The following is a 48,186-nucleotide window of genomic DNA, read 5'->3' on the forward strand; positions in this document are numbered from 1 at the left end:
ACCCTTTAAAATTAATATAAAAAGATTTGGAAATGTACTTTTATAAACCAACTATAATACACGCAAATTTAAGCAAAAAAATCAGTTAAAAATGCCTAGATTATCACATTAAATCTAACACCCTATAAGATCTAGATATGATCAGTTAATTATCTAGACATGGGTTGCAAGTGTAAACTGATCAAAATCAATTGATATAAAATCATTGAAAGTGATGGAACTTTGATAAATGGCAGGTGCACTCTTAAACCATTTTTTAAGGGCACATATCCGCCAGAAATTACTTTAATTTTCCTTAAAATTTTAGGATTCTCCATTATTTCTATTTTGTAAATAGTCCGTTGATTTTTTCAGCAAATAAAAAGTCCAGATCAGTTAACCCTCCTTGGTCATTGGTGGTTATCTCCAATGCAACCCGACCCCATGAGAGGTTGATTTCAGGGTGATGCTGCAGTTCTTCTGCAATCAAACCTACTTTAACTGTGAATTCAAGGGCATTTCCGAAGTCCTCAAAATCGAATACTGCCACCAGGGATTGATCATCAAGCACAGACCAATTTTCCAGTTGAGATGATTTCTTCTTTATTTCCAAAGGGCTTAAAAGTTCTGGAATAGACATTTAACTCTCCATTCAGACTTTTTAACTTCAAATCTATCCTAAGAATTTAAATTTTAAATAAGAGATTTTTAAATTAAAGGTAGTATTTTTTACTGGGGTAAGCGAAGTTTTAATTATCAAGTTTTAATTATCAATATTTTCCTTAACTATTTTCATAAGTGCCATGGCTTTTTGGAAATTCTTATCAATTTTAAGTGATTCCTGGATTACTTTAAGGGATTCATCATATTTCCCAAGTTTATATAATCCCTTAGCCTTCAAATATAAACCGTATTTGTAAAAATCATCCTTTTTGGGGTATCTGCCTAGAAATAGTTCAAAGGTGTTCACGGATTCTTGGAACTCTTCCAGGAGTAGGAGAACATATCCCCTATTGTACCAGGCCATGTTATCACCTGGTTCCAGCCTAATGACTTGTTCGAAACATTTAAGGGCTTCGGAATATTTTTCAAGTTCCATGAGAGCCACTCCTTTATCATTCCAGGCAGAAGTATAGTTTTTATCAATATTCAGTGCATTATTAAAAAATTCTATTGATTTGTTTACTTTTCCCTGATTTAAAAAGGACATGGCTTGTTTGTAGAACATTTCGGCTTCTTTAGTTGCCATCAAATCTCTCCTGGTGTTTGATAAGAAGTTTGAGAGGAAATTTCCCACTAATAAAAAATCATTTTTTAGATAAATTATTGTTTATATTATTCAAATCCATGTTGTTTAACCTGATATTGTATTAATAATTTAAATAAGAATAATACTAATTTTGCTTATTTTTTTAGACTTTTTATGATTAATTGACGAATAATGTATGATCTTGATCTGTCCTCTTTTTTGGCGATCTGGTCAATTTTTTGAATGTATTCCGGTTCCAAACGAATGTAAACGCTTTTCTTTTTCATGTATATAGATACGATTCATTACAAATATATACCTTACGGATGAAATTAAAGGACTTGTTGAAGTTAATTTAATGATATCTGATAATAATAACTGATAAATAACTAGTTAAAAATTTAGTTTTAATAAAACTTAGTTTTAATTAATTTATTTTTTTCTAATTTTAAATCAGAATATTTTTTTTTATTCTTTAAGAAAATTTAAAGCCTTATTTATTTCTTTTAGTTATTTTTCCATCCATTTCTTTTCATAGTTCCGGATCCAAATTAGTTCCTTTAATAGAAGGTCACCATGCCCTTTGGGATTATTTTCAATCTCTTCTTTCCGGTCTTCAGGCAGATAATCCAGAAGTTTTTCCCATTCATCCACATCGGTGTAGGTTTGTTTTTTCACCCGGTAAACACTATGCTCAAATGATTCCAGCACCAGATCAATATCCTCATCATCTTCAAGAAATGATATATGCTGCTCTAAGACAGGTATAAGCGCATCACCCAGCTCTATCTGAGCAGTAAGATATGCTTCATAAGGGTTGTCATATCTAATGTAATCCACTTTTTTAGGCCCACCTGTTCTATGAATAATATTACGCCCCTTTATGGAATCATTAAATTTCTCATTGTCAGTTAATTTTTCATCTAATTCATTTTCTAATTCATATTCGAAGTTATACTTCATATAATCCTCAAAATCGTTTTTTTCAGGATTATAATAATTATATAGCTCTTCAACTAATTTTGGCTTCTTTTTCTCCAGAGATAATTTGTATCTGGTGAGCTTTCTGATGATGATTTTTCTTTCATCTTGAATTTCCGTTTCAAGACCCCCAGATTATCTAAATAAAATTAAAGTCATCCTTTAATATTTTTGTCCTTATGAGTAATTTATTTTTCACCAATCAAACATCCAACTAGTTAATTATTCCAAAACATTTAGAACTTTTAAAGGCAAGCTGAATATACTGCCTTTGCATATGGGAAGGAGAGTTTAGAATTTCAACTTTATATGGGATGAGAAAAATTTTAATAACTCAGAGTGAAAATGAAATATGTATACCTTAAATTTTGTATACTGGAATTTATTAAATGGTTAATACTAAAGTCCTTTTAATAATCTAATTAAAACTTGAAATATGGGTTTTTAGATTAATTCTAAGGGGTTAAATGTAATTTAATAAAGTATATTTCTTAAGTAGTACAACTCAATGGAGGAATAGCATGTTACATGGAACCGAACTTTTAAAGAAGGGCTTCGCCAAGATGACCAAGGGCGGAGTGATCATGGATGTGGTTAACGCAGAACAGGCAGCTATAGCAGAAGAAGCAGGAGCCGTTTCAGTAATGGCACTGGAAAAGGTTCCTGCAGATATAAGGGCCTCGGGTGGAGTGGCCAGAATGGCCGACCCCAGCAAGGTCACCGAGATCATGGATGCGGTAAGCATCCCGGTAATGGCCAAAGTACGAATCGGCCACTTTGTAGAGGCACAGGTCCTGGAAGCACTGGGAGTGGACATGATCGACGAGAGCGAAGTACTCACCCCAGCCGATGAAAAATACCACATCGACAAAAAAAAGTTCACCATACCATTTGTTTGTGGGGCAAGGAACCTGGGAGAAGCACTCAGAAGAATAGATGAAGGCGCAGCTATGATCAGGACCAAAGGAGAAGCTGGAACCGGTAATGTGGTGGAAGCAGTCCGACACATGCGCATGATCCAGGGAACCATTCGTGAACTCAAGGAAAAAACAGAGGAAGAACTGTGGACTGTAGCCCGGCAAGAAGAAGCACAATTCTATCTGGTTAAGGAAACTCAGAAACAGGGACGTCTTCCGGTGGTGAATTTCGCTGCTGGTGGTGTGGCCACCCCTGCTGATGCTGCTCTCATGATGCAACTCGGGGCAGACGGAGTGTTCGTGGGAAGTGGAATCTTTAAATCTGAGAACCCGGAAATAGTGGCCAATGCCATTGCTGAGGCAACTGCCCACTACGATGATGCTGAAGTCATTGCAGAAGTGAGCCGGGACCTGGGTAAGGCCATGCCCGGGCTGGAGATAAGCCAGATACCAGAATCAGAGAAACTGCAGGATAGAGGTTGGTAAATTAACCCCATTTCAATTTTTTTTTAATTTTTTTTAGCAAATAATCTAGCAGCTAAAATTATTTCAATGAATGAATTAATTCGTCTGAATTAATTCGTCTGCAGGCACTTTAACTTTATACTGCTTTATTTAATGTAATTTAAGGAGCTCCACCAGCTCCACCCAGGTTTTCACCAGTCTTGGCATCGAGTTCTATTTCTCCCACAGCTTGTCCGTTTTTGTACAGGGGAACCACATAGATCTGTCTACCATTAACTGTGTTAAGCACCGGAGTTCCTGCAGTCACACCAGGTTCGTTTACATACTGCATAGCAATGGTTTTGGCTTCTTCTGGTGATTTTATACTGCTACCCGTTGTGTTGTTGGTGTTGTTAGTTGTTTTATTCTGGTTTTGATTGGAAATATTCTGGTTGTTGGTGGTATTGGTATTTTTGTTATCAGTACATCCAGAAGTCATCACCATTAGAACCAGTAAAGCCATTATTGCCAGTGCTGATCTTTTAATCATTTTTTCCATCCTCACAAAAATTTGATTCAAAGATTTATTGGAAATTTTATTGGAAAAGATTTATCTAAAGTATATTGATTATGATGCACCTTTTATACTATAAATTTATGGATTTCATTTTATCAATCATTACTAGGGGAAGCATAAGAACCTTTCAGCGTAGAATTGGCTAATTAACACCTCTGAATGGTGATCAGAGGCCCTATTTAATTTTTTGCCTGTGTGGGCAGAGAAAAGTGGTGCGACCACCTACCTTAATAATCTCCAAATCTCCTCCTTCAGGGCATTGTCCACCTGGATGACGATGTGGTAGTAAATAAGATTCTGGGAGAGATTGAGTTTTATCCTGATATTCTATGGCTTTTTTCAGAACTTGCTTAGTTTTAAGGTAGAGAATTTCCCATTCACTTTCATCCAATCTGTTCGCATGGGTTAAAGGATGAATAGCACTCTGGTATAAAATTTCATCAGCATAGAGATTTCCTATCCCTGCTATGACCTGTTGATTCATTAGTAGTGGTTTTATCATTCCCTTTCTTCCATTGAATATTTCTTGAAATCTATCTAAACTCACATTAAGGGCATCAGGACCCAATTTTTTCATTTTAATGAATTCTCCTGGATCAGTGGTTAAGCCCAGTTTACCGAATTTTCGAGCATCATCAAAGGTCAAGAGGGTGCCGTTTTTGAAATAGATATTCATCCGAGGATGGGCAGAGGATTCTTCCGTATCTCCGTAATATAGGTAGCCAGTCATTCCAAAGTGTATAATTAAAAAAAGATTCTGATCCAACTTTGCGAAGAGATACTTTCCATAGCGATGGCTGCCAGTAAATTTATGACCCTTCAGGGATCTTAACATATCCTCGCTGCTGATGTCCACCAAAATCTCAGGACTAAAAACTTCAACATCTTTTATGGTTTTATGCAGGCAAGTTCCATTGAAATACTTTTTAAAGATTTCAACACTGGGAAGTTCAGGCATATGTTCACCAGTAATGAATGGTTAGTTGGATAAATAAATCTTATCTTACAGTAATTAGTATCAGATATGACTAATAAAATCATAATAAGTGATTAATTAGTCAGAATTTGTCAAGTAGGTGATCATTAGCTAAAATTAGTAAAAATAAATCAAAATAACAAAAAAATAAAAAAATAAAAAAGGAGTGGGGGATGAAAGTGGATTTTTTTTGGAGGGTAATTAAACGGCTTTATCTCCCCTTTCTCCTGTCCTGATTCGTACAACTTCTTCTACTGGGGATATGAAGATTTTTCCATCTCCGATGTCTCCAGTTTGTGCTGTTTCTACTATGGCGGTAACTACTTCTTCTAAATTTTCATCCTGTACCACAATTTCCAGACGGGTCTTGGGTAGCATGTCGATTCTGTAATCACTTCCCCGGTAGCTTTCTGTAATACCCAGTTGTCTTCCGCGACCTTTAACTTCAGTCACGGTGACCCCGTGGCATCCAATCTCTTCAAGGGCATCTTTGACTTCATCTAACTTGTTGGGTCTGATAATAGCCACTATTTTTTTCATTTTATCACCTCATGGCTCGGCAGGTATTTTTAGATACGGTAACCGGACTCTTCGTGTTGAGTAATGTCCAGTCCTTCGATTTCTTCCCGGTCTTCCACCCGCAGGCCGATGATTATGTCAATGATTTTACCTATTAGCAGGGTTACCACGAAGCTGTAGGCAGCAACAGCAGCTACTGCAATTATCTGGGTAACAATCTGTCCAGGATTACCATAGAAGGCTCCAGTTCCCAGTTCATTGATGAATGGTGCAGCGAATAAACCGGTAGCCAGAGCACCCCATAGACCGGACATACCGTGTATGCCAAATACATCCAGGGCATCATCATAGCCCAGTTTGGACTTCAGGAAACTGATGGCGAAGTAGGAAACTGCACTGGTCACCAGACCTATAATCACTGCAGCCTGTAGGGTTACAAAGCCCGCTGCGGGAGTTATGGCCACTAGACCTGCCACTGCACCGGATATTGCACCCAGAAGGGTTGGTTTCCCAGTTTTAATGTAGTCGATGATTACCCAGGATATCATGGCTGCAGCAGCTGCAGTGTTGGTCACAATAAAGGCACTACCAGCCAGTCCACCGGCGGTTAGTGCTGAACCAGCATTAAATCCGAACCAGCCGAACCACAAGAGGGCGGCACCAATTACTGAGTAACCCAGGTTGTGTGGTAATAGTTTAACTTCTTTTCTTTTACCCAGTAAGAGAACCAGGGCCAGGGCAGCCACACCAGAGTTGATGTGTACTACAGTACCCCCGGCAAAGTCCAGGGCACCTAACTGTGCTAACCATCCTCCACCCCATACCCAGTGGGCTATGGGCACGTATACCAGGGATACCCATGCCAGGATAAATACCAGCCAGGATGAGAACTTCATTCTCTCCACCACGGCACCGGATATAAGGGCAATGGTGATGGCGGCAAAGGTCATCTGGAAGGCGATATAGACTGTTTCAGGTATGGTGGGGGCCAGTGTGGCCATCTGGTCTACGCCTATACCATTAAAGAGAAGGTTTGCCGGGTTTCCGATTATTCCTCCTAACATATCTGTCCCAAATGCAAACTGGTAACCATATAAAACCCAGATGATGCTGGTGATGGAAAAGGCAATAAGGGACATGAACATGGTGTTCAATACATTTACTCTCTTGGTGAGACCTCCGTAGAAAAGTGCTACTCCTGGCACAGTCATTAACATTACCAGTGCAGTGGAAATCAGCATCCACGCGGTATCACCGCTGTTTAAAGCAGGGTCCATTTATTTTTTCCTCCTAATTCAAGTTTATTTTATATTTTTTTTATTTTTTAGGTTTAATATTCCATTTTATTTGTAAACAAAGATAAAATCATTGTTCTTTGTAATTAAAGACATTTTTTGGTTCTTTTTGGTTCTTTTGGGCTTGTTAAAAGGCCTTAAACTTTTGCCTATCTTTTTTCACTTCATGAAAACTTCACCCCAATTTACCGGATATCGGAAGCCTACTTCCGACAACTGATCATTGCACCTTCTTTCTTATAAATGTTTCGATTTAAAGACAATGAAAAGGTGAATTCTATGAATTTTTTTCTCAGATTATGGTACAATAAGTGATAAATTATACAATTTTTTTAGACAAAGATAAGCAATTTACTAAATAACACTAAATAAAAAAAGGATAGCAGGGAATTAAATAAAAAAAATAATGTTAGGAAGAAAAAAATAATGTGTATCTACAGTTTATATGGCCTTTTCTCCCCTTTCTCCAGTGCGAATACGAATCACATCTTCTACTGGAGATATGAAGATCTTTCCATCACCAATACAACCAGTCTGGGCACTGCTCACAATGGCATCCACAATACTATCTACATCTTCTTTTTTGGCCACAATTTCAATCTGGGTCTTGGGAAGTAGATCAACCTTGTAGTCAGTGCCACGATAACTTTCAGTTATTCCTAGTTGTATTCCCCTTCCTTTAACTTCTTTGACTGTCATTCCATGGCAGCCTATATCCTCTAATGCCTGTTTAACATCTTCCAGTTTATCAGGTCTGATGATGGTTATGATTTTTTTCATGGTATCACCTCGATCAATATCCAGAATAGGAATCATTTTGCTTGTAGTTTTTTTTATCCTAAAAGATAATTGGCAGCTTTATTTTTAAAACTGCCTATGATAGTCTGTAACCGGATTCCTCGTGTAGGTTGAGGTCCAGGCCCTGCACCTCGTGATCTTCTTCTACTCTAAGGCCAATAGTCTTATTAATAATCCAACCAATGGCGTAAGTAACTCCAAAGGAGTAAATTACAACAGAAACAATGGCTATAAGTTGAATTCCCACTTGAGTGGGGTTTCCTGCTATTAGTCCGCCTTTTATGGTGCTGTTTATGAGTGGGGTGGCAAATACACCGGCAGCCAGTGTTCCTATAATACCTGACATTCCATGGATTCCAAACACATCCAGGGCATCATCATAACCAATTAAGGGTTTGAGGTGTGATACTGCATAGTAACAGATCACTGCAGAGACAAAACCAATGATCATTGCTGCAGTAACATTCACATAACCTGCTGCAGGGGTTATGGTTGCTAAACCCGCCACAGCCCCAGATAAAGCACCAAGAAGGGTTGGTTTGCCTGTGTTCAGTTTGTCCATTAGCACCCAGGCCAGCATTCCCATTGCCGCGGAGGTGTTAGTAACGATCATGGCTGAAATTGCCAGATTAGTTGCACCAAGTGCTGAACCAGCGTTGAATCCGAACCATCCAAACCATAATAGTCCAGTACCAATAACTGAGTATCCTAAATGGTGGGGTAGTAATTTGGCATTTTTACGGATTCCCACCAGTAAGACCAGGGCCAGGGCAGCCACACCAGAGCTTAAATGTACTACCATTCCTCCGGCAAAATCCAGGACACCCATCTGGTAAAGCCATCCTCCACCCCACACCCAGTGGGCGATGGGGATGTAAACTGCAGTTAGCCACAGAGGTACGAAGGCCAGCCAGGCAGAGAACTTCATCCTCTCTACAATAGCTCCACTAATCAGTGCCACTGTTATGGCGGCAAAGGTCATTTGGAATACAGCATACAGGGCGGTGGGTATGGTAGGGGCGTAAGTGGATAAAGTTCCTGACTCTAAAACTCCGCTAAAGAAGGGATTGGTCAGGGTACCAAGAACTCCCCAAATATCTGCACCAAAGGCCAGATCATATCCATAAACAAACCACAGAACACTTACTATGGCAAAGGTTATGAATGAAAGGAACAATGTATTTAAAACGTTTTCTCTTCGGATCAACCCTCCGTAGAAAAGGGCCACTCCAGGTATGGTCATAAGGATTACCAATGCAGTGGATATTAGCATCCATGCCGTGTCACCACTATTGAGAACAGGATCCATTTATATTTCCTCCTTTTTAATAAAACAGCATTTTTTTCTTTTTTTTATCCAATTAATAATGTTTTCAAAATTTTTATAACATCTCCCCTGGTTATTCAACCCATAATTCCTTTCATTTATTGAATCGGAAAAGGGTGGCAGTATGATGGGGGAAACATACTTCCGATTATGGGTTTGCTTGTATATAAATTTTCCTGCAAAAATTAAGAAAAACAGATATATTAATTCAAACCTAATATAAACTAATTTAATCCAAATAAGGTCATTAAAGTGTTAATTTGGTCTAATCATAATTATAAAGTAAATAATATTTGAACAGATTTAAATGGGGGTGTTTTTTATTGGAAAAATAACCAGTGAAAAAACTATATTCTATATCTCGCTATCAGTATTGTTTTTAATACTATTATATTCCTCTTTTTTCGTTGAATACCTTTTATTTAAAGTGATAGTTGGATTTGTAATTGTTTTGGTTATTAAAATCAAAAATATGGATCTAAAACTAACAACATGGCAAAGAAAATTATTTTACTTCTTTGTTTTTATTTATCCACTAATTGAACTCTTTTTAAAAGCCTTAACTCAGAATGGGCTTATTAACCCTGATATGGCTTCATATAATATCTATATTAATATTCTAGAACATCTTCTGGCGGGAATGGCTGTTGGAATGATTCTGTTCCCTTTTATTATTGGTATTATGGAAAGATTATCCCTAAAAGAGGGATTTATTCTATTTGTCCCTTTGGTAACCTTTTTATGTCTTTTATATGAATTAATAGGTTTTTATTTTTTCTACCAACCACTGGGCTACTTAAGCATTAACCAGTATTCAGATACCATGCGAGACCTTACCCTGAATATAGTGGGGTCTGTTATTCTGTTCGTACTAATTATTGGTTTTAAAAAATAGAAGGAAACCATTTTTATATTTTTTCATGGCAGGGAAGGTGTTGTATTGTTGCTAGGAGCAGGTGGCTTCGTATTGTTAGTAACCGGGTTAGTAACCGGTTCTCCAGAACTATTGTTACGCACAGTTTCAATGTCTTGTGCAGCGTTCAAACTGGTTTTTTGGAAATAAGACCTATAAATCACCAGTGCTGCAATTGCAATTACAAGAATAGCTCCAAATAAAAGTATGTATTCAGAGGCTCCCTGTCCACTCTCATCTTTAATCAAGATATGAATCCCACCCTAATATTGTGATTGTAGATAATAATATGTTCTTTCATTAATTTAAGTATATTTCTCATTTTTATCTTAGGATGAGGTAATAGTGGAGTAAAAGTCAGAGTAAAAGTCAAAAAATAATAATGAAAATGAATAATGGTTAAAAAATGGATAAATTAGGGGTTAATCGAAAACCTTTTTTTTAACCCCTGACGGGTGCTTCCAGGCCAGCCATTTTAACCCCAGTCATGGCTGATGATTCCACAGTTAAAGCTCGAAGATCATCCTTCTCCAATTTCAAGAGGTCAGTGTTCCCTGCCTGCTGGGTTAACATAACTGCTTCTTCAGTCATGGCTTCTATATAACGGGCCACACGTTTACCACCCTCAAGGTAATCCAGTCTCCTTCTTAGTTGTGGGTTCTGGGTGGCAATTCCTTTTCTGCAGGTTCCAGCGTAGCACATCTGACAGACTCTGCAACCTATACTTACCAGGGCGCTGGTGGCAATGTAACAGGCATCTGCTCCCAGGGCTATGGCCTTAGCCACATCTGCCCCGTTTCTTATCCCTCCGGCAGCAACCAGGCTCACTTCTTCCCTTAAGTTGATTTGTTTAAGGGCTTCATCTGCCTCAACAATGGCAGCTATGGTGGGCACTCCACTGTGTTCAGTGACTACATCAGGGCCTGCTCCAGTTCCTCCCTGCATACCATCCACCACCACCATATCGGCTCCAGCTTTGGCTGCGATCTTCACATCATCACTGACTCTTCCACTGGTGAATTTAACCATGATAGGCACTTTCCAGTCGGTAACTTCCCGGAGCTGGCTGATCTTCATACTCAGATCTTCCGGTCCCACAATATCCATGTGCCGGGCTGGGCTCAGGGCATCGGTACCTTCCGGTATCATTCTTATCCTGGAAACCTCTGCAGTAACCTTCTCACCCAGAAGGTGGCCTCCCATTCCAGATTTCGCTCCCTGACCGATTTTAATCTCCACTGCATCAGAATTGTTCAGATATTGGGCACTGACACCGAACCGACCCGAAGCGTACTGAGCAATGAGTTTATTAGCATATTTACGTTCCTCAGGTAGCATTCCACCTTCACCGGTGTTGGTGGCAGTTCCAGCCAGGGTTGCACCCATGGCCAGGGCGATCTTAGCTTCTTTGGAGAGTGCTCCGAAGCTCATGGCTGCGATCATTATGGGCGTGTCCAGAACCAGCGGATTTTCAGCATAACGGCTTCCCAGAACCACACGAGTGTTACAGGGTTCCCGGTATTTGTCTATGGGTGGCCGGGAAACCTGGGCTGGTACAATCACCAGATCATCGAAGGTGGGTATGGGGCGGGTGGCACCACATCCCCTGACTTTATAGGTTCCTTCAGCAGATTTACGGTTTATCTCTACCAGATCAGTGAAACTCCACACATTCCTAACATCTTCCGGCACGGCTCTAACTTCTATGGCATCGTTAGGGCACATCTCTTCACAGATACGGCAACCCACACATTTCTCATGGTTAAGGGGGAATGGTTCATCATCTACTATTTGATAAACGTCATGAGGACAGTTATTATAGCAGGAGTAACAGTTTTTGCATAAATTTTCATCCCGGTTGTCGCAGAGATACCAGCAGCAACCTGGACGATCAAAGTTTCTTTTGCAAAGTTCCTGATTTCTTTCAATCTTAAATGGCATTTAGGACACCCCCTTTTTTAGATTTTTTTGGGGATCTGTTTCATGGTTTTTAAGTACTTTGAAAACTGGACAAGCAGAGTATTTGGTTCCAGCAGCCTTTTTAACATCCTCCACATTTGAAGTGAGGATGGCCTCAGGTTTCCAGGGATTTTCATCCATTTTATCCACAACCACCACTTCATCAGTTATATTCTCATCCAAGATGTAGTTTAAAAGAGCAGTAACCACTCCTCCGTCCTGTCCTTCAAAATTTTTTGCACGGGCAGAAACTATCTTTAGATAGTCTCCCAGGGCTTTTTGATCCAGATCTCGTGTTAATACTTCCTGTGATAGGTAGGTGCGGGGACAGGCCACGTAACATAAATTACACTCTGGAGGACAATTCCCTTTGATTTGAGGTTTGCGATCTTCTATGTGCAGGATGTTCTCCGGACAGACATAGTAACAGGCCCCGCAGAGCACACAGCTGCCCACGTCAATAACATCTGCTTTCAAATCCTCAAACTGGCAGGATGCGACTTCCTCAATGAACTCTTCATCGCTTATGTATCTGCGGTAGAGAACTGGTCTGGCCACTGATTCCCTTTTTTTGATCTCTTCCTTGTTTTCTATTTTCTTTTTATTGGCTAATCTTTCCAGAAGAATAACACCAGAAGGTTCAACAGGTTTGATTTCAATATAACCTTCATTCTCAGCTTTTTGCAGTATTTTAAGGCCTTTTTCTGTTCTGGCTATGATGGTGGACCATCCAGGGGCTGAACCCACAGATCCTACGGATAAATCTGCTAGTTCTGAAGTGTAATCCATACAAACCTGGCAGTTTTTCCTCATGCAGATCTTGGCCTGGGATAAAGGTACCTTGAACACTTCACCATTTTCAAGATAGGCCCAGAACTGCCCTTTTTCCACTCTGAACTCTTTCACCTCATCCATGTCAATTTCATTTTGTGATAAGAACTCCTTAAGGTAGGAATGGGAGAAGTTTTCCATACAGAACAGTCCTAACTTCAAATCAACTGGAGAATCTCCCAGGATGTTACTGTAGTGTTCCATTTTTTCAGCGGCTATAATATGGCAGGGTGTTCCCACCAGAGCAACACTTCTTTTTTGATCTTTAGAAGTCATCATTTACCCTCCTCTGTTTCCTTACCATAAAATGGCCGGGCACTGCGGGGTACGATTTTTCGGAACTTCTGATACTCTTCTGGCGTCAGTTGGAACTGGTATTTTTCCAAGAGTTCCTTCAATTTTTCCCGTTCTTCATCTTCTAATTCTTCGATTTTGGCGTTTTTCCCCAGGCTTTTTATCTTACCACCCACATAGATGGTTCCCCTGATTATGGATTCCCCAGCATCATCTGAGATATCTCCCAGGACAATGATCTGACCTCCCATCATAAAAAGTCCGCTCATGAATCCGGAGTTACCTCCCACAATGATGGTACCGTTTTTCATTATCTCTCCAGTACGGGAACCAACATCTTTCCTAACCACCACGGTCCCACCGTAGATACCCTGACCCACACCATCTCCGGCTGAGCCCTCAATGACTACTTCTCCTTGGGTCATATTATCTGCTGGGAACCAGCCAGCATTTCCATTGATGTGAACTCGGGCTCCGTGGATCATGGTTGCTGCGAAGTAACCGGCAGAGCCGTCAATAACCACATCCACTGGTTCAGTGAGTCCAGCAACCAGGTAGTGCATGGCATTGGGGTTTTCAATTATGATGCGATCATTTTCCTTGGCAGCCTTTTTAATGGTCCGGTTAAGTTCCCGGGGTGTTATTTCTTGAGCATTGATTTTCAATTCCTGCATAATTCCACATCCATTAGATGGTGTAAGCACGGGTTTCTCCTGGAGATATCTGGTCAATTTCTGAGGTGTCCATAACTTCCCGGAGAGCCACTTCTTCTGAGGCAATGGCGAATACTTCATTGTTTTCAGCCATAACTCCTGGTCTCAGACCCAACTGGTCCTTGGCAATCCCCACTCCATTGGGCGTGCCTACAATATAGGAGAAAGGACCATCCATGTCCTTCACAGATTGTTCCAGGGCTTCCTCCAGACTGTAATCCTGGGAGAGTTTATCAGCAATGTAGTGCACAATACACTCAGTATCGTTGTTGGTTTCAAAAATATGACCTTTACGTTCTAATGGGTCTCTTATCTTCCAGTAGTTGGTTATCTGGCCGTTGTGAACCACAGTGATGTCCGGGATGATGTAACTCTGGAAGGGATGGGCGTGGTAGCGGTCCACTATACTCTCAGTGGAGAAACGGGTGTGACCGATGGCATGTGTTCCCATTTTATCCTCAGTGTTATAACGGGCTGCTATATCCTTTACCAAGCCCACATCCTTTATCATTTCAAATGAATGGGCTCCGTTTAGCACAATCACATCTTCAATTTTATCTACATCCATAATCAGTGGTTTCAGTTGTGAAAATGAGTCCAGGTTAACTTTGCAGCGATATATGATGTAGTTCTCCACTGAAGGGATGATCTCTTCACTTTCAATGGGAAAAGCTGTTTCCACTGTAGTTTTAACTTCTTCAAGAAGTCCTGGTTTCTCTTTAACCTCTATGTTTAAGAGATATTCATGTTCTCCCAGCCCTAACCCACCATAAAGGGCGAATCCTGCTGAATCAGGACCTCTGTGCTGCAGAGCGTCCAGCATGCGGGTCATGAATTTGCCCACAGGATGAAGTTTTTTATCTTTAAATACCACTCCGGCTATTCCACACAATTTATAACCTCCTTTATGAAATATTCATGAATCCGTGTATCATTTGTTAGTTCAGGATGGAATGCGGTGGCCAGATGATTTTTGTAGGCCACGGCAATTATTTTACCGTCAATTTTTCCCAGTATAACTGCATCATCAGCTACTTCCTGGGCGTAGGGTGCTCTGATAAAAACTCCTGGATAGGGTTTATCAGAAATTTTAAGATTCAAATTTGATTCAAATGATGCTTTCTGCCTTCCAAAACCATTCCGTTTAACTTTCATAGGTATTAAACCCATTAAAGGCTGATCATAGTCAGTTTCCTGGCCTAATAACACCATACCTGCGCAGGTACCCAGAACTGGGATGTGATTCTCTTTAATGGTCTGGTCAATACCCTCTTCCTGGATTAATCTACCTATAACCGTACTTTCCCCTCCAGAAATAATAATCCCGTTGCATTTTGCTACTTCTGTTGAAGTTTTAACCATTAAAACATCAGCTTCCAGGTCCATTTTTCTGGTGGTTTTTTGGGTGATGTCCAGGTGTTCTGAAACGTCTCCTTGCAGGTTTAAAATTCCTATTTTTATCATAAAAATTCCTTTAATTTTGCTCCTGGTTTTCCTATTGATGATAAGCGAGTTATCATTTAGATGCAATAGAATATAAACTTACCGGAAATAGTATTCCGATTAGATTAATTGTTGAAATAAAATTCTTAATTCAAAGATTAACTTATACAATGTTTAAAATTGAGCCTGTAACATACATTTTAAATGAACATTTATATAAATATTTCTAATGTCACTGTCTTGATTTTTTTAGTGTTGGGGGTAAGTTGGGGTAAGTTTTTATAGGTGTGCCGAGAAAATATTAACTGCACAAATTCCTTTTTTGGAATTCTTACATTGACCTAATTAGACAACTAATTAAACAATATTATATTGAATTATGGAGAGATAATAAAATGGATAAGATACCCATCGCTTTAATTGCGGTGATAGTGGTACTAGCATTCGTTGGAGGATATTTCACTGGCATAATGAATTCTGCTGGAAATTTCACACTTAATATTACCAATAAAACCAACGACTCTGGCTACGATAATAATGCAAACACTTACAAATACAACACAGTTAAAACCACGGCTAAAAATACAGCCACAACTAAAGACACCTCTACCGACACACCCACACCTACCCCAACACCAACACCAACCCCAACACCTACACCTACTCCAACACCTACCCCTACTCCCGAACAACCCTCATCTAACCCCTAAATAACAAGAAAGATAAAATTAAAATTGCTAATGATTAAAGTCAATTAGCAAATAGGGTTCATACACATGAAACCCTCATTTTTTTTTATTTTTATCGCTGCTGCTTTTTTAAATTTTTTTTGGGGCAATGGTTTTTCACGAATTCTATTTAAAAATTCTATTTAAAAAGATTAAAACTATAAAAATTCCTTTTTTAGGTTCATCCTTTTTCTTTTTCTTCATTTACTTTTTCTTCATTCAAGATATTCATTATTTCATCAGTCGAGTTTTTCACATAATTTGCGGCTGATTTAAAGGATTCTAACTCATCATCATTCATTTTAATTCCAATTATTCGTTCTACACCGTTAATTCCTAATTTAACTGGTACTCCTAGACAAACATCCTCAGTACCATGTATCTCCCCATCCAGGTAGGTGGTGAGGGTTAGTATCCTTTTTTCATCATTAAGGATGGTTTTGATAATATTGGAAATAGCAAAGGCAGGTCCGTATTCAGTTGCCCCTTTCTTATTAATCACGTAACTTCCTGCGGTTTTAACCTTTTCAACAATACTATCCACATCAAAGGACTGGTACTGGGGAAAATATTCAACCAGTATCCCTCCTATGGTAGTGGAACTTAAAAGGAGAACCATGTGGTCGCCATGTTCTCCAATGATCCTGGTGTGTATTTCACTGACATGGATGTTGAAGTGTCGGGCTATCAGATTCTTGAGGCGCAGTGAGTCTAAATGGTTTCCCAACCCAATTACTCTATTTCTTGGGAAACCAGATGCTTTATAGGCAACGTAAGTCATAACATCCACAGGGTTGGTTATAACCAGAATAATGGATTCAGGAGCGTGTTTAGCAATTAAACGGGAATATTCTTTTACTATTCTAGCGTTGGGCACAGCCACGTCCATGCGTTTCATATCTGCTGTTCTGGGAATACCGGCCGAGATAACCACAACTTTGGAATCTCTCATATCCTCAAAATTACAGGAGGGGGTTATGGATACTCTGATATCCTTGGCTGCCAGGGCATCGTTCATGTCCAGTGCCTCTCCCTGTATTTGATCCAGGCTTTCCTTCCGTGATAATAGGACCAATTCACTTACAACACTTTCTTCAGCCAGGCAAAAAGCTGCTGCTCTACCCACTCTACCTGATGCTCCAATTACACTAACTTTCATTTTTCACCCGATCCTAAATCTAATTCGATTTCAAATACTATAAAATCCTCTCTCCGATTTCTCACTCAGTATCTGGGGTTTTTTAAATACTTAAAGTATAAAATAGGATTCTCTAGGATTCTTACAAATTCTAAACTTAAATAGTTGAACTTATTCTTGGCTTAAGAAACCTTCAGCAACCCGTCGAACATAGCTACTTTTATCATTGAGAGCTTCTTTAAGTGCCTTCTCAGCATCATCTCCTCCAATGTTACCCAGTGCCATGGCAGCACCAGCCCTTACAAATCCACTATCATCGTTCATAAGTTCGATGAGGTAAGGTACAGTTTCAGGGGATTTAATATTACCCAGTGCCCAGGCGGCTCCCCCTCTAACCCTCCAATCATCATCTTTTAATGTCTGGATCAGTGGTTCTACTGCTGATTTTCCCATGTTGCTCAGGGCACCTGAGGCTGCCCTGCGCACCCATTTGTTATCATCCTTCATTGTTTCTATTAAGGGAGTTATGGCTCGTTCATCTTTAATCAAACCAAGTACTTTTGCAGATCCCTTCCGAACATCTTTATTCTCATGATCCAATGCATCAATAAGCTGTTCCACGGCAGGTTCTCCAATTTCTTCAAGCATTTCTGTAGCCTGAACCTGAACAAGCTCATCACTGTCTTTTAAAGTCTCAATCAATCTTTTAACGTTTTTTTCAACTTCCATATTATTAGCTCCCCTAAAATTAATCAATTCTAGTTATTTTTTATTTAAAGAATCTGGAAGAATGTTCCCATAAAAAGTATATTATGTATTTAATAGACCATATATTTTTGCTAATTAGAACTCATGGCAGTAGATTAGCTGAAATTTTTTTAAAAAATTCATCCCCTCATTTTTTTTCTTTGATTAAAAATTCACTTTTGTGGTTATAAAGACCAATCTATGTTAATTATTCTCATCTATCATTAAATTTTCATATTCTACAATTTTTTCTCAAAAAAAGAATAAGTTTCATATAATTTGAAGGACATAGTTTTAGGATACATAGAATCATTCTTTAATTCCAGTTTTGGATGTAGGAAAATGGGAGAAAGAAGTCAGATATATGAAATTGAAGACTTGAAACCAGGAGATCATCTCTGCTCTTTGTTTGAAAATGATGACGATCATAAAGCTCTTTTAACACCTTACATCCGGTTTGGTTTGGAAAAAAATGAAAAGGTCCTCTACATTGTTGATGCTCACACTTCAGAGGATGTTCTTGATTATTTAGGTAATGATGGTTTTGATGTGGATCCTTATCTTGAAAGTGGGCAGCTGGTAATCCTCACTGTAAATGAATCTTATATGAAGGGTGGAGTATTTGATCCAGATAGCATGATCAGTATGCTTTCTGAGGAAACAGAAAAAGCCCTCAAAGAAGGCTACCCTGCACTAAGGGTTACTGGTGAGATGTCCTGGGTTCTTAAAGGATTACCCGGATCAGAACACTTGATAGAATACGAAGCCAAATTAAACGAATTTTTCGGGAGTAGTAAGGCTTTAGCCATATGTCAGTACGATATGAGATTATTCGAACCTGAAATTCTTCTCAATGTCTTATTAACTCACCCCATGGTTGTAATTGGAACCAGAATATATGAAAATTTTTATTACATGCCTCCTCAGGAATATCCATTTGATATTCCAAAATCAATTCTCAAAGAGTGGATGAAAAGTCTGAAAGTTTACAATGATGCTAACAAATTCCGGAAAAACCTACTCTCATCCATGAGGGATGGGCTTATTGTCTTAGACGCAGATGGGGTCCATCAGGATGTTAACGATGCTTTTTGCAAAATGACTGGATTTTCAAGGGAAGAATTGATTGGAAAGGGGTTTCCTCATATTTACTGGCCTGAGGGAGAATATGAAAACATTCAAACTGCTTTTGAAAATACTTTGAAAGGTGATAATCGTGAGTTTGAATTTATCTTCCAAAGGAAGAATGGGGAAAAGTTCCAGGTTATTGTAAGTCCTTCAATAATGAAGGATGATGATGGTAACATAAGCGCAGTTTTTGCCACGGTCAAAGACATATCTGCACGTAAAATAACTGAAAACGAACTTAAAGAATCTCACAGTAAGCTCGAAGCTACTTTGAAGGCCATCCCGGACTTAGTGTTTGAGGTGGATGCTGAAGGGCGGATCTATGATTATTACTCCCCAGACATAGATGATCTCTACGTTCCTCCCGATGTCTTCATGGGTAAAAAAATCAGGGAAGTACTGCCTAAAGATGCAGCCAGTAAAATCCTTCAGGCTATTGAAAAAGCCTCCAGGAAAGGATGGCATAAAGGCACCATATACTCTCTGGATCTTCCCACCGGACGAAAATGTTTCGAACTTTCCATAGCCAGAAAAGAGGCAGATTCCAGTGGTTCTGAATTATTTGTGGTAGTGGCCCGGGATGTAACCTTGCACCAAAAGAATGAAAAAACTTTGAAACAAGCTAGAGATTATAACAGAAGCTTAATAGAAGTAAGCCTTGATCCTTTGGTTACTATTGGTGCAGATGGAAAGATTACTGATGTAAACAGAGCTACTGAAAATGTTACTGGTTACTCAAGAGATGAACTTATTGGCACGGATTTTTCTTATTATTTCACCCAACCCGAAAAAGCTAGGGAAGGTTATGAGAAAGTTTTCCGGGAGGGTGTGGTAAGGGATTACCCTCTTTGGATTCAACACAAAGACGGACATACCACTCCAGTTATTTACAACGCCTCGGTATACCATGATGAGAACGGTGAAGTTTTAGGAGTATTCGCGGCTGCCCGAGACATAACACAGCTAAAAAAAGCAGAGAAGCAGCTCAGTGACAGTCAAAGTCAGCTAAATTCAATCATGGAAGGCACTCCCATCCCTAAATTTGTAATTGATAAGCACCACCGGATAATTTACTGGAACAAAGCACTGGAGGAACTTAGCCGAATCGATGCCAAGGATATGATTGGTACTCGAAACCATTGGAAAGCCTTTTATGATAAAAAAAGACCATGCATGGCTGATTTACTGGTTGATGGAGATCTAAATAACCTCAAAAGATGGTATAAAGATAAATATAATAAGTCGAAATTTTTTAAGGGCGCATACGAAGCTCTGGACTTCTTCCCAGCAATAGGTGAAGGGGGGAAGTGGATATTTTTTACAGCAGCACCTATAACTGATTCTGAAGGTAATTTAATAGGGGCAGTGGAAACTTTAGAGGATGTAACTGAAGATAAAAAAGCTGAAATTGCACTAAAAAAGAGTGAGGAACGTTTCCGTGCAGTGGCAGAGTCTGCAGTTGATGCTGTGGTTACTACTGATGTTAATGGTGTTATCAGATTCTTCAACAACAGCCTGACCACCATATTCGGCTACTCCCCCCGGGAGTTAAAAGGTAAACCACTCACCATTCTCATGCCCCACCGTTTCAGAAGCACTTATCTTAAACAACTGGATAAGTTCAAAAAATGTGGTGAACACAGACTTATAGGTAAAACTGTGGTAACAACTGGATTAAAAAGGGATGGAACTGAATTTCCCTTTGAAATGTCATTATCCTCCTGGAAATCCGGGAAAAAAATCTTCTTCACTTCCATCATCCGAGATTTAACTGAGAAGAAGAAGGCAGAAGAAAAGATTAAAAAACAAATCATCCTAACCACATCTATTAATAAGGTTTTGCAGGACTCTTTGAAGGTTAAAAAAGATGAAGAAGTAGCTTTAATTTGTATTAGAGCCGCTGAAGAACTCACAGCCAGTCAGTTCGGTTTTATCATGGAGATAAACAGGAAGGGTAAAGCTGATACCATGGCAGTGACTGACCCGGGATGGGCTGAATGTGGAATCCCACAGGATGAAGCAAGAAAACTTACAAGTGGAATGGACATTACTAGTTACTGGGGAAGAGTTATAAAACAGGGAAAATCGCAGATTGTAAACCATCCTGAATATGATCTAGATAGCAGAGGAGTTCCAGAAGGCCATCCACAAATCAACTCATTTTTAGGAGTACCACTAAAGCGTGGGACCAGTACCATCGGACTCATTGGATTGGCCAACAAGGAAGGGGGATATGATCATGAAGATCTGGAGCAGGTGGAAACACTTGCTGTGGCCTTTATAGAAGCACTCTATAACAAAAGAGCAGAAAAAAAGATAGAAAAATCCTTAAAAGAGAAAGAAATGCTCCTAAAAGAGATACATCATAGGGTGAAAAATAATTTGTCAGTTATATCCAGCTTACTTAATCTGCAGTCGGATTATATTAAAGACAAGGATGACTTGGAATTGTTCCGTGAAACCCAGACCCGGGCAAAGTCCATGGCTCTGATACATGAAAGATTATATCAGTCTCGAGATCTTAAAAGAATAGATTTTAGTGACTACATTAAAACATTAGCCCATGACTTATACAGGACCTATTCAGTTGATCCTCGACGGATTGAACTTAAAATGGATTTAGAAACTGTTCTATTGGATATAAACACTTCAATCCCACTGGGTCTTATACTGAATGAACTCATATCCAATTCAATGAAATACGCATTCCCTGATGATAAAAAAGGGCAAATCAGTATAAAATTGCAATTAGAAAATGGTGACTACATACTCACGGTGAGTGATAGTGGTGTGGGATTGCCTGATGAACTAGATTTCGAAAAAACAGATTCTCTGGGGCTTCAGTTAGTGAACAGCCTGGTGGGGCAAATTGATGGAACCATAGAACTGGATAGGACTCAGGGCACTAAATTCATAGTGAAATTCCAGGAACAATACTAATAAAATCATAATTTTCTAATGATAATACTATTATTCTTAAAACTAGAAATTCTTAAAACTAAAAACAAATTCTAAAATTAAGTTTGTTGTTTAAGTTGGTTGTCTTTTTAAGTTCAATTATTTCTAAATTAATGAAATGGTGTGGTTTATATGTACAAAATAACAGTAATACCCGGTGATGGTATAGGTCCCGAAGTTATGGAGGCTACCTTAAATATTTTGGAAGATTCTAAATTGAAATTACAATATCAAGAAGCCAGGGCAGGCTATGCTTGTTTTAAGGATGAAGGCACTACCCTCCCTGATGAGACAGTGGAAATGGCTAAAAATTCTGATGCAACTCTCTTCGGAGCAGTTACCTCTGTCCCGGAAAAGAAAGCCACTGGTTCTATATTAGCCCTCAGGAAAAAATTGGGACTATATGCTAATTTAAGGCCAGTAAAATCATATCCTGGGATAGAATCACTTTACAGTGATCTGGACCTATTAATTATTAGGGAGAACAGTGAAGGTCTTTACTCTCAAATCGAAGAATACACTGAAGAAGGGGCCACTGCCCTACGGGTCATCACTCGAAAGGCATCAGAACGTATTTCTCGGGTGGCATTTGAAGAAGCTCTTAAAAGAGGAAGAACGAAGGTAACTGCAGTTCATAAGGCCAACGTGCTTAGAAAAACTGATGGAGTCTTCAGAGAATCCTTTTGGAAAATTGCAGATGAATATAAAGATTCAGAGGGTATTGATGCTGATGAGTTATATGTGGATGCCGCTGCCATGTTCCTAGTCACTGATCCCCACCGGTTCCAGGTAATGGTAACCACCAACCTCTTTGGCGATATCCTATCAGATGAAGGAGCTGGACTGGTAGGAGGTCTGGGAATGGCACCATCAGCTAATATTGGTGATGATAATGGATTATTCGAACCAGTGCATGGTTCAGCCCCGGACATTGCAGGGAAAGGTATAGCCAACCCTGCTGCCATGATACTATCAGCCTGCCTCATGTTCAATTTCCTGGGAGAGCATCAGGAGGCTTATAAATTGGAACAGGCATTGATAAAGGTTCTTGAAGATGGTAAATATCTCACACCCGACCTGGGGGGAGCATCCACTACCCTGGAGATGGCTCGAGCAGTAGGAAAAATTTTCAAAGAAATTTAAGTTAAATTTAAGTAATTCACCAGTGGGGATGAAGTTAAGTGATGTCCTATAAGATGGAATGAAAATAATCATTATTTCCACTAAACCTGGGGGGAATAATAAATCATTAAGAGTCCTAAATGAAAAGAAAGGTCCATGCAGGGCTGTTAAAAGGAGATATAGTAACTTTTATATGTCTCCCTTTATCATAATTCATTAATAAGAAAGGGTCTATTAGAACAGTGTATGGCTGTTTTTAACCTGGTTTTCATTTTAGAAAACTGGTTAACAATATTAATTAGAACTACCCTTTTTCAGCATTTAAAATATTGTTTTAGATGTTCATAACTTTTTTAGAGGTGTAAAGACTATGAAAACCACCATTAGTGTAATAAAGGCAGATGTTGGAAGTGTAGCAGGTCATGGATTAGCTCATCCTGCACTACTTGCAAAGTGTGAAGAAATTCTGGGAAAAGCAAAGGATGAAGAGCTTCTCATTGATTATTATGTAACCAACTGTGGGGATGACACCGAGCTCATCATGACCCACCAGCAGGGTGAAGAAAACGAGGAAATCCACGAACTGGCTTGGAATGCATTCCTCCAAGCAACTGAAGTTGCTAAAGAACTCAAACTTTACGGTGCCGGCCAGGACCTTCTCTCAGACACATTCTCTGGGAACATTAAAGGTATGGGACCTGGATGTGCTGAGATGGAGTTCAAGGAAAGACCCAGTGACCCGGTAGTTGTTTTCTGCTGTGACAAAACTGAACCAGGTGCATTTAACATGCCTCTGTTTAAAATGTTCGCAGACCCCTTCACCACTGCAGGTCTGGTAATCGACCCATCCATGCACAATGGATTCGAATTCGAAGTATTCGATGTCATGGAACACAAAAAAGTCACTCTCACATGTCCTGATGAAATGTACGACCTCCTGGCACTTCTGGGCACCATCAGCCGCTACGTAATAAAACGTATCCGCCGCAGGGATGATAAAGAAATAGCAGCAGCCATCAGCACAGAAAGATTAAACCTAATGGCTGGTAAATACGTTGGAAAAGACGATCCCGTGGCTATTGTACGATCACAATCCGGATTCCCCGCAGCAGGGGAAGTTGTGGAACCATTTGCCTTCCCCCACTTGGTAGGTGGATGGATGAGAGGATCACACAACGGACCACTAATGCCTGTAGCCCAGAAAAACGCTTATCCAGTTCGTTTCGATGGACCTCCACGAGTCATGGCCCTTGGATTCCAGTTAGCTGAAGGAAAATTAGTGGGACCAGCTGACATGTTCGATGACCCTGCATATGACAGATCCAGAGCACTAGCATCTGACATTGCGGAGTACATGAGAAGACACGGCCCATTCGAACCACACAGACTACCAGCTGACGAGATGGAGTACACTACTCTACCTGGTGTAATGGAAAAACTGGGCAACAGATTTGAAGACATTGAATAAATCTCCACAATTAGTAGAGATTTATAAGCAGAGATTTCAATTATTTTGGAGCTTCATATAAAGCCCCAAAATAACCATTACCTTTTTTTTTGGAACTTCAAATCATTTATTAGTGACTATAACTTTTTAAGAGAATAAAAATTCTTTCTAGAGTATTTTCTCATCAAATTTTCTCATCAAAAATAAAAAATTAGACCTGATGAATCATAATTAGAATCATAATCATCTTTAATGTAACCGTCTTTAATAACAATCCATTAAAGATTCCATCTATTTTCATCTATTTCCATCCAAATATAATAAATCATCTCCCAGGTTTTCTAATTGACTTTGCTACTAATAAATCATTCAATTGGTTAATTGTTATTGTTTATTCAACTTTTTTTTATCCAACCTTGAAATATAAGCTGGTATGTCCAGGATGTGTTTGGTTTTATCAATGATTACACCGTCACTGGTAGCTACTATGCCCTCCAGATCCCGGGATAACCTGATGAGTTCCTGGTCCACATGGGCAGATGTTTGTGCATCCCCGGGAACTTGATGGTATTTCAAGATCTCATGGGTAGTTCTGGCCAGCTCCCCACTCAAACTCACCGGACTGTCATAGAAAAAGAGCACCTTGGCTGGTTTGAAAATCTTCAAAAGGGAGATAATAGAATTTAGAGCATCTCTGGTGATCTTATTTTCTTTATATTTTCCAAAAACGGCTTTAATATCCCGGGTAACTCCATCATCACATTTGAACAGAAATTCATCTTCTCCTCTGCAGATGGTTTCTGTGGTGATGAGAACATTGTAACCATCCACCAGGACACATTTATTCTTAATATCGGATAGGAGAACCAGTTTACTTTTTCGACTATCCATTTTTTCCTTTGAAAAAGCAGTGCGGTTTAGATAGTTTCTCTGGGTTTCATCCAGGAGGTAATGATCACCCACAAACTTCAAAGCACTGGTTCTGGGAAAACCACGATCTAATAAGTATTTAAAATCTTTTTTAGCCTCTTTTAGAGCAGGGTCATGAAAATTCATCTGAATCTACTTAATGTATTTATTTTGTTTATCCTTAAATCTTACATTTATCAGTGAATCTTTAAAACTCCATATCATCCAGATTACCAGTCACATATTCCAGTCACATATACCAGATCTATCATCCTGTCCCGTTGTATAGGTGATATTTTTTATCCGAAAATTCCAGATACCACTTATCTAGGCTTATCTAGGCTTATATAGGTTTATCTAGAGGGGAACTTATGTATATGACTGTGAATTGAAAATGAGGCTTTTGTTTTTAAAGAAATTGTAAGTTGCCTGGAACCAACATCCCCTCCTCGGTAAGTATCCAAACCCATAAATGCCCGAGGCATATGCATCACATAAACCGCTTTTTCCACATCTTCTGGTTGTGGGGAGGCTTTCCAGTTCTTATTCCAGGGTGGGAAGTGTTTTTGCATAATTAAACCAGTCTTCAAGGCGTTTCCAACCATGAAGTGAAGATAATAAACCCTATCTGCTGTTTTTGAAATTCACCATAGGGAGCCTCCAGCTGGCATCGGTCCCTAATTCGATGGATAGTCCGGCATGATATCTGTGCCAATAAATTCATATCTTTCTATTCTAAGCTTACTCGTCGATAAATTTTCAGTGTAGTTATATTTTGATGTGATTTTATTGAATAATGGGGTCGAAGCTGGGGTCGAAGCATTTAAAATCAGTATTTTCCATGACAGAGAGCTGGTAGATGTCAGAGGATTGGTAATGGTGGAAATAATCCACCAGAAAATTCAGTATAAAATCAGGCTGCACTATAAAATCAGCTCTATAACCAGATTACAATCTACAGGTAAGGTATATCCACCCATTTACAACAGCATCTACCTCCAATTACTGGGTAAGTTCAAGTAATCGCTGATATTTTCATGGGATTCCATGGAAGCAGTGGTGAATTTATTGTCATGTCTTACAATTTTTTATTTTTCCTAGATATTTTTTATAGAGCATATCTGGTTAGGAAGGTTTATTCATTGATTATAAGGTCATGCTGAAGGCGCACTGCATCCAGAAGGCCGTGTGCATAGGTTATGCACCCGAAAGAAGTTAGATAATCCTTCTGTTCCAAGTAATATCTGGTATCATCCCGGTAATTTTTGGCCAGTTCTACTATTTTTTCTTCTTTACTATGGACTTTTACAGACTCGATTTCTTCCAAATTTTTTCCAAAAAGCTCTAAATCCTTCTCTATTCTTTCTATCGCGTCCATATTACCACAATAATGTTTATTTATGTTTATTTTTTTTAATTTAAGTTTTTCAATTCTTTCCAGGAGTGATAAATCCGTTGCACGACTGTGATGTATCCCAGGATCACTATTAGCAGAATGGCCAGTGACATGAAGAAGTTGGGATTAAAGAAGTATCCCAGAAATGCACCGCCTAATATTATGAAGAGGCGTTCTGCTCGCTCTGCAATTCCCACGTCACATTTTATTCCTTCTACTTCAGCCCGGGCACGAACATAGCTCACACTCATGGAGGCTAAAAGTGCCAGAATTCCCCAGAACCAGTCAACATAGCCTCCGTATATGATTCCAATGATTATGAAGGCGTCTGCAAATCGGTCGGATGTTGAATCAAGGAATCCTCCGAATTTGCTCTTGGTGTTGTTGTTCCGGGCCACAGCCCCGTCAATAACATCGAAAAATCCACTAAGGAGTATGAGAAGGGCACCCGTAAGAAGGTATTTCTGGGAGAATGCGTATGCTGCCAATAAACTCACCAGTAATCCAATGATGGTGAGGATGTTAGGATGCACTCCGATTTTACTGGCCAGGGGAGTGATTAATTTCTGGAATTGGGGCCTTACTTTGTTGAGCATGGTATTAACACCACATTAGGTAATTTAGAAGTTTACATTTGTTTTTATAATATTATCTATAATTTTAATGGAAGGTATTAGGTTAGGGTATTACTATATGGATTACTTTTTTTTGGAGAAAACTTTTATTAAGATAAAACTTTTATTAAGATTTTCCTTAAAATATCCATCCTCACGATTAAGTACAGTAATTTTGGTTTTACTTTCAGGATTCTTATCTAAAATTTTCTCTGCACTTATGGCAGAAATGTGCCTGTATTTATCCTTTTATTTTATCATAGTTTCGCATTTTGGACAAAGTGTTTTCAGACTTGATTCATTTATACATGTTATTTCATATTCTACTTTTTTAAGTAACATCATATGCTATAGTTTAATTTACACCCTATTTTTTAACTTAACATCAGGTTCAATTAACATTATTCTTTTTGGTAATAATATTTTTTTTAAATTTTTAATACAGTAAATCTTTAAATAGGGTCAAAAATCAACCTCTATACAAAAATCAGAGACATTAAAGTGCCAATTGAAGGGTACCATTTAATGGTTTTAGTTGCATTATTCAGTTCAATTGGTGGGAGAGATTTACATCCACTATCAAAAGTACAGGAAATAGTAAAATGAACACGGAATTTCTAAAAGACAAGGAAATAATCGTAGCCTCTAACCGAGGACCAGTAGTATTTAAAAAAGACGCAAAAACTGGAAAAATAGAACTGATAAGGGGTGCCGGAGGAATAGTAGGGTCAATGATACCCTTTCTTGAAAAAACACATGGCACATGGGTATCATCCGCCATTGGAGAATGCGATGATTACATGAACAACAAATACCATGGAAAAGTACCGGTACCATTAGAAAACCCGGAATATTATGTTCAATTCGTCAAAACAGAAGAAGATGTTTATAATAAATTTAATGGAAAATTTGCCAATCCATTATTATGGTTTATTCATCACTCCATGTGGTTTTCACCCTATTCACCCTGTGGGGATGATGAACTACACCAGGCATGGGATTCCTACAGTTATGTGAACTCCAGATTTGCAGAGACCATTGGGAACGATATTTCCATGTCAGATAAAACACCAATTGTAATGTTACAGGATTATCATATTTATTTAACACCCAAAATGATACGGGAGAACCATCCTGACGTTCTCATGAGTCAATTCGTTCACATACCTTTCCCCTCACCAGAAATATTCCAGCAGCTACCCAACTACATGCAAACCGAGATATTAACCAGCATTCTCACTAACAATGTTCTAGGATTTCATATCCCGCGTTATATGAACAATTTCCTGCAAACCATTAAACTGATTTTACCCGAAGCTACAGTGGATGATTTAACAGGAGATATTTTATATAACGGCCACATCTGTCATGTGAGAACCTATCCCATTAGCATTGATAGAGAAACACTCACCAGACACGGTCAAAGCCCCCAAGTCATAGCCAAGAAGGTTGAAGTGGATGAAATGATTGGGGACTGCAAGTTAATCTACCGGACCGACCGTGCAGACCTATCCAAGAATATTATACGGGGATTCCAGGCCTATGACATGTTCCTGGATAAGTATCCTGACTGGAGGGGTAAGGTTAAATTTGTGGCCACCTTAATGCCATCCAGACAGGATATAAAGATTTACAGGGAATACACTGATAATATAAGGGATATAGTGAAAGAAATCAATGAAAAATATGGTACTCCAGATTGGGAGCCAATTAAATACATTTGTAGGGGAGATTACGACTTGGTAGTTGCTCTTTTAAAAAGATACGATGTCTTGATGGTTAACCCCATCCTGGATGGGATGAACATCGTGGCCAAGGAGGGCAGCGTCCTCAATGAGAACAATGGAGTATTAGTCCTTTCCACCGGGGCCGGGTGTTATGAAGAGTTAAAAGATGGTGCAGTATGCATTAATCCCTACGATCTAAGACAAACTGCAGAGGCCATTGACACGGCTCTGTTAATGGATGAAGAATCCAAATCCCAGCTCCTTAGTGAGGCGAGGGCAGCCATCCAGAGAAATGATCTAAGTAAATGGGTGGGTGATCAATTAAATGATATGGAGAGGGTTATCCTGGAAAAACAGAAACTTAAATCAGAAAAGGGTGGAGAAGCTATTCGGATGAATTAAATGTTTCTGTGAGGATGAATAGGGAAAAACATATTCTTTAAATTCACGGTAATAATACATGATTTAAAGCACCTTTTAAAAGATTATCCCAGTAAGATCATTATATTTGTAATTAGGTTATATTTGGATTGGGAGAGACTATTTCAATGTCAATTCAACTCCACGAATCACTGGAAGCTGCCCTGAAGAGGAAGGCCATCCCCTGTGTCACGGCCTACAACCGGATCGATGGTCCGGGATCCAGCCTGGATTTAAACGAATTTCAGCAAACCTTCTGGAAATTACCATACCTAACAGATAGCGATCTTCCCTCCTGGAAAATATCAGAATTACCAGTTAAAGATGATCCTGCCTGCAAATGGACTGAGAAACTTCCCAGAACCGTGGGCATAACCATAAACACCGGGACTAAAATCGAAGCATATCCCTTTGAACCAGACCTTATAGGTGTCAAATCTGTTGATTACGGGACAGAGGTCACTGCCACTCCTGGAGAAGTGATCCCGATTGCTGAAAACTGGTTACTTAAAATTATGGAAATATTCAACCTCAAAGGGGTTATGTTTGTTTTAAAGAATTTAAGGGAAGGTATACACTCTTCAGGATTGGGAGGATCATCAACCGCCACCATTGGAGTTTGCATCCTGGCTAATGAATTAGCAGGGAGGCCATTCACCGGCACCCAACTCATTTCTATGGCAGCACGACTGGAACAGGGATTGGGTTTGAGTATCACCGGAACCCAGGAACAATCCAATGTAATTTTTGGTGGGGTTACAGATTATGTATGGTTCCCATGGGGAATACCAGGCCATCCAGGCACAGGATACGGTGAATCATTAAGATACCAACTCCTAAAACCATCTGAATACAGTCTCTTGGAGGAAAGGATGGCTATTTTTCATTCAGGACATCACCGTGAAAGTGCCAATGTTAACGCAGTATGGATGGCAGCACTTTTAACTGAAAAAGGATATAAACTGCATTCAGAGAAGATGCAGTTAGCCTACACCTATCGTGAGGCATTGAGACTTAAAAAGTGGGATCATGTTTTCAAATCCATAGAAAAATATCGTGATTTACGAATAAAACTGTGTAAAGATTACATGACAAGTTCCTGGGATTTACTGGAACGAGCACACCATTATAATTCTACAATTTTCCCTTTGGGAGCTGGTGGGGGTGGTGGAGTTCTTTTATTCTCCCCAGATCCCCTCAACTTGCAGGAATTGCGAGATGATCTTAAAGGAGATTACCGGGAAATACCATTCAAAATACGATCTAAGGGTCATGAAATCAGTAATGTTAATTTAGATTGACCTAATAATTTCATATGTAATTTCCTAATTTAATCCTCATGATTTAATTGTTATGGATAAATTTTTTCAAATCTCCATTCTATTTACGAGTTTACTATTTTATGAAAGAGTACCAAAAAAACAAATCACAGATGTGGTTTTGTTAAGGTGGATGGCACTGATAAAACAGTTTCCTGGAGAAAATTTACGAGCGAAGGATGGAAACATTTGCCCAGGACCACAACTACCCGATTGAAACTATCAGATTGAAATACATAATGAGGAAATATTCGATGATCTGGGTGGTTCTATAAAAAAAATGTTGTGGCTCTTTGATAATGGTAATCAGGGAGGGGTAGAGTATAGTAACCATAAAATCGTATTAGATCCCTCATATAATGGTTTAGAGTGTAGATGACTCTATCTTGAAATCTCATTTACCAGATCAGTGGATTATAGTTTTAATTTTCTTATTTAATTCAAATTCACAGGAAACATTTTCTTTATCTATTTACAGGGAATATCTTCTTTATCTGAACTCCAGTTTAACACTTGGGGTTTATTCTTCTTTGAAAATAAGGGTGAAAGTTGTGCCATGAGTTCTATCAAGCTCTAATTTCCCATCAATCTGCGCTGTTAAATTGTTAACCAGTTGTAATCCTAATGAGCTGGTATTTTTATAATCTATATCTTCTGGTAATCCAATTCCATCATCACTTACTTTTAAAACAATTTTATCATTTTCACGGTAGAGTTCCACTTTAATAATTCCACTTTCACCAGGAGGGAATGCATATTTCATGCTGTTAGTTACCAGTTCATTTACAATCAGTCCCAGGGGGACTACTATATTAATATCAATCTTAATATCTTCCACATTGAGTTCCAGTTTCACATGTTCTGGATCAGAAACTGTAGTATGATACAGATCGGTGGTTAATGTAGTTATGTAATCACCGAAATCAATGTTTTTAAGGTCTATGGACTGGTAAAGCCTTTCATGAATTAAGGCCATGGATTTCGCTCGATTCTGACTCTCTTTGAAAACATCAAGAGCTTCTTTATCTTCTATATATTGTGATTGGAGGTTCAGTAAGCTATATATAATCATCAAGTTATTTTTAACCCGGTGGTGTATCTCCTTGAGGAGCATATCCTTCTCTTCCAGGGATTTTTTAAGCTCATTCTCCGCATTTTTCAAATCAGTAATATCCCGAATGGCTTCAATTGCACCAACATAATTACCTTTGCTATCCTCAAGGGGTACTGCATTAATCCAAACAGTCCTAGTTTCACCTTTCAACATAACTTCAGTCTCACCAGTCAATACTTTACCCCTTCTTTCAAACTTCCTGTATTCTTTTTTAATTTCATCCTCTGGTGAATTCACCATGTCAATTAACGTGGGTCTACGAACACCGTAAAATGGTAAAGCGTATTCATAGTTACCTCTACCCAGAATTTCTTCGGACCAGACCCAAGTCATTTCTTCAATAGCCCGGTTCCAGAATATAACCCGCCCATTCCTGTCAATGGCAAATGTGGCATCGGGAAGAAAATCAATTATATCTGCTAAACGCTGATCTGCTTCATTTAAAGCTTCTTCAGCCATTTTAAGTTCAGTTATATCCTGATTCACTCCCTTTGTCCCTATTTTTTTACCATTTTCATCGGTTCTGATTTTGATTCGCACGATTATAAATCTCCTTTGACCATCAGGACGAATTATCCAGTGCTGAACTGAGCTGGAGTAATCAGGATCATCAGTTTCTAGGGCTTTGGCAACTTCCACTGCCACGGCATCTTGCTCTTCCGGAGGAATGAAACGAGTTGCATACTCCTCTGAAGACATCTGGTAACCGCCCTCCTCCTCTGCGCAGGTCCCATAGAGGTCATAAAACTGGTCGTTAAAATCAAAAATATCCTTTTCAATATCATATTCCCAGTAAACAAGTTTTGCCAGGTCCATGTTATCTTTAAGCCGATCTTCACTTTCTTGAAGTTTTCTTTCTAATTCTTTTTTAGAAAGAGCCATTTCAATGGTAAATTTCAGCTGGTCTTCATCATAGGGTTTAACCAGATAACCATAGGTCATGTTTCTAGATAGAAGAGGGGTTATTGATTGATCATGGTGATCAGATAAAAAAATAAGGGGTATTTCAAGGTTTTCCATTTCTGAAACCGCCTCAATTCCATCCCCCCCTAGGTACATTAAAATAAGATCCGGTGTTAATTCTCTTATCTTCCCAACGGCTTCTTCTGCACTGACAACATAAACAACTTGGCATTCCAATGATTCCAGCATTAGTTTTATATCCTCAGCGGATTTATCTCCAAAAAGTAATATTGTAACATCTGACATGGCCATTACCATATATTTGTATTCTGTTTGTACTATAATATAATACACTCGATTAATTTCATTTATCAGTCATGGTAAATTATTAATTTATTACATAGTATTAAAGTATTAATTGATTAGAAAAAGGTAAACTGATAAATCATCTGTTATTATCAGTGCTACATGCAGGGGTACCCGAGTGGACAAAGGGGGTGGACTCAAGATCCTCTGGCGTAGGCCTTCAAGGGTTCGAATCCCTTCCCCTGCACTTTTTTCAAAAAAAAGGTTTAACTTCTACCGTAATGGGTTTAGTTTTCTCCAGTAGTTTTAGATAGGATAGTGTCTTAGATTGATGTTAATTTCCCACCCTCTTTTAAGGATATTCTTTTCCCATTCAGCCCCATGGTCTTTTTTTTTAATTTGAGCCATCATAGCATATCGCATATATTTCTATGCATTATTTTTTTGTATACTATACATTATTTCTGATGTTGGCTAGTTGCCCTCTTCATGGGATTATCCAGGGTTTTTGTTGAATATAAAAGAGACCATTCTTTGGAGAGGCCCTTCTTTGGCAATCAAACAACCACCAATCATGCTGAAATGTTCCCTGTCCCTCTGATGCATCTTTATACATATTCTGGTAGATCATCATCCCTGTTTCAAGTAACCGGTTATCACTTGATGAGGTTATGTTACTTTTACCCTGGGTATTCTGGGAGTTTTGTATTAGGGATTCGACTATTTATCATCTGTTCCAACATAAATTGCAAAGAATCCATCAGTATCAGCGTAAACTGGTTTAAAACCTTGCTTTTCAGAGTCTCCCATGGTTTTCTTAAGAAAATCCCTACCCCAGGCAGTTATGGCCTCGGAACATTCTAAGCTATACCATCTGAATGAGCTGTGGTTATAAAGTCCGTAAATAGTGTTGGCTAACCGTTTCAATGCTTCTTGTTGCACGTTCAGAACCTGAATCTGTCTTTTATCTTCTGATTCTTTCATCAGGGATTTAACTCTCATTCTATCCTCCAGAATTTCGCCCATAGCAGATGGAATAAAACCTACCGGTGTTTTTCGAAATCTATGCCCGTATTCTGGTGTTATATGGCAGTTATCTTCACTATCATGGATGAGACTGTCTGGGGAGATGTTCTTGGAAATTATTATACTGGGATACAGGCTTCTAAAATCAAAGTAGACAATATCCTGGTGCAAACCTTTCACCGGTTCTTTAACATAACCTCCTACAACATGTATACCTTCCCGTTGTGATAACTCGGAAGATGAGGCTTTATTAGGCACCAAATTCCCGTATTCAAATGATTTTTTAATTAGGTACCATTCCACATGCCTGCCGGACGCCATCCTGGCTACTTCAAATAAGGGCTGGCCCACAATTCTGGTTAATTCTATACTGAGAGGTAACATCTTCTCTCCTATCTGGGTAACTGACACCGCATCATCCAGGGAATACCTGAAAAGTTTTTCCAGCTTATCCCCACCTTCCTCCCAGTAAATGTGAATATCCTTCTTGGGAATGTCCATTTTTCCCTTTCCAAAAAGTTCCCTGTGAACATGTTCCAGTGTGTGATGGTTCAAGTGAAGATAACGGCGAATGTTGGGGTAAAGGTCAATATGGATCCTGCCCCTGATCATGGCAGAGTTACTTACACCTACACGTGTGAATTTGAGTCTGGAGCCATCCACCCCTAAACGAAGAGGCACACCTAAATGTGAAGCCCTATCCCTGAGGTAAGGAAAGTCAAATCCGTCTGAATTGTATCCTAAAATAAAATCGGGTTTAATAGAATTAACAGTTTCCACAAATTTCTGTAAAAGTTCCCTCTCACCCTTCACAACTTCTACAAAGTCTGGGGATGAATCTTTGGTGGAGAAAACTTTCTGAAATCCTTGGTTACTGGAGAAACTTATCATGATTATGGGATCTCTGTCAGATTGGGGCATTCCATGTGGACTGTAAACTTCAATATCAAAACCTAACAAAGAGAAGGCGGGTAAACTTTCATCCAGCATCAGGGGTGTATTTTCCACTTGAAAGATGCAGGTTGAAGACCTAAACGATAAAACCTTACCCTGCACCTCTACCACATTCATGGGGGATAATCCTTTATCTATGAGGTACCTGCGGTAAAAGGGGATATCATATTCTCTAATATCATTAACTGATGGAAAATTCCTTATTTTCTCCCTTATTTTGGGGATATTTTGGGGATGTTTTAAGGTAATTTTCAGAACCTCTATTAATTCACCTGAATCACTCCTGCAGACTTTTTCCAACCCTATAATTCCTTTAAATTTTAATTCGCTTAACTCACCAATACAGATATCAATATCAGAATTATCAGAGGGAATAACATATAGATACGGTTTGAAGTTCTTATCCAGGGCGATTATATGCCTAGTTTCTCTATTTCTTCTTCTGTCCCATTCTTCATCCGGGTCTTCTCCTAGGAGTTTACCGAATAATCTGATAACTGCTTCACTGTTCTGGGTGATGTAATCAATGTCCAGTAGAACGAATTTCCTGGTTTCAGTAGGGTCAGATATAGCGGGTTCAGATATTCCTCCTCTTAAAACCATTATGAATCACCCTCAAGGTAGGATCCTGGAGTATATAGTCAGATAATTTCAAATCTACTGTTTTTTAACCATTTTCGGACTTTTTTTGCTTTCCTCCCACCACAACTTACTGGCATAATCCACAATTTCCATCAGATGGATGTGCTTTAATCTTGGGGATATCTTAAACACCTTCCGGTCTATCTTGTACCTGTACCGTCCATAAAGAACTGGTTTCCTCTTTTTGTACTTTTCGTCCATCAGGGAAACATAATGGTAATTGAAATCAAGACTCTGTGATGGGTTGAAAATGTTATCAAGTTTCCTATCAATAATTTTTAAGACACCCATTGCTAAATTAAAATCTCCAACATCCATCAAACACCCCTCTTCGCAGTTTTTAGCGTTTATCTGGTAGATGCCTTCTATTAATTCCAGGATTTCATTTTGCCATTTGTGAAAGTCCCTACCCGGAAAAATTAACAGATCTTCTGACCTCTGGAATAGCTGTGGTTTGTAGGCTAAGACTTTCTTCTGATCAACGGTACCATAACTGGACCTCATCTAAACTTCAACCCTTATTCCAAGTTTCCATCCTAAATCTAAAACCAATCAAAACTCAAAGGCTTTGTATGAACTTGAATTAGAGATTCTGAAATCTCCCCATCTAGGTTTATGGTTTCATCACTAAATTCAGCATATAAGTATGAATCAAGGCATGACTGGGATTCTCTGGCACTGAAAAACTGGTTCATTCCTATTTCGATCATATTAACACGTTCTAAGATGGCTAGCCAGTACCCCATGATCTGCCATTCTTCTCTTATTCCAAATTGACAGTCCATTAAAAAACTATAATTGACATGGTCTTTAATGGTCATAAAATTCCTCTTAAACTCTCTTTGGGGATAAATAATAACTTCTTCATATTCACAGAACAATTCTGGATGATACAACATCACTTTCCTACCACTGGGAACACCCTGACTGGCCCTCATCTTGTCACCTCATAATCTTTTTTTGGGGTGAAATACTATGGTGGTAGTAGTGATAGGGATTTAGGTAGAGAGCACAAGAAAAGTAATGCAATATTATTTTACTGAACAACTCAACATATTCCATAAGGTGTTAGAGAACACATTACATAAAGATGGTTTACAAGTTATCAGAGATTTACTTTTTATGAGAAATCTAAAGTCTCAAAAATCTAAAAATCTAAGGTCTAAGAAACCTAAAAAAATTATATGATTATATAAATTCTGATAGGGAGAATAGATGAAGATTATTAAAATAAATGCAGAGATTCCAGAGAAGGAAAAAATAGAAAAAGTCCTGGATGTACTGAGAGTTGGTGGAACAGTTGTTTACCCCACCGACACAGTGTACGGTTTAGGAGCTAACATATTCAGCCACAAGGCAGTTTTAAATGTTTACCAGATGAAAAAAAGGTCACAGGACAAGCCAGTTTCTGTTTGTCTTGCCAGTGTTGAGGATATTTGGAAAATAGCCCTTGTTAATGGAAAGATGAGAGGTTTTATACAGAAGATCCTCCCTGGACCCTACACTCTTATTTTAAACAAGAAGGAACATGTTCCCTTACAGATCACTGGAGGAACAGATAAAGTAGGTATTAGAATACCAGATAATAATATTTGCAGGGAACTATCCAGGGAATTTCCCATCACCACCACCAGTGCTAACCTTTCAGGTAATCCTTCCCCTGTATCAGCCCAGGAAGCACACAGGGAACTTGATGATCATCCGGATATCATCATTGACTCCGGCCCCTCTCCTGGTGGGCTGCCCTCTACTGTGGTGGATCTTACAGCCACCCCCCCACGCATATTAAGGGAAGGAGCAGGCATGGAAAAACTGTTTAGATGTATAAATAAGAACTTATAAATTTAAAAGTAAATAGCATTAATATAAAATCGATATAAAATGAGGATTGCATGTCAAAAATTCTATCTAACATGAAAGAAAAGGGCAAAATACCCACATCTTCCCCTATCGATTCTCTCATTGGCGGTGGGGTTGAAAAAGGTTGCATCACACAATTTTACGGACCTCCAGGATCTGGCAAGACCAACATAGCCCTGAACCTCCTGGTTCAAAATGCAAAGAGTGGTAAAAACGGAATATTCGTGGACACAGAGGGTGGTCTGTCCATAGAACGAGTTAAACAGATATCTGGCACGGATTTCAGCTCCCTAGCATCTAACATAATAGTATTCGAACCATCCACCTTCACAGAACAGGACACAGTCCTCCGCAGAATTGAAAAAATGGTAGAATCAGGAGAACCAGTTGAACTTATCATCCTGGACTCTGCTGTAGCCCTTTACAGGGTTCGTGACGGTGATTCATCCCAGATTAACCTGGAACTGGGAAGACAGATGGGAATACTCACCAGAATTGCTCGAAAACATGACATAGCAGTGGTGATCACCAACCAGGTATACGCCAGTTTTGAAGGTGAAGGGATGGTAGAACCTGTGGGAGGTACTATTTTAAAATACCGCAGCAAAATTATGGTTGAATTGGAGAGAGGAGATGTTAATGGGGAAAGATACGCCATACTTAAAAGACATCGCAGCCGACCTGAAGGGCTGCGCACCCGTTTTAGAATCGTGGATAGTGGTCTCAAGTAGGGTATAGATACTTTTAAATTAGTTGATGATATAACCAATGATATAATAATAAAGTCATAGGATTTAGAATATTAAATAACTCATAAAAATCTTATTCACATTATTCAACAGTATTTAGTCGATTACCATCATAGACATCCTAAAATTTTCTTATGGTACTTCTAAATTACTATTTTACTCTAAAAGATAATGATATTTGAAGTGTGTTGTGAGAGACATGATTTCACCCAAAAAGTACGCTAAAGCAGCCAAGGTACTGCCTAAAGGATTCAAAACAGCCAATGAATTCTTTAACTATGTTTATAATGACCCGGACATGATCTGGATGGGTCAAAACACCAACCATCTCCATGATAAGGACGGGATCATGGAAGCTATGATGGCCAGCATCCGGGACAATGACTACTGCAAATACCCCCCACCAGAAGGCTTCCCACGCCTCAAAGAACTGGTAATGGAAGACTTGGGTTTGGGTAGTGAATATGATATCCTGATAACTGCAGGGGCCACAGAGTCGCTATATCTGTCTGCCAATGACATATTAGAACCAGAAAATAACACCATCACATGCGACCCAGGATACCTGATTATTGACAATTTTGCCAGCAGATTCGGGGACCATGTTAAATCAGTACCCATCTATAACCCAGAATGTGGTTATAAACTCACCCCTGAACTGGTAAGGGAGAATTTGGATAAGAAAACCAAACTGATATCCCTGGTTGATCCACTTAACCCTCTGGGATCATCCTACAACAAGGAGGAGAGAAAGGACTTCAAGGATATTGCTGAAGATCATGATATCTACCTGTTACATGACATCACCTACCGTGATTTTGCACGTGAACATGAACTCATGGCCAAAGTCTGTCCTGAGCACACCGTAACTGTGTACAGCTTCTCCAAGATCTATGGAATGGCTGGTCTGAGAATAGGCGCCATAATCGGGGTACCGGAAATAATCAACAGCATACGCTCCATAGTTATCAACGACCTGGGAACCAACCTGGTAGCTCAGAACGGTGCCATGGCAGCCATAGAATCCAAACCTAAATGGCTAGACCGGGTGAAAGGAATCACCCGCCAGAACCAGGACATCATCAAACAAGCTGTGGACCAAGTGGATGGAGCCCACATCGCAGTATACCCCTCTGATGGAAACATGATGGCCATAGACATGATCGACACAGGAGTCACACCCCGGGAAATGGCTGATTATCTCATAGAGCGTAAGATATTTGCCAGAGAAGGATCTTACACTAGTAAACTGTTTGGACACCGCTACCTCAGGGTGAGCTTCTCCATACCCACCACTCAGGTGGAATTCTTCGCAGAATGTTTCTTGGAAGGGATGGAAGCCCTTAACACTTCTAAATAATTTTTTTTATTCTTTTAATTTATTATTTTAACAAATAGTAATAAAAATAAGTTTTTCCTTCTTTTTATCTAATTATTTTAAAAGAATAGCAATAAAATTAGTTTTTATATTTTTCCCATTCTTAACTAAGTCCATGTGAGTATTTCTTTCTATTTGGCTCTGAATCGTTCATGGGGTCATTCATAGTGTGATCTATGTTGATGTACCATCATGAATTCTTCTGTTATCCTGAATAAACAGAATGAGGTTTAATGGTTTTTTGTTATTTCATTGAGTAGTGAATAAAATTTAAATGATCAGATTGATGATTATGGCTATTAAAAAACATTTACTGAAGTCAGAAACATCCTTAAAAAAATGAAAAGGAGTTACTGACTTAAATAATATTACCCTATCTGGCTTTGGGTTAAAAGTAGAGGCCAATTTAGATAGTGATCTTGATATTCTGATGGAATTTGAGCAAGATGTGGGTATTGGTCTTTTAAAATATGTGGAGATAGAAAACCATTTGAGTTATCTTTTCGGTATTAAAGTGGATCTGGTGGAAAACCCGCATTAGAACCAGAATAGGGAATCAAATATTAAAGAGGTTGTTTATCTATGAAAAGGGAGATTGGGGATTATATTCAGGATACCGTTGATGCTATGTATGAGAATATTGAATTTTGGGAGTTAAGGAATATGAAGACTTCCTTCGTGATGATAAAACGAAATTTGCTGAGGTTAGGGCAGGTTAGGGCTATAAAAATCAGCTGATCAACAACCATAAATGATACTTAATCATCAGTAAGGATGAGAGGAATGTTCCATAAGCTGCTTTCATAAAGCCATTCGCATAGAGGAGAGTTCTATTACTGTCTGTTTTGTCTTTTTGGTCTAACCAGTATTGTAGTATTTCATCGGTGACTTTGGTGGTGACCATGGCAAAGCTTCTAACTCCTTCGTATCCTGCATCTTTGTATAAGCTAGATGTGGGGTTGAGGGGGTCTTCGCCGTAGGTGTGGTAGTATCCTCCGTTGGCGTAGACCATAGTACTTTCCCTTAAGATAGGCACACCAAAATTGAGATCAGTTAAAATATGAGTATTTGGGTCTTCAACCTTAATCTTCACAGAATCACCTGGATACTTGAAGTAAGTAGTTATAGTATCTTTGAAGTACTTGTGGTTTGTAATCATGCTCATTTAATCTCAATTTTATCTATTAGGTTTGGTTTTAGGAAGTTAAAATGGTGACAATCCCAATTAAAAACTGCGAAACTCCAACTAACACAAAGGCCAAGATAAACATGAATAAGAATCCTTTTTTAGTTCTTAATTCAATTGGAACTACTTTGTTTAGTTTGTCTGGGAACAAATAGAGCGTCTGCAATAGTAAACCTAAAAAGATAGAGAAGATAGCCGCCTCTAAAGATGGAGTTCCGTTGGTGAAGTGTAATTGTATTCCTGAAAACCCACGACCAACAGTATATAAACCTACAGCCGATGCAAGAATCCAGTAAGAAATAGGCATAAAACCAAAACCCCTAACCGTTTCAGTAACTTCCTTTTTACCAGAAGAAAGTTCCTTACCGTCCGGTAAAACTACTTTATCAGGTAAAACTGCTTTCCCTGTAGGAATTATTATACTATCATCATTAAATGTTTTAATTCGAATAAACATTCCTAAAATCGGGTAAACTAGTGCAACAGCACCACCTAACCCAAAAAAGAAATTATCAGATGTTAAACCAAGAGATAACATTACAAAAAAGAACATTGGAGAAAATAAAACAAAAATCATAACATATCCTTGATATGAATATGAAAATGTTGATTTAGTAGGCAACATACTGTATTTTTCATCTAGAACTTTCCAATAGTAAGTACCAATATAATTAGCCAATATAGAAGTAAAGTAAAGAGATAAAAAAAAGGGGAAATAATCTAATTTCATTAAAACACCTACAAAAAGGTAGCTTAAAACATAAAAAAATATAAAGAGAAAAATAGAAGAAGATAAGAATTGGATTCTTCGTTCCTGTTCATTTTTAAGCTTTGCTGGTGACTTAAACATTAAACTCAAAATATTTCTAAATTCCATCTTATTCTCCAAATTAAGTTGTTGCAAAGTAATCTGAAAGATTATTATATGTTGCAGAACCGTAATAATCGATTTCGGGACTGTAACTGTTTACAACTACTTGACTTCTATCAGACATGAATTCTGTAAGTGCATTTTTCGCAGCTTTTTTTTCTGTGTCTCCAAATGCTGTTCTTATTACTCTTTTGGTAGTTCCATATTTAACATATTCTACAGTACTCATATAACCTCCAGTGAATGTACCACCACCCCAACGTGGCATATTGGTGATCACATAACTCTCAGATTTTCCTGTAACTGTTGTAACACTCTTTTTAAGCCCAGATTTTGTGATGTAACTAATGCCAAGCCTACCAGCAACACCTCCTTCCCATCCATAGATTGGAATCAGGGAGGGCCCTACATTCAAGCCAAAGTTGATCCATCTTGATTTAGTCCATCCTTCATCCAGATCAGCAGCAAAATTATGATTTAGAAGATAAAAACTCCTATTTCTCCTCTTTAGCAGGCTCAAAATCAGGATTCAGCTCTAAAGCTTTATCAAAACAATTGATAGCTTCCTGCAGATTATTTAACTTCCTGGCGGTTATTCCCTTATAATACCACGCCTTAAAATTCGGCGCTTCAGGTTCTAATGCCTTATCCAGGCATTCTAAAGCTCCATCATACTCTTCAAGTTCTATTAAAGCTGATCCTTTATTTGTCCATGCCACAGTTGAACCTGGAAACACCTCTAGGGCTTTATCATAGTATTTCACTGCTTTTTCATAGTTTCCTCTTTCCTTAAGTGCGTATCCTGTATTATTCAATGCATCAAAATTATCCGGTTCCAATTCCAAAGCCTTTTTAAACTATTCTAAAGCTTCAACATGTCTTTCAAGCGCCCCTAAAACAAACCCTTTAAAAAGCCATACATTGGCAATATCAGGACTTAATGATAAAACCTTTTCAGAACATTCCAAAGCCTCCTCTGCCTGTCAAAATTTATAAACGCACAACCTTTATTAAAAAGAGCATCGACATTTTCTGGATCCATCTCCAAAACCTGGTTAAAATATTTCAAAGCTTCTTCATGATCTCCATTATTTCCAGCATTTTTTCCCTTATCAAGCAAAGATTTCTTTTTTAAACCACTGAATAAACCCATTATAATACACCTCCAAACATTCCATCTTTCAGAATCATAACATTACACTAAAAAAATTGATTTACACCTTCATGAGGTTAAAGCTCTCACAATCCCAATCAAAAACTGCGAAACTCCAAACAACACAAAAGCCATTACAAACATGAATAAAAACCCATTTTTAGTCCTTAATTCAATAGGGACAATTTTATTAAGCTTATCCGGAAACAAGTACACTGTTTGTATGAGTAAACCAATTGCAATCGAAGCAATGATAAATTCCAGAGAAGGAGTACCATTAATAAGATAAGAACTTATACCTGAAAATCCTTTTCCTATGGTGTAAATTCCCAAAGCTTCAGCCATAATCCAGTAAGAAATAGGCATAAAACCAAAACCACCCCCACGTGGAATACTCTCATCACTGAAAGTTTTAATCCTCAAAAACATGCCCACAATAGGGTAAACGACAGCAACAGCAGCACCCAAACCAAAAAACAGATTTCCAGACATTAACCCCAACGTTAACATACCAAAGAAAAATGCAGGTGACGAACAGAGTAAAACAATAACATAACCTTGATAAGAAAGCTGAAACGGAGATCTAACTGGGCGCATCCCATATTTCTTATCAAATTTATCCCAACAATAAAGAACCATTATAACTCCAGGCACAATAAGACACATTGCTGCAAAAAACGGAATAAAATTAAACCCCATTAAAATTCCAACAAAGAGATAACTTACGATAAAACATGAAATTAAACCAAATGGTATTAAAAGTAAAGCTTGAGTTTTTCGTTCAGTTTCATTTAATTCATAAGGTAATTTGAAAAATATTTTAGAAATACTTCTTTGTTTCATTTTGAATCTCCTTTACCCAATGTAAACATTTTCTATTCTGATAAAGGTAAATTTTTAACCTCTGTTGAATTCATGAAATACTTTAAGATAATAGTTACTTCATTAAGCTGTTGCAAGGTACTCTGAAGTACTGTTATATTTTCTATAACCAAAAGCTCCGTCAATATCATCACTATTTCTGTCTATAACATAAGCTTCTCTATTAAGTAGGTAATTTGTAGTTATGCCCTTGGCAGCTTCTTTTTCTGTCCAGCCAAATGTTATTCTAGCTACTCCTTCTGGAGAGCCATGATTAATATAACGTGCACTGGTAATAGATCCCCCTGTAAGAGATCCTTTCGTATAATCAGGCCCCATGCTCTTAATATTTTGAATGACATATCCATCATAGTTTTTAGGAATATTAAAGAGTTCTTTCGAAACTCCTTTAGACGTGAGAGTTTTAACACATAACTTACCGCCAATACTACTTTCCCATCCAATGAAAGGTATAAAAGATGGTCCAACATTCAAAATAAAATTAATCTGATTCGATGGTGAATACATATCTTCATCCATGTCAGCAGCATACCAAGAACTGACTAATCCTGCCCCTATCAATAAACCCCCAATAATCCATCCAGGTGGGCCGCCAATAAGTGCAATAGCTATGCCAACAGAAATTGCTGTACTACCAGCAAATCCAAGTACTTCATCTTGCCACTCATCACTTCCTTGACCATAGTCTGTGGCCACATCTTCTCCTGTTTCAATAGCGCGATTAATAGAGTCTTTGTTGTTGAGTATTGCGTTACCGTATCCATTGGCCCATTCTGTTTGTTGGTCGCCGTAGCATCTGGTGCCGCTGATAGTGTCATTTAAGTCTAGAGTTGTTCCAATGTCCATTACAATGCCTGTTGCAGGGTCAATTATTAATAATCTCTGATTATCACCAACTGCCCTAATAATGGTGTAACCGTTGCTTTCAAATATTTCCAATGGTTCACCATTAAGCATCTTATAACCCAGACCCAGTGTTACACTACCTAAAAGGTTACTGGAGGGGTTGTCTGATGGGAAAAGTGCCTGTCCTACCCAGTATTCTACAAGTGAAAAGGATGATGAACAAGCATAACGGAAAGCTTTCACATTAGCTGGATCACCAACCACATCCATACCCATCCTGTGACTCATTTCCCCAGTTATGTATGTTGCATATGCATCATCACAAACAGAACCACAATCGGAGTGGTACGACTCCAGGTGACATTGTATTTGTTTGCTGCAGCATCAGCCACAATATCATGACACTTAATCACCAGTAAAGATTCCAAGAAGGTCCCATAAGCTGCTTTCATGGGCCTTCAGGGTAAATAAGAGTTCTGTTTGCGTTTGTTCTGTCTTTTTCGTCCAGCCAGTATTGTAACATTTCATCTGTAACCTTAGTTGTAACAATAGCAAAGCTTCTAACACCTTCATATCCAGCGTCTTTGTATAGGGTGGATGTGGGGTTGGTGGGGTCGTCTCCATAGGTATGGTAATATCCCCCATTAGCATAGATCATGGTACTTTCCCTTAATATAGGAGCACCGAAATAAAGATCAGTTAAATTATGAGTATCTGGATCTTCAACAGTGATTTTCACAGAATCCCCCGGATAAGTGATTTAGGTAGTTATAGTATCAGTGAAGTACCTGTAGTTTGCAATCAGACCCATCTCACCATCTGTAAAACCATTACTTTCTTTAATTATGTTTAGTATTCCTATCTCCAGGTCATCACCTGTTAAATTCCATAACTCTGGATTCTGACCAATGATACTTTGCAATGCCATTTTAGACTCAGCTGACTCAGAAAACAATCAGTTTAAAAAGTTTACATTATACCAAACCTTCTCGGAAACCAAATACTTATTGTTAAAATAATTCATGTTTGCAACTGTTTTATTCAAAACCACAACACCATTAACAATTAAATCCACCTCATTCTGGAATGAACCAAAATCATTGCTGGTTGACTTCCAGAACACACTAACCGAGGAGTTTATGAAGTGGTTTTTCTAAGATTGAGATGATAAAATCTCTTCTTTCTCATTTTTAGCAGGTTCAAAGTCAGGATTTAATTTTAAAGCTTTATCAAAACATTCTAAAGCTTCTTCAGGTTTACCAAGGTTTTTAAATACTAATCCTTTCCCGTAATATGATTTAAATTTCTCAGGATGAATTTTTAGATCTTCATTGAAACATTTAAGGGCATTTTCCCAATCACGTATGTATCCATAAATTACACCTTTATTATTCCATGCAGCATCATGTTTTGGATCCAATTCCAAAACATTATCCAGACATTCGAGAGCTTCATCATATTTTTCACATCTCTCCAAAATTTTAGCTTTACTATACCATGCTACTACATAATCAGGATCTATTGATAATGCTTTATCTTTACATTTAATTGCCTCTTCATATTTCCCCATACCCTCAAGAGCATTTCCTCTATTATTCCAAGCAGAGGAGAAATTAGGATTTATGTTTAGGGCTTTATCAAAAGAGCATATGGCTTTTTCGTACTTTTCAAGACCGTTAAAAGCATTTCCCCTGTTGTACCATGCTCTAAAATCTTTAGGATTTATTTTTATTGCTTTATTATAAGATTCCAAAGCCTCAAAATATTTACCAAGCTTACTAAAAGACACTCCTTTATTATACCATATATAAAAATTCTCAGGATCTAACTTTTCAGCTTTATCATAACATGCCAAAGCCTTCAAGTATTCTCCCTGATTTTCAAATTTAACGCCATTTTTAAGGAAGGATTTAATCTTATAACTGTCTAAAAGCCCCATTTAGTTCCTCCAAGTTGTTTCTATCAATGAAATGTAATTTCTGTAGTGATTTTAATTATTCATTCTTAGGCCAAAGTCCTTCAGGCCAAAGTTCATACAAGAACCAGCTTACAACTGCCATATTAATTCCAGAGGTTCCTATAGCAATATCTTTTGCACCCCCCACATAATCACCAGTCTTCAATTTACCATAGCCTTCCCTTATTTTATTTACAAAAAATCCTAAAAATCTTGTCACACGATCATCAGGAGGCACAGCCCCACCAACTTCTGGATCTTCTGAAAGTTTTTTAGCAAGATATTCAGCTTTTTTAAATGCATTGTTTGATTCATCTATAATTTTCTTTGGATCTCTCCCAATATCATTTAAATATTCATAGAGTTCTGTATCATCACTCTCAGCAATTGCCATCAGCAAGTAAGCTGATTTCCAGTATGCTTTTTGTAGTTGTATTAGTGTTGTTGGTGGTTCATCATATAAGAACAGGTTTATTGTACCAAAAGTTAAAGGGAAAGCATTGCCCAATATTTGTCTGGCCTGTTCTGGTGGTAACCAACCATATTGATCACATATATGATTCAGTACTGCAGCGAGGATTAAACCTCCTCCAACCATCCATCCAATTAATGGTACTTCCGATGCTAAAACACCAGCACCGAGAAGACTTCCTTCACCAACAGCAGCCGAACTTGCACCTAAACTAATACCACCAACCATACCCAACCACGGGGGTTGAACACTTAAATTACTACTTTTTAGTTTTTCACCAAGATCATAGGCCCATTCTGTTTGTAGGTTACTGAAACAGTAAGCACCGGAAACTGTTCCGTTATCAATCATCACATCCCACAGAATACCAGTCGTCGGGTCAAAAATTAAGAACATATTCTTTACAGATGATTTGAATACCAAGTAGCCGTTACTCAAGAAAATACTTGGCATCAGACCATTAAAGATCTCTTCTCCAATACCCATAACAATAGATGTGCCATTACCACCAGGGAACAAAGTTTCCATAACGTAGTGTTCCAGGGGGTTGATGGCTGATGAGCAGGCGTAGCGGAAGGCTGTAACGTTCTGTGCAGCCCCGGTTACGTCCATTCCAAAACGATGATCACATTCCAGGGTTATGACAGTCCGGTAGGCATCGTCAAAGACTGAAACCATGATGGGTGTGGTGCGGGTCCAGTTGACGTTGTATTGTGCTGCGGCTTGGTCTGCTATCATGTCGTGGCATTTTATCATCATGAGTGATGTGAGGAAGGTTCCGTAGGCTGCTTTCATGGGGCCATTGGCATATAGGAGGGTTCCATTACTATTGGTTTTGTCTTTTTGGTCTAACCAGTATTGTAGTATTTCATCTGTGACTTTGGTGGTGACTATGGCAAAGCTTCTAACTCCTTCGTATCCTGCATCTTTGTATAAGCTAGATGTGGGGTTGAGGGGGTCTTCGCCGTAGGTGTGGTAGTATCCTCCGTTGGCGTAGACCATAGTACTTTCCCTTAAGA

52 protein-coding genes and 1 tRNA gene are annotated in these 48,186 nt (G+C 38.6%); 15 read left to right on the forward strand and 38 right to left on the reverse strand.

Going from position 1 to position 48,186, the window contains the following annotated elements; genetic code table 11:
* Positions 1 to 322: 322 nt before the first annotated feature.
* The 4 genes from HVN35_08555 to HVN35_08570 form a co-directional block, all read right to left on the reverse strand.
* The gene (locus HVN35_08555) at positions 323 to 619 is read right to left on the reverse strand and encodes a 4a-hydroxytetrahydrobiopterin dehydratase (GenBank protein ID NYB52592.1); all 297 of its coding nucleotides are present in this window, start codon (positions 617 to 619) and stop codon (positions 323 to 325) included.
* 123 nt (positions 620 to 742) lie between these two features.
* Entirely contained in the window at positions 743 to 1,228 is a 486-nt protein-coding gene (locus tag HVN35_08560) for a tetratricopeptide repeat protein (protein NYB52593.1), read from the reverse strand.
* A 155-nt stretch (positions 1,229 to 1,383) separates the two neighbouring features.
* Positions 1,384 to 1,515 carry a ribbon-helix-helix protein, CopG family gene (locus tag HVN35_08565; protein NYB52594.1) on the reverse strand — a complete coding sequence of 44 codons (132 nt, stop codon included), beginning with the start codon at positions 1,513 to 1,515 and terminating at the stop codon, positions 1,384 to 1,386.
* Between the two features lie 223 nt (positions 1,516 to 1,738).
* Entirely contained in the window at positions 1,739 to 2,191 is a 453-nt protein-coding gene (locus HVN35_08570) for a hypothetical protein (protein NYB52595.1), read from the reverse strand.
* Between the two features lie 539 nt (positions 2,192 to 2,730).
* Here HVN35_08570 and pdxS point away from each other — a divergent pair.
* On the forward strand, positions 2,731 to 3,612 hold the full coding sequence (pdxS, locus tag HVN35_08575; protein NYB52596.1) for a pyridoxal 5'-phosphate synthase lyase subunit PdxS: 882 nt from the start codon (positions 2,731 to 2,733) through the stop codon (positions 3,610 to 3,612).
* A 139-nt stretch (positions 3,613 to 3,751) separates the two neighbouring features.
* On the opposite strand, the gene HVN35_08580 is transcribed toward pdxS, so the two are convergent.
* The 6 genes from HVN35_08580 to HVN35_08605 all read right to left on the reverse strand — a co-directional run bounded on the left by HVN35_08580 (position 3,752) and on the right by HVN35_08605 (position 9,044).
* Entirely contained in the window at positions 3,752 to 4,120 is a 369-nt protein-coding gene (locus tag HVN35_08580) for a PepSY domain-containing protein (GenBank protein NYB52597.1), read from the reverse strand.
* A gap of 202 nt (positions 4,121 to 4,322) precedes the next feature.
* Positions 4,323 to 5,105, reverse strand: coding sequence for an Fpg/Nei family DNA glycosylase (locus HVN35_08585; GenBank protein NYB52598.1), 783 nt, complete (start codon positions 5,103 to 5,105; stop codon positions 4,323 to 4,325).
* A 219-nt stretch (positions 5,106 to 5,324) separates the two neighbouring features.
* Positions 5,325 to 5,663: a P-II family nitrogen regulator gene (locus HVN35_08590; GenBank protein ID NYB52599.1), complete on the reverse strand. Its 339-nt coding sequence runs from the start codon at positions 5,661 to 5,663 to the stop codon at positions 5,325 to 5,327.
* A 29-nt stretch (positions 5,664 to 5,692) separates the two neighbouring features.
* Positions 5,693 to 6,919, reverse strand: coding sequence for an ammonium transporter (locus tag HVN35_08595; protein NYB52600.1), 1,227 nt, complete (start codon positions 6,917 to 6,919; stop codon positions 5,693 to 5,695).
* 459 nt (positions 6,920 to 7,378) lie between these two features.
* Entirely contained in the window at positions 7,379 to 7,717 is a 339-nt protein-coding gene (locus HVN35_08600; protein ID NYB52601.1) for a P-II family nitrogen regulator, read from the reverse strand.
* Positions 7,718 to 7,811: 94 nt separating this feature from the next.
* On the reverse strand, positions 7,812 to 9,044 hold the full coding sequence (locus tag HVN35_08605; GenBank protein ID NYB52602.1) for an ammonium transporter: 1,233 nt from the start codon (positions 9,042 to 9,044) through the stop codon (positions 7,812 to 7,814).
* A 607-nt stretch (positions 9,045 to 9,651) separates the two neighbouring features.
* On the opposite strand from HVN35_08605, the gene HVN35_08610 reads away from it, so the two are divergent.
* Positions 9,652 to 9,957, forward strand: a complete 306-nt coding sequence (locus HVN35_08610; GenBank protein ID NYB52603.1) for a hypothetical protein — start codon at positions 9,652 to 9,654, stop codon at positions 9,955 to 9,957.
* A gap of 23 nt (positions 9,958 to 9,980) precedes the next feature.
* Here the strand turns inward: HVN35_08610 and HVN35_08615 are convergent, their stop codons facing one another.
* From HVN35_08615 to pdxT, 6 genes are all read right to left on the reverse strand, one after another.
* Positions 9,981 to 10,226 carry a class III signal peptide-containing protein gene (locus HVN35_08615; protein NYB52604.1) on the reverse strand — a complete coding sequence of 82 codons (246 nt, stop codon included), beginning with the start codon at positions 10,224 to 10,226 and terminating at the stop codon, positions 9,981 to 9,983.
* A 190-nt stretch (positions 10,227 to 10,416) separates the two neighbouring features.
* Entirely contained in the window at positions 10,417 to 11,916 is a 1,500-nt protein-coding gene (locus tag HVN35_08620; protein NYB52605.1) for a nitronate monooxygenase, read from the reverse strand.
* On the reverse strand, positions 11,917 to 13,041 hold the full coding sequence (locus HVN35_08625; protein ID NYB52606.1) for a Coenzyme F420 hydrogenase/dehydrogenase, beta subunit C-terminal domain: 1,125 nt from the start codon (positions 13,039 to 13,041) through the stop codon (positions 11,917 to 11,919).
* Positions 13,041 to 13,733, reverse strand: a complete 693-nt coding sequence (locus HVN35_08630) for a tributyrin esterase (protein NYB52607.1) — start codon at positions 13,731 to 13,733, stop codon at positions 13,041 to 13,043. Before HVN35_08630 ends, HVN35_08625 begins: the two co-directional genes overlap by 1 nt.
* Positions 13,734 to 13,746: 13 nt before the next feature.
* The gene (locus HVN35_08635; protein NYB52608.1) at positions 13,747 to 14,664 is read right to left on the reverse strand and encodes a glutamine amidotransferase; all 918 of its coding nucleotides are present in this window, start codon (positions 14,662 to 14,664) and stop codon (positions 13,747 to 13,749) included.
* Positions 14,652 to 15,236 carry a pyridoxal 5'-phosphate synthase glutaminase subunit PdxT gene (pdxT, locus tag HVN35_08640; protein ID NYB52609.1) on the reverse strand — a complete coding sequence of 195 codons (585 nt, stop codon included), beginning with the start codon at positions 15,234 to 15,236 and terminating at the stop codon, positions 14,652 to 14,654. Before pdxT ends, HVN35_08635 begins: the two co-directional genes overlap by 13 nt.
* A gap of 374 nt (positions 15,237 to 15,610) precedes the next feature.
* On the opposite strand from pdxT, the gene HVN35_08645 reads away from it, so the two are divergent.
* Positions 15,611 to 15,925 (forward strand): hypothetical protein, encoded by a 315-nt coding sequence (locus HVN35_08645; protein NYB52610.1) that lies wholly within the window; start codon positions 15,611 to 15,613, stop codon positions 15,923 to 15,925.
* Positions 15,926 to 16,124: 199 nt separating this feature from the next.
* Here the strand turns inward: HVN35_08645 and HVN35_08650 are convergent, their stop codons facing one another.
* Both HVN35_08650 and HVN35_08655 read right to left on the reverse strand, forming a co-directional pair.
* The gene (locus HVN35_08650) at positions 16,125 to 17,102 is read right to left on the reverse strand and encodes a malate dehydrogenase (GenBank protein ID NYB52611.1); all 978 of its coding nucleotides are present in this window, start codon (positions 17,100 to 17,102) and stop codon (positions 16,125 to 16,127) included.
* Between the two features lie 150 nt (positions 17,103 to 17,252).
* On the reverse strand, positions 17,253 to 17,810 hold the full coding sequence (locus HVN35_08655; protein NYB52612.1) for a HEAT repeat domain-containing protein: 558 nt from the start codon (positions 17,808 to 17,810) through the stop codon (positions 17,253 to 17,255).
* Positions 17,811 to 18,170: 360 nt separating this feature from the next.
* On the opposite strand from HVN35_08655, the gene HVN35_08660 reads away from it, so the two are divergent.
* The 3 genes from HVN35_08660 to HVN35_08670 all read left to right on the forward strand — a co-directional run bounded on the left by HVN35_08660 (position 18,171) and on the right by HVN35_08670 (position 24,504).
* A complete protein-coding gene (locus tag HVN35_08660; GenBank protein ID NYB52613.1) occupies positions 18,171 to 21,896 on the forward strand; it encodes a PAS domain S-box protein in 3,726 nt (1,241 codons plus the stop codon).
* Positions 21,897 to 22,046: 150 nt separating this feature from the next.
* The gene (locus tag HVN35_08665; GenBank protein ID NYB52614.1) at positions 22,047 to 23,057 is read left to right on the forward strand and encodes an isocitrate/isopropylmalate dehydrogenase family protein; all 1,011 of its coding nucleotides are present in this window, start codon (positions 22,047 to 22,049) and stop codon (positions 23,055 to 23,057) included.
* A gap of 349 nt (positions 23,058 to 23,406) precedes the next feature.
* Positions 23,407 to 24,504, forward strand: coding sequence for a fructose 1,6-bisphosphatase (locus HVN35_08670; protein NYB52615.1), 1,098 nt, complete (start codon positions 23,407 to 23,409; stop codon positions 24,502 to 24,504).
* A 363-nt stretch (positions 24,505 to 24,867) separates the two neighbouring features.
* Here the strand turns inward: HVN35_08670 and HVN35_08675 are convergent, their stop codons facing one another.
* Together HVN35_08675 and HVN35_08680 are read right to left on the reverse strand one after the other, a co-directional pair.
* A complete protein-coding gene (locus HVN35_08675; protein ID NYB52616.1) occupies positions 24,868 to 25,539 on the reverse strand; it encodes a DUF434 domain-containing protein in 672 nt (223 codons plus the stop codon).
* A 206-nt stretch (positions 25,540 to 25,745) separates the two neighbouring features.
* Positions 25,746 to 25,997, reverse strand: coding sequence for a hypothetical protein (locus tag HVN35_08680; GenBank protein ID NYB52617.1), 252 nt, complete (start codon positions 25,995 to 25,997; stop codon positions 25,746 to 25,748).
* Between the two features lie 184 nt (positions 25,998 to 26,181).
* Here HVN35_08680 and HVN35_08685 point away from each other — a divergent pair, with 184 nt between their 5' ends.
* A complete protein-coding gene (locus HVN35_08685; GenBank protein ID NYB52618.1) occupies positions 26,182 to 26,415 on the forward strand; it encodes a hypothetical protein in 234 nt (77 codons plus the stop codon).
* Positions 26,416 to 26,527: 112 nt separating this feature from the next.
* Here the strand turns inward: HVN35_08685 and HVN35_08690 are convergent, their stop codons facing one another.
* Positions 26,528 to 26,770 (reverse strand): DUF357 domain-containing protein, encoded by a 243-nt coding sequence (locus tag HVN35_08690; protein NYB52619.1) that lies wholly within the window; start codon positions 26,768 to 26,770, stop codon positions 26,528 to 26,530.
* A gap of 35 nt (positions 26,771 to 26,805) precedes the next feature.
* The gene (locus tag HVN35_08695) at positions 26,806 to 27,384 is read right to left on the reverse strand and encodes a CDP-alcohol phosphatidyltransferase family protein (GenBank protein ID NYB52620.1); all 579 of its coding nucleotides are present in this window, start codon (positions 27,382 to 27,384) and stop codon (positions 26,806 to 26,808) included.
* Between the two features lie 620 nt (positions 27,385 to 28,004).
* On the opposite strand from HVN35_08695, the gene HVN35_08700 reads away from it, so the two are divergent.
* Positions 28,005 to 29,531 carry a trehalose-6-phosphate synthase gene (locus tag HVN35_08700; protein NYB52621.1) on the forward strand — a complete coding sequence of 509 codons (1,527 nt, stop codon included), beginning with the start codon at positions 28,005 to 28,007 and terminating at the stop codon, positions 29,529 to 29,531.
* A 140-nt stretch (positions 29,532 to 29,671) separates the two neighbouring features.
* Positions 29,672 to 30,850 (forward strand): GHMP kinase, encoded by a 1,179-nt coding sequence (locus HVN35_08705; protein NYB52622.1) that lies wholly within the window; start codon positions 29,672 to 29,674, stop codon positions 30,848 to 30,850.
* Between the two features lie 538 nt (positions 30,851 to 31,388).
* Here the strand turns inward: HVN35_08705 and HVN35_08710 are convergent.
* Entirely contained in the window at positions 31,389 to 33,191 is a 1,803-nt protein-coding gene (locus tag HVN35_08710) for a PAS domain S-box protein (GenBank protein NYB52623.1), read from the reverse strand.
* Positions 33,192 to 33,355: 164 nt separating this feature from the next.
* Between HVN35_08710 and HVN35_08715 the strand changes: the two genes are divergently transcribed.
* Positions 33,356 to 33,438 (forward strand) — tRNA-Leu (locus tag HVN35_08715).
* Between the two features lie 473 nt (positions 33,439 to 33,911).
* On the opposite strand, the gene HVN35_08720 is transcribed toward HVN35_08715, so the two are convergent.
* The 3 genes from HVN35_08720 to HVN35_08730 are packed head-to-tail and all read right to left on the reverse strand — an operon-like array spanning position 33,912 to position 36,751.
* Positions 33,912 to 35,774, reverse strand: coding sequence for a DNA polymerase (locus tag HVN35_08720; GenBank protein NYB52624.1), 1,863 nt, complete (start codon positions 35,772 to 35,774; stop codon positions 33,912 to 33,914).
* Positions 35,775 to 35,828: 54 nt separating this feature from the next.
* A complete protein-coding gene (locus HVN35_08725) occupies positions 35,829 to 36,317 on the reverse strand; it encodes a hypothetical protein (protein ID NYB52625.1) in 489 nt (162 codons plus the stop codon).
* Positions 36,318 to 36,355: 38 nt separating this feature from the next.
* Positions 36,356 to 36,751: a hypothetical protein gene (locus tag HVN35_08730; protein NYB52626.1), complete on the reverse strand. Its 396-nt coding sequence runs from the start codon at positions 36,749 to 36,751 to the stop codon at positions 36,356 to 36,358.
* Positions 36,752 to 37,028: 277 nt separating this feature from the next.
* Here HVN35_08730 and HVN35_08735 point away from each other — a divergent pair, with 277 nt between their 5' ends.
* The 5 genes from HVN35_08735 (at position 37,029) to HVN35_08755 (ending at position 40,538) form a co-directional block, all read left to right on the forward strand.
* Positions 37,029 to 37,655, forward strand: coding sequence for a threonylcarbamoyl-AMP synthase (locus tag HVN35_08735; protein ID NYB52627.1), 627 nt, complete (start codon positions 37,029 to 37,031; stop codon positions 37,653 to 37,655).
* Between the two features lie 50 nt (positions 37,656 to 37,705).
* Positions 37,706 to 38,404, forward strand: coding sequence for a DNA repair and recombination protein RadB (gene radB, locus HVN35_08740; GenBank protein ID NYB52628.1), 699 nt, complete (start codon positions 37,706 to 37,708; stop codon positions 38,402 to 38,404).
* 217 nt (positions 38,405 to 38,621) lie between these two features.
* Positions 38,622 to 39,782, forward strand: coding sequence for a pyridoxal phosphate-dependent aminotransferase (locus HVN35_08745; protein ID NYB52629.1), 1,161 nt, complete (start codon positions 38,622 to 38,624; stop codon positions 39,780 to 39,782).
* Between the two features lie 448 nt (positions 39,783 to 40,230).
* Positions 40,231 to 40,341: a hypothetical protein gene (locus HVN35_08750; GenBank protein NYB52630.1), complete on the forward strand. Its 111-nt coding sequence runs from the start codon at positions 40,231 to 40,233 to the stop codon at positions 40,339 to 40,341.
* A 41-nt stretch (positions 40,342 to 40,382) separates the two neighbouring features.
* Positions 40,383 to 40,538 carry a hypothetical protein gene (locus HVN35_08755; GenBank protein ID NYB52631.1) on the forward strand — a complete coding sequence of 52 codons (156 nt, stop codon included), beginning with the start codon at positions 40,383 to 40,385 and terminating at the stop codon, positions 40,536 to 40,538.
* On the opposite strand, the gene HVN35_08760 is transcribed toward HVN35_08755, so the two are convergent.
* The 12 genes from HVN35_08760 to HVN35_08815 form a co-directional block, all read right to left on the reverse strand.
* Entirely contained in the window at positions 40,531 to 40,965 is a 435-nt protein-coding gene (locus tag HVN35_08760) for a hypothetical protein (GenBank protein NYB52632.1), read from the reverse strand. The genes HVN35_08755 and HVN35_08760 overlap by 8 nt on opposite strands.
* Positions 40,966 to 40,996: 31 nt before the next feature.
* Positions 40,997 to 41,863, reverse strand: a complete 867-nt coding sequence (locus HVN35_08765) for a hypothetical protein (GenBank protein ID NYB52633.1) — start codon at positions 41,861 to 41,863, stop codon at positions 40,997 to 40,999.
* Positions 41,864 to 41,876: 13 nt separating this feature from the next.
* Positions 41,877 to 42,377 (reverse strand): hypothetical protein, encoded by a 501-nt coding sequence (locus HVN35_08770; protein NYB52634.1) that lies wholly within the window; start codon positions 42,375 to 42,377, stop codon positions 41,877 to 41,879.
* The gene (locus tag HVN35_08775) at positions 42,352 to 42,696 is read right to left on the reverse strand and encodes a tetratricopeptide repeat protein (GenBank protein ID NYB52635.1); all 345 of its coding nucleotides are present in this window, start codon (positions 42,694 to 42,696) and stop codon (positions 42,352 to 42,354) included. Before HVN35_08775 ends, HVN35_08770 begins: the two co-directional genes overlap by 26 nt.
* A gap of 98 nt (positions 42,697 to 42,794) precedes the next feature.
* Positions 42,795 to 43,010: a tetratricopeptide repeat protein gene (locus HVN35_08780; protein NYB52636.1), complete on the reverse strand. Its 216-nt coding sequence runs from the start codon at positions 43,008 to 43,010 to the stop codon at positions 42,795 to 42,797.
* A gap of 69 nt (positions 43,011 to 43,079) precedes the next feature.
* Positions 43,080 to 43,853, reverse strand: coding sequence for a hypothetical protein (locus HVN35_08785; GenBank protein ID NYB52637.1), 774 nt, complete (start codon positions 43,851 to 43,853; stop codon positions 43,080 to 43,082).
* Between the two features lie 102 nt (positions 43,854 to 43,955).
* Positions 43,956 to 45,026, reverse strand: coding sequence for a hypothetical protein (locus HVN35_08790; GenBank protein NYB52638.1), 1,071 nt, complete (start codon positions 45,024 to 45,026; stop codon positions 43,956 to 43,958).
* A gap of 8 nt (positions 45,027 to 45,034) precedes the next feature.
* On the reverse strand, positions 45,035 to 45,190 hold the full coding sequence (locus tag HVN35_08795) for a hypothetical protein (GenBank protein ID NYB52639.1): 156 nt from the start codon (positions 45,188 to 45,190) through the stop codon (positions 45,035 to 45,037).
* Positions 45,187 to 45,477 carry a hypothetical protein gene (locus HVN35_08800; protein ID NYB52640.1) on the reverse strand — a complete coding sequence of 97 codons (291 nt, stop codon included), beginning with the start codon at positions 45,475 to 45,477 and terminating at the stop codon, positions 45,187 to 45,189. Before HVN35_08800 ends, HVN35_08795 begins: the two co-directional genes overlap by 4 nt.
* A 21-nt stretch (positions 45,478 to 45,498) precedes the next feature.
* Positions 45,499 to 45,693: a hypothetical protein gene (locus HVN35_08805; protein ID NYB52641.1), complete on the reverse strand. Its 195-nt coding sequence runs from the start codon at positions 45,691 to 45,693 to the stop codon at positions 45,499 to 45,501.
* Between the two features lie 198 nt (positions 45,694 to 45,891).
* Complete coding sequence (locus tag HVN35_08810) at positions 45,892 to 46,677, reverse strand: tetratricopeptide repeat protein (GenBank protein NYB52642.1); 786 nt, start codon at positions 46,675 to 46,677, stop codon at positions 45,892 to 45,894.
* A gap of 55 nt (positions 46,678 to 46,732) precedes the next feature.
* Positions 46,733 to 48,169, reverse strand: a complete 1,437-nt coding sequence (locus HVN35_08815) for a hypothetical protein (protein NYB52643.1) — start codon at positions 48,167 to 48,169, stop codon at positions 46,733 to 46,735.
* Positions 48,170 to 48,186 lie beyond the last annotated feature (17 nt).

It is taken from the genome of Methanobacteriaceae archaeon (assembly GCA_013403005.1).
GTDB lineage: Archaea > Methanobacteriota > Methanobacteria > Methanobacteriales > Methanobacteriaceae > Methanobacterium.

Bases quoted from the DNA above. Each gene is read 5' to 3' on its own strand.
- HVN35_08610 (NYB52603.1), top strand. From the start codon at position 9,652: ATGGCTTCATATAATATCTATATTAATATTCTAGAACATCTTCTGGCG.
- HVN35_08590 (NYB52599.1), bottom strand. From the start codon at position 5,663: ATGAAAAAAATAGTGGCTATTATCAGACCCAACAAGTTAGATGAAGTC.
- HVN35_08595 (NYB52600.1), bottom strand. From the start codon at position 6,919: ATGGACCCTGCTTTAAACAGCGGTGATACCGCGTGGATGCTGATTTCC.
- HVN35_08660 (NYB52613.1), top strand. From the start codon at position 18,171: ATGGGAGAAAGAAGTCAGATATATGAAATTGAAGACTTGAAACCAGGA.
- HVN35_08560 (NYB52593.1), bottom strand. From the start codon at position 1,228: ATGGCAACTAAAGAAGCCGAAATGTTCTACAAACAAGCCATGTCCTTT.
- HVN35_08765 (NYB52633.1), bottom strand. From the start codon at position 41,863: ATGGAATTTAGAAATATTTTGAGTTTAATGTTTAAGTCACCAGCAAAG.
- HVN35_08670 (NYB52615.1), top strand. From the start codon at position 23,407: ATGAAAACCACCATTAGTGTAATAAAGGCAGATGTTGGAAGTGTAGCA.
- HVN35_08665 (NYB52614.1), top strand. From the start codon at position 22,047: ATGTACAAAATAACAGTAATACCCGGTGATGGTATAGGTCCCGAAGTT.
- HVN35_08585 (NYB52598.1), bottom strand. From the start codon at position 5,105: ATGCCTGAACTTCCCAGTGTTGAAATCTTTAAAAAGTATTTCAATGGA.
- HVN35_08710 (NYB52623.1), bottom strand. From the start codon at position 33,191: ATGTCAGATGTTACAATATTACTTTTTGGAGATAAATCCGCTGAGGAT.
- HVN35_08570 (NYB52595.1), bottom strand. From the start codon at position 2,191: ATGAAGTATAACTTCGAATATGAATTAGAAAATGAATTAGATGAAAAA.
- HVN35_08790 (NYB52638.1), bottom strand. From the start codon at position 45,026: ATGAGTCACAGGATGGGTATGGATGTGGTTGGTGATCCAGCTAATGTG.
- pdxS (NYB52596.1), top strand. From the start codon at position 2,731: ATGTTACATGGAACCGAACTTTTAAAGAAGGGCTTCGCCAAGATGACC.
- HVN35_08600 (NYB52601.1), bottom strand. From the start codon at position 7,717: ATGAAAAAAATCATAACCATCATCAGACCTGATAAACTGGAAGATGTT.
- HVN35_08725 (NYB52625.1), bottom strand. From the start codon at position 36,317: ATGAGGTCCAGTTATGGTACCGTTGATCAGAAGAAAGTCTTAGCCTAC.
- HVN35_08795 (NYB52639.1), bottom strand. From the start codon at position 45,190: ATGAAAGCAGCTTATGGGACCTTCTTGGAATCTTTACTGGTGATTAAG.
- HVN35_08555 (NYB52592.1), bottom strand. From the start codon at position 619: ATGTCTATTCCAGAACTTTTAAGCCCTTTGGAAATAAAGAAGAAATCA.
- radB (NYB52628.1), top strand. From the start codon at position 37,706: ATGTCAAAAATTCTATCTAACATGAAAGAAAAGGGCAAAATACCCACA.
- HVN35_08695 (NYB52620.1), bottom strand. From the start codon at position 27,384: ATGCTCAACAAAGTAAGGCCCCAATTCCAGAAATTAATCACTCCCCTG.
- HVN35_08720 (NYB52624.1), bottom strand. From the start codon at position 35,774: ATGGTTTTAAGAGGAGGAATATCTGAACCCGCTATATCTGACCCTACT.
- HVN35_08735 (NYB52627.1), top strand. From the start codon at position 37,029: ATGAAGATTATTAAAATAAATGCAGAGATTCCAGAGAAGGAAAAAATA.
- HVN35_08620 (NYB52605.1), bottom strand. From the start codon at position 11,916: ATGCCATTTAAGATTGAAAGAAATCAGGAACTTTGCAAAAGAAACTTT.
- HVN35_08605 (NYB52602.1), bottom strand. From the start codon at position 9,044: ATGGATCCTGTTCTCAATAGTGGTGACACGGCATGGATGCTAATATCC.
- HVN35_08785 (NYB52637.1), bottom strand. From the start codon at position 43,853: ATGAAACAAAGAAGTATTTCTAAAATATTTTTCAAATTACCTTATGAA.
- HVN35_08745 (NYB52629.1), top strand. From the start codon at position 38,622: ATGATTTCACCCAAAAAGTACGCTAAAGCAGCCAAGGTACTGCCTAAA.
- HVN35_08690 (NYB52619.1), bottom strand. From the start codon at position 26,770: ATGGACGCGATAGAAAGAATAGAGAAGGATTTAGAGCTTTTTGGAAAA.
- HVN35_08680 (NYB52617.1), bottom strand. From the start codon at position 25,997: ATGGTTGGAAACGCCTTGAAGACTGGTTTAATTATGCAAAAACACTTC.
- HVN35_08815 (NYB52643.1), bottom strand. From the start codon at position 48,169: ATGGTCTACGCCAACGGAGGATACTACCACACCTACGGCGAAGACCCC.
- HVN35_08645 (NYB52610.1), top strand. From the start codon at position 15,611: ATGGATAAGATACCCATCGCTTTAATTGCGGTGATAGTGGTACTAGCA.
- HVN35_08580 (NYB52597.1), bottom strand. From the start codon at position 4,120: ATGATTAAAAGATCAGCACTGGCAATAATGGCTTTACTGGTTCTAATG.
- HVN35_08700 (NYB52621.1), top strand. From the start codon at position 28,005: ATGAACACGGAATTTCTAAAAGACAAGGAAATAATCGTAGCCTCTAAC.
- HVN35_08625 (NYB52606.1), bottom strand. From the start codon at position 13,041: ATGACTTCTAAAGATCAAAAAAGAAGTGTTGCTCTGGTGGGAACACCC.
- pdxT (NYB52609.1), bottom strand. From the start codon at position 15,236: ATGATAAAAATAGGAATTTTAAACCTGCAAGGAGACGTTTCAGAACAC.
- HVN35_08630 (NYB52607.1), bottom strand. From the start codon at position 13,733: ATGCAGGAATTGAAAATCAATGCTCAAGAAATAACACCCCGGGAACTT.
- HVN35_08755 (NYB52631.1), top strand. From the start codon at position 40,383: ATGAAAAGGGAGATTGGGGATTATATTCAGGATACCGTTGATGCTATG.
- HVN35_08730 (NYB52626.1), bottom strand. From the start codon at position 36,751: ATGAGGGCCAGTCAGGGTGTTCCCAGTGGTAGGAAAGTGATGTTGTAT.
- HVN35_08650 (NYB52611.1), bottom strand. From the start codon at position 17,102: ATGAAAGTTAGTGTAATTGGAGCATCAGGTAGAGTGGGTAGAGCAGCA.
- HVN35_08750 (NYB52630.1), top strand. From the start codon at position 40,231: ATGGAATTTGAGCAAGATGTGGGTATTGGTCTTTTAAAATATGTGGAG.
- HVN35_08760 (NYB52632.1), bottom strand. From the start codon at position 40,965: ATGAGCATGATTACAAACCACAAGTACTTCAAAGATACTATAACTACT.
- HVN35_08675 (NYB52616.1), bottom strand. From the start codon at position 25,539: ATGAATTTTCATGACCCTGCTCTAAAAGAGGCTAAAAAAGATTTTAAA.
- HVN35_08810 (NYB52642.1), bottom strand. From the start codon at position 46,677: ATGGGGCTTTTAGACAGTTATAAGATTAAATCCTTCCTTAAAAATGGC.
- HVN35_08655 (NYB52612.1), bottom strand. From the start codon at position 17,810: ATGGAAGTTGAAAAAAACGTTAAAAGATTGATTGAGACTTTAAAAGAC.
- HVN35_08565 (NYB52594.1), bottom strand. From the start codon at position 1,515: ATGAAAAAGAAAAGCGTTTACATTCGTTTGGAACCGGAATACATTCAA.
- HVN35_08780 (NYB52636.1), bottom strand. From the start codon at position 43,010: ATGGGTTTATTCAGTGGTTTAAAAAAGAAATCTTTGCTTGATAAGGGA.